Here is a 57671-nt window from a genome sequence, read left to right on the forward strand (position 1 = left end):
GAGACCGAATCCCTGCCGGAGCAGCGCAGACATATCGGAGCGGCTTTTGCAAGCAGCGAAAAGGATATCAACACTCTGTTCAGAGAGGCGAAAGGCGTTCTGGAAAATATGCCGCGCTACACCCACATGGAAGCCTACGAGTTCAGAAAAGAAGAGAAACCGTCCTGGGCTGACAACGTGGTATGGCTGAACATTTATCTGGACGATGAAAAAATCGGTGACATGGGTCTGATGGCGAAGAAAGTATCCATGGAGTGCGGCATCAAGAATCTTTCCGTCATGCTCTTCGAGCTGGATGCCACCAAGCTGAAACCACTCAAATCCAGAACCAATACATTTGTTCACCTGGCAGAGTATCCGGAGACCGATTACGATATCTCCATGCTCTTTGATTCCAATGCGGTATGGCATGATATCTACGATACCATCATGGGCAAGAAGAAAGCAGCGGCCCTTGTCAAAGACGCAGCCTTCGTGGATGAGTACAGAGGAAAACAGATTCCGCAGGGCAAGAAGTCTGTGACTATCCGTCTGACCATCGGTTCCGATGAGAAGACGCTGACTTCCCAGGAAATCGAAAACACTGCCAACCAGGTAATGAAGAAACTCGGAAAGAGAATGGGCGCAGAGCTCAGAACACAGTAAAAACAGTATTGAGATAAAAAAGAGCCTTGTGTGGATTCCATGCAGGGCTCGCTCATTGAAAAGGACAGGATAAATATATGAAAACAAGTGATTTTTATTATGACCTGCCGGAAGAGCTGATCGCCCAGGACCCGCTTGCAAATCGGTCAGACTCCCGGCTCATGGTACTGGATAAGGAACACGGGGCGGTCAGCCACCACGTGTTCCGGGAGATCGTGGACTATCTGAATCCGGGAGACTGCCTTGTCATCAACGATACAAAGGTAATCCCGGCCCGGCTCATCGGTGAAAGAGAAGGAACCGGAGCGAAGATCGAGGTTCTTCTGTTAAAGAGAAAGACCGGCGACGTCTGGGAGACCCTCGTAAAGCCTGGTCGTAAGGCGAAGCCGGGCACTCGGATTCAGTTTGGCGGCGGCCTGCTGGTGGGCGAGGTAATGGATATCGTCGACGAGGGCAACCGTCTGATCCGGTTTGAATTTGAGGGCATCTTCGAGGAGATTCTCGACCAGCTGGGACAGATGCCTCTGCCGCCGTATATCACCCATCAGCTCAAAGACAAGGACAGATATAACACGGTCTATGCCACCCACTCCGGCTCGGCGGCAGCGCCTACGGCAGGACTGCATTTTACGCCGGAGCTGCTGAAGACCATCGAAGAAAAAGGCATCGATATCGCCAGAGTAACACTCCATGTGGGACTGGGCACTTTCCGTCCGGTGAAGGTGGACGATGTGGAAAATCACCACATGCATTCAGAGTTCTACATGATCGACGAGGATGCGGCGGAGAAAATCAACAGCGCCAAAGAAAACGGAAAAAGAGTCATCTGCGTGGGAACCACCAGCTGCCGGACCATCGAGTCCGCCGCCGACGAAAACGGCAGACTGAAACCGTGCAGCGGATGGACGGAGATCTTTATCTATCCGGGCTACCAGTTTAAAATACTGGACTGCCTCATCACCAACTTCCATCTGCCGGAATCGACCCTGATCATGCTGGTATCTGCCCTGGCCGGAAAAGAACATGTACTGGCAGCCTATGAAGAGGCGGTGAAAGAACGGTATCGGTTCTTCAGCTTTGGAGATGCGATGTTTATTTGTTGATATAATGCCTGGAAAATGCAAATATTGTTTTAGAAAAGTTTTGTTGATGATAATTTAGAAAAGGTGTTGACTTTTTCGTTGGAATCGCATATTATAATATCAGCTAAGCAATAAGGAAAGTTAGCTTCCATGAAGAAACGAAATCCCTCAGAGTGGCGTCTCTGGGGGATTTCTCACTCTTTACGGCGAGCTATTCCGCTTAGGCTGTTTGCTGTCTAATTGTCACTGTCCAGCCATTTGCGTATGTAATAGCTAATTACATCCGCTGCGACAGTGACAAACAACAAGGAAATAATGTCTCCCATGAATTCACCCCCTTTCTGCTGGAGGTACGACAGCATGTTTATAATAACACATATGAAGACGAAAATCTACTAATAACATATAATATATTAAAAAGAAATAATTAAATCATATGGATTAAAACAAAACGAGAGTATTTAATATGAATTTTCTTTAGATATGATAAATCCTAATACCGCATTTTTTGGCGAGAGCCGCGGAAGCAACATTATCCGGGCGGATCCGGGCAGTAAACTGTCTGAATCCGCCCGTTTTGCGTCCGTAGGAAAGCAGTGCCAGAAGCACTTCCTTGGCGAGCCCACGACGCTGATATTTTTGCAGCAGGGCATAGCTTACCTCGGCGGAAAGAGAGATGTCATCGGAGGCAATCTCAGTAATTCCGGTAAACCCGGCAATTCCCATAAAATTCCCCGTCCCTTTCTCTAAAACTGCATATAACCCAAAGTCAAAAAACGGATACTGATGCCGGATATAATTCGAGAGAAAATCTTCCGGATTGTCACAGCCGTCAGGGAAAAAACAGCCCTCCGGATTCTGTGCATTTTCTTTCTGAAGAAGCAGCAGAGCATCGAAGTCTTCTGCGGAAAGCTCCCGAAGCCGACAGCGTTCCGTCTCCAGAATCCACATGGGACGTTCGTAATGACGGCAGTACACTTCGTAGAGAAAGTCACGTGTCAGCGCTTCCGGAGACAGAATCAGCCAGGGTGTTCCCATCAACTCCTCCGAAGAATTGCCGTCGTGAGAGACAGCGATGACCGGAAGCCCCACTATCCGGTGTCGCCGGATGGCTTCGTCGGTGTCGCAGAGAACGATTGTGGTGCATGGCGTTTTGCCTGCCGCCTCTCCAGCACTAAGAGAACAGGCCAAAGCCTCTGCCGCACTGCGGTAGGCCTTGTTGTAGGGCGATTTCATATCAAATTGGAGAATAAAATGTAAAGGTGTTTGCATGTCGGTTTCCTTTCCCGGCGGAGTGTAGGCCGATGCATTTTTAGGTTGCCCCAATGCAGGCGGCCGAAACATTTCAGCAAGAAAATGTACGGTATTTCAACAAGGTTTTACTACCATCAGTCTATAGCATTTCCAATTCCTGCGCAAGCGCCAAAACAGCCTTGTATGACAGGGGGATATGTGGTAAGGTAAAAAAATCAAGATAGGCTACGACAGGAAATTCAACTTTGTCGAACTCAATTTTGTTGTAAGGGATTTTCTACATTTGAGATGGGAAGGAGATTATAAGAATGTGGAGGAGTTGCTTTCGGGTGAATCTAAAAACGTGGAGTATAAAGTGAGACGTCCCGAAAAAAGTATAAAATATATAAAAGTATTTCCGGTACTTCCAGAAAAGCGGACAGGATAATGACACAGGAAATGTACTATGAATCCGAAGGACGTTCTTATGATACAGTGGTCCGTTCCGATTTGTATATTTCTGATGAAGATATTGAAAAATTATGTGCAGATATGAAGGCAGTAGCACTTGCCAATTGTAAAAATGATATACAGCGGCAGTCAGTGAAAAATGTCACAAAAAATGTCCTGCTGAGCTGGGGAATTCTGTCGGAGACAGAGGATGGCAGAATTCATCCTACAAATGCCTATGTATTTTTGACAGGGCAGGATGCTTTTCTTTCAAAAATTCAATGCGGGATGTTCAAAGGAAATACCCGTGCTGTTTTTGTGGATAAGAGGGATTATGGCGGTCCGCTTTGGCAGCAGGTGGAGGAATCTTTTCGATTTGTGCTGAGAAATATTCGGCTGGGAGCAAAGATAGAGGGAGTGTATCGGAAAGATATCTATGAGCTGCCGCCGGACAGTATCCGGGAATTGATCATAAATGCGGTCATAAATTGTAGTTTTCTGCAAACGTCCCATGTGCAAGTGGCAATTTATGATGACAGACTGGAAATTACATCCCCGGGAGGACTGATGCCGGGCGTTACCGTTGGACGCATGAAAGAAGGGTATTCTCAAATTAGAAACCGGGCCCTGGCTCATGCATTTTCTTATATGAATCTGATTGAAGGCTGGGGAACCGGAATTCCAAGGCTGATGCAGGAGATGAAGGAATATGGTTTGTCAGAGCCTGAGTTTCTGGATATGGAGATTGCGCTGAGAATTAATCTTTATCGTTCTGTGAATGTGGAGCATGGCGGTGCCGGAGAGAGACTGAATGGTTCGAAAAAAGTACCGGACAGTATGGAAAAGATGCCGGATAGTGCCGGAGATGTGCCGGATAAATTGAAAAAAGTGCCGGATAGTGCCAGAGATGTGCCGGATCCTTCAAAAGAATCGGCAAATAATATAAAGGAAATGTCATACCAACAAAAAATAATTTATCATGCCATTGCCGAGAAAGAAGAGATAACTTCTGCGGAAGTCAGTCAGTTATTGGGAGTGAAACAGCGCCGGGCGAGGGTGATTTTAAAAGACATGGTCGACAGTGGAATAATTCGGCGAATTGGTGCAGCAGGAAGCACCAAATATATCTTGTGAAAGAAGAGAAAAAAGGACAGCTGCGCAAACGTCAAAACAGCCTTGCCGGACAGGGGGATATGTGGTAAGGTAAAAAAGAAATAACAGGCGGCCATCGAGCCGCGGTGACGATAAGGAATAAACCTGTTGCCTGCAGGGAAAAGTGAATGCAGGCGCGTATGGAGGGATACATTTTGGAGATAAAGTTTAAACCGGAACCGGAAAAGAAAGATACAGGAGCTGGAACGTCGCCGGAAGAAAAAACGGCGGGAACAGAGGAGAATGTCAGCGCAGCAGAAATAGCAGAGCAGACAGCAGAAACAGCGGGGACAGAAGAACCAGAAGCAGAAAAACTGGCAGAGACAGAGGAAAATGTTACGGAGAAATCCGTCGGCATAAAACGCCGCAGGCGTTCCAAAAAGAGCCCGGTGACGGACAGTGAGATAAATGGAGAGGATGGAGCTGCCGGGGTCGGAAAATCCGATCGTCCTGAAGAAAGCCATTCCGGAAAAAGCGGCGGTTCCCGGGATATGGGCGGTACCGAAGGCTTTGAGAACTCCGGCGAGGACGCGATCGTGGAGACTGTCGGTGAGGCAGTGGAGAAGAAGCCAATGCGGCTGTGGCAGAAGATTCTGCTGGGAGCAGGCGCAGTGGTGCTGGCGGTGATGCTCACCTTTGGATTCTCCATATGGCGGGAGTATTCCCGGACGGAATCAACGGAGGGCAACCCGGTGGAGGTGACCATCGAGGAAGGCAGCAGCACAAGGCAGGTGGCTCAGGAGCTGAAAGATGCGGGTGTTATCCGGTATGAGACAGCATTTCTTATGAAGATATATTTTTCCGACAACAGAGGAAAGCTGCGTTACGGAACCTTTGCGCTCAACGACGGCATGTGTCTGGATGATGTGATCGCAGCGCTGGTGACCGGCGGCGCCCAGAAGGAAGAGCAGTCCTTTACCATACCGGAAGGGTATTCGATTCCGATGATTGCGGAAAAACTGGAAAACGAAGGAGTTATGAGTCAGGATGAGTTTCTGACCGCGGTGAAAAATGCAGCGGCGAACTTCCAGTATGCGGATGTGCTGCCGGCAGCGGATCAGGTGTTTTATCAGCTGGAAGGTTACATTTTCCCGGACACCTATTACCTCTCGGAGGATATGACCGGGGATGAGCTGGTGGCGAAGATTCTTGATGAGTTCCTGAATAAATTTGACGAGCAGCGGCAGCAGGAGGCGGCAAATCTCGGCATGAGTGTGGAAGAAGTGCTTATCCGGGCGTCGCTGGTGCAGAAGGAGACCGAACGGCCGGAAGAATATCCGATGGTAGCCGGCGTCATCAATAACCGGCTGGCGCAGAATATGCGTCTGCAGTTTGATTCCACGGTGGTGTACGCCATGTCGGAAGGCATGTACGGCGTGGAGCGGGTGCTCTACGATCATCTGGAGATTGATTCCCCGTACAACACTTACAAGAACGACGGTCTGCCGGTGGGACCAATCTGCAGCCCGAGCCTGGAAGCCATCGACGGCGTACTGCACCCGGCGGAGCATAATTATCTGTATTTCCAGACTGACCAGGTGAAAAATGACGGCTCTAACCTGTATTTTGAGACCTATGAGGAACATGCGGCGGCAGCAGCCACCACGGAGAATCCGTCGGCCTCCTCGGATCAGACGCAGGAGACCACAGCGGCGCCGGACGGGGCAGAAGGAACCACAGGCAATACAACGGCGCCAGATGCAGCAGAAGGAACAGCAGCATCAGAATCGACAGGCAATACAGCGGCGCCGGATGCAGCGCAATAAAAAATATATATGGAAAAGTCATAAAGAACAATTGATTAATTTGTCGAGTATGGTATAATAATCCCATGAAATTTATTTTCTACATGAAGTACCCCTCACTTCAAAGATACGGTCGTGCGTAAGCTGCACGGCCGTTTTCTTTTTTGGCGAAAGGGAAAAATGGGAAAATAATGGAATGAATAGAAGCGGAAAGTACCCGGCACTGAGATACCTGCCGGGAAAATGTTTTGTCTGTAATATTGATATTGCAGCACTAATATCTAAAAGGAGGAGAGAAATATAGCGAAACTGTTATGCTGGATGACCATCGCTGCATTTTTTGCGCTGCTGGGCGTCATTGCATGGACGGACTGGAAGACCATGCGGATTCCCAACCGGCTCAACGCCGCGGTTTTCGTGACGGGGCTCTGTGCAGTTTTTACGGTGCCGGGGCCGGGCGTGCCGGACCGGGTGCTGGGTATGTTTGTGGTCAGCGTGCCGATGCTGCTGGCGGCGCTGCTGGCGCCCGGAGGATTCGGCGGCGGGGACATCAAGCTGATGGCCGCCGGCGGCCTGTTCCTCGGGTGGGAAGGAAATGTACTGGCAGCGGCGCTGGGGATATTTGCCGGTGGAATATGGGGATTGTATCTGCTACTATTTAAAAGGGCGGACCGCCGGGATGTGTTTCCTTTCGGTCCGTGCCTTTGCGGCGGAATGCTGGCAGCATTTGTAATATTATGCACCCGGGGCTCATATCATATACTATGAATCGATTTTATGTAATCTGCCGTGGAATCGTGAAGATTTTCACGGGTGTGATATGGGGGCTGCTCTTCGGGACGTTTTTTCTGTCCGGCGTGGCGTTTCTGGCGGGACGGCAGATCTATTACGAGACCTCGGACAGCATGAGTCCCGTCATTGAAAAGGGAAGTCTTCTGTTTGTGAAAGAAGAGGAAGAGTATGAGCCGGGGGATATTGTGGCTTTCTACGCCCCGTATGGTGGACAGGTCATCTGCGTGACCCACCGCATTGTGGATAAAGTGCAGGAAAATGCCTACATTACCAAGGGGGACGCCAACGACCGGGAAGACCGCCTGATCGTCCGGAAAGAGCAGATTTTCGGGGTGGTCACAGAGTATATTCCCTATTTTGGGTACATTTGCTTTTTTATACAGAGGAACAGTACTTTTTTGTTATTCTTTTTTGTTTTTTCGCTGCTGTGGAAAGGATGATGCGGCGGCGGATAATCTGGCAGAGAAGTCGACTGCCCACAGGGAATTTTATGCATCCGACAGCGCCGGGAAAAGGCTGAAATCCCGCATGGCGCACGGCGGAAGCGCTATGTCAAGGGCAACATTTGGCAGATTGTCATTTTTTAGGGTACAATCTTGTATTTGTATACAAACATGGGCGATTTCGCTTTACAGATTCTAAAAAAAATGATAATATTATGTCGAATTATAAACCATATCTTTAACTTATTAAGGAGGAAATTTCAATGCCTAGAGCAAAACAGTCCATGGATGGAAATACCGCTGCTGCTCACGTAGCTTATGCCTATACCGAAGTTGCAGCTATCTATCCTATCACACCATCCAGTCCAATGGCTGACTCCATCGATCAGTGGGCAGCTGCCGGACAGGAGAACATTTTTGGTCATCAGGTAATCGTCAATGAAATGCAGTCTGAGGCAGGTGCAGCAGGTGCTGTACACGGTTCTCTGGCAGCCGGCGCTCTTACCACAACATTTACAGCATCTCAGGGTCTTCTGCTGATGATCCCTAATATGTACAAGATTGCTGCTGAACAGCTTCCATGTGTATTTGATGTTTCCGCACGTACTGTTTCCACACAGGCCCTGAACATCTTCGGTGACCACAGCGATGTATACGCATGCCGTCAGACCGGTTTTGCTATGCTGGCTGAGTCCAACCCACAGGAAGTTATGGACTTAAGTCCTGTAGCACATCTTGCTGCTCTTGAGGGCAAAGTTCCGTTTATTAACTTCTTCGATGGTTTCCGTACTTCCCACGAGATCCAGAAGATTGAAAAATGGGATTACGCTGATTTGAAAGAAATGTGCAACATGGACGCAGTAAAAGAGTTCCGTGAGCATGCACTGAACCCAGAGAAACCTGCTATGCGCGGTTCCCACGAGAACGGCGACGTTTTCTTCCAGCATCGTGAGGCATGTAACTCCGTTTATGACGCTTTACCGGCTGTTGTAGAAAAATACATGGCAAAGATCAATGAAAAATTAGGAACAGATTACGACTTATTCAACTACTATGGTGCTCCGGATGCAGACCGCGTGATCATCGCAATGGGCTCCATCTGTGACGTAGCAGAAGAAGTTATCGATTATCTGACAAAAGCCGGCGAAAAAGTTGGTTTAATTAAAGTTCGTTTATATCGTCCATGGGTATCCTCCTCATTACTGAAGGTACTTCCTGAGACAGTGAAGAAGATCGCAGTTCTTGACCGTACAAAAGAGCCAGGCGCTTTAGGCGAGCCTCTGTACCTGGACGTTGCTGCTACTCTTCGTGAAGCTGGTCTTAACGACATCGTTCTCACAGGCGGACGTTACGGATTAGGTTCCAAAGATACACCTCCTTCATCCGTATTTGCTGTATATACAGAGCTTAAGAAAGATGATCCGAAGCCTCGTTTCACAATCGGTATCGTGGACGACGTTACAAACCTGTCCCTGCCGGAGGTTAAACCTGCTCCGATCACATCTGCTCCTGGTACAGTAGAATGTAAGTTCTGGGGTCTTGGCGGAGACGGTACTGTTGGTGCTAACAAGAACTCCACTAAGATCATCGGTGACCACACAGATAAATACATCCAGGCTTACTTCCAGTATGACTCCAAGAAGACAGGTGGTATCACAATTTCTCACCTTCGTTTTGGTGACAACCCAATTAAGAGCCCGTATTACATCAACCAGGCTGACTTCGTTGCATGTCATAACCCATCCTACGTTGTAAAAGGCTACAAGATGGTTCAGGACGTAAAACCAGGCGGAATCTTCATGATCAACTGCCAGTGGAGCGACGAAGAATTAGATAAACATATGCCTGCAGAATCCAAGAAATACATTGCAGACAACAACATTCAGTTATACACCATCAACGCTATCGACAAAGCAATCGAGATCGGTATGGGCAAACGTACCAACACGATCCTTCAGTCCGCATTCTTCAAACTGGCTAACCTTATGCCAATCGAAGAAGCAGTTGATTACATGAAAGCTGCTGCTAAGAAGTCCTACAGCAAGAAGGGTGACGCTGTTGTTGAGATGAACTACAAAGCAATCGACGCTGGTGTAGACGCTCTTCACAAAGTAGAGATTCCGGCTTCCTGGTCCAACCCAGAAGCAGACGCTCCTGCTCCAAAACTGGAAGGACGTCCGGGAACAGTGAAGATGGTAGAAGAGCTGATGAACCCTATCGGACTTATGGATGGCGACAACCTGCCTGTATCCGCATTCAAGGATATCGCAGACGGCCAGTTCGAGCTGGGAGCTTCCGCATACGAGAAACGTGGTACAGCCGTAACAGTTCCTGAATGGGATGCTGAGAAATGTATCCAGTGTAACCAGTGTGCGTTTGTATGTTCCCACGCTACCATCCGTCCGTTCATGGTAAGTGAAGACGAGATCAAAGCTGCACCTGCAAACATGAAGGTTGCAGATACCAAACCAAAAGCAAGCGAATACAAATATACAATGAGCGTATCTCCGTTAGACTGTATGGGATGCGGCGAGTGTATCACTGTCTGCCCGACAGCAGCTATCCAGATGGTTCCTCAGGAATCTCAGGCAGATCAGCAGCCGGTATTCGATTACCTGGTAGCAAGCGTTGGCAAGAAACCGGGCGCACCTGCAGACACAACAGTCAAAGGTTCCCAGTTCAATCAGCCGCTGCTTGAGTTCTCCGGCTCCTGTGCAGGATGTGCAGAGACATCCTACGCTCGTCTGATCACTCAGTTATTCGGTGAGCAGATGTACATCAGTAATGCAACAGGATGTTCCTCCATCTGGGGCGGACCTGCTGCAACTTGTCCATATACTGTAAATAAAGATTCTCAGCAGGGACCTGCCTGGGCTAACTCCTTATTCGAGGATAACGCAGAGCATGGTTTCGGTATGTACCTTGGACAGAAGACTTTACGTGAACAGGCTATCGCTAAATTACAGAAGATGGCTGCTTCCGATAAAGCAACTGACGAGTTCAAAGCTGCATTTAACAAGTTCATGGAGACAAAAGAGAACACCAGAGAGAACATGGCTGATACAAAAGTCCTGATTGCAGAGCTGGAGAAAGCTGCCGCTGCCGGATGCCCGGATGCTGCAGAAGTTCTTGAGAAGAAACAGTATCTCTCCAAGAAATCCATCTGGATCTTCGGTGGTGACGGATGGGCATACGATATTGGTTTCGGCGGACTTGACCATGTACTTGCTTCCGGCGAGAACGTAAACGTAATGGTATTCGATACAGAGATGTACTCCAACACAGGTGGACAGGCTTCCAAAGCTTCCAACATCGGTGAGGTTTGTCAGTTCGCTGCAGCTGGTAAAGAAGTAAGCAAGAAGAGCCTTGCAGAGATTGCTATGACTTACGGTTACGTATACGTAGCACAGATCGCTCTGGGCGCTAACCCTAACCAGGCTGTTAAATGTCTCGTAGAGGCAGAGGCTTACGACGGACCATCCTTAATCATCGGATACGCTCCATGTGAGCTTCACGGAATCGCTAAGGGCGGAATGAACCACTGTCAGGATGAGATGAAGAAAGCCGTTAAGGCTGGTTACTGGAACCTCTTCTCCTTCGACCCATCCAAGAAAGCAGAAGGAAAGAATCCATTTACCCTGACATCCAAAGAGGGCGACGGCTCCTATCAGGATTTCCTGAACAACGAAGCACGTTACACCCGTCTGGTAAAACCATTCCCAGAAAGAGCGGAGAAACTCTTCAAAGATTCCGAAGAGGCTGCAAAAGCTCGTTACGAGAAACTGACAAGAATGGTAGAGCTTTACAAATAAAAATACCGGATGCACCGCATCCTAAGGTATTGTGGAAGCAGAGAGAGTTCGCTCTCTCTGTTTCCCGTCATAGTAAATGTACAAAAGACTCCCATGGGGAATACTTCCTTTGGGAGTCTTTTTATGAGATGAATAAAGAGAAATGGGATAGAATATGAATGTAATATTTGACGTGGACGAAACCCTGTACAATATGACACAGCCCTTCGAGCGGGCTTTTAAGGAAATATGGCAGGATAAATATGATATAGATATGTATGAACTGTACACCGCATCCCGTATCCACAGCGACCGGGTCTTTGACCAGGTTATGGCGGGAACCATGACCGTGGACGGTGCAGGCGTATACCGCATGCAGCACGCCATGAGAGACTTTGGCTTTGAGATTACAGAAGAAGAGGCGCTGGAATTCCAGCACGTTTACCGGAAACATCAGCAGCATCTGGACATTTCCAAAACCATGGAGCGAATCCTGAACCTGCTGAAAGAGCGGGGCGTTTCTCTGGCAATCCTCACCAACGGTGAGACAAACCATCAGATGGAAAAAATCCGGGGCATGGGACTGGAACGCTGGTTCTCCGACGACAGAATCTTTGTCTCCGATGCAGTCGGCTACTTCAAACCTGATGTGCGCACTTTCCGGGCAGTGGAAGATGCCCTTCATCTGAACCGGGAAGAAACCTGGTACATTGGGGATTCCATTGAAAATGACATAGAAGGTGCCGGAGCGGCCGGATGGCATATGATTCTTCTCAATCGCCACCATAACGATACATCCATCATCCGGCATAAACCCGATTACATCGTGGAGAGCGAGGAAGAGTTGCTGGACGTGCTGAAAACATTTTTTTAAAAGTGAAATCGTATCCTCGCCCATAATAATCTACATGAAGGAAGAAATTACTATACATTCGTTTTGAATTGTGTTAATTGTATGTATAAATAGAAATGGGCGGGGATACAACGCTTCCTTAATAAAAAGATTTGATTTTTTTTGAGTGAAATCAACTGGAGTTCTAAGAGAAAAATACGAAAAATAAGAAATTAAAATGAGATAAAAATCATAATTATCAGAAAATTAATATGATTTAAAATTAAAAACTAATTATTAGACAATAACTCGAAATGTTTATGTTTACAAACAACCGGAAATACGGTAAGATGATAACTGCAAGACAGATGAAAAAGAATATCATATCTAAATCGTATACGAGAAAGGGTGAGAGCATGTATCATCAGGAGAGAGTGCAGCAGGGCCTGTATGATTCCTCCTTTGAGCATGATAACTGCGGTATTGGTGCCGTGGTGAATATCAAGGGAATCAAGAGCCATGCGACAGTATCCAACGCATTGAAAATTGTTGAAAATCTTGAACATAGAGCCGGCAAAGACGCCGAGGGTAAAACAGGTGATGGAGTAGGAATCTTAGTACAGATATCCCATAAGTTTTTTAAGAAAGCCTGCGATTCCCTCGGCATTTTTATTGGACAGGAGAGAGACTACGGCGTGGGTATGTTTTTCATGCCGCAGGATGAATTGAAAAGAAACCGTGCCAAGAAGATGTTTGAGATCATCGTGGAAAAAGAAGGCTTAAACTTCCTGGGCTGGAGAGAAGTTCCGGTGCAGCCGGAGATTCTCGGAAAGAAGGCAAAAGACTGCATGCCGTATATTATGCAGGGGTTTGTGAAGAGACCGTTTGATGTGCCGCGGGGAGTGGACTTTGACCGCCGCCTCTACATCGTGAGAAGAGTGTATGAGCAGTCCAATGATTTCTCCTACGTGGTTTCCCTGAGCAGCCGGACGATTGTATATAAAGGAATGTTCCTGGTGGGACAGCTCCGTAATTTCTATGCGGATCTTCACGATCCGGATTATGAATCCGCCATCGCTCTGGTACATTCCCGTTTCTCCACCAACACAGTGCCGAGCTGGGAGAAAGCACATCCGTACCGGTATATCGTCCATAACGGAGAGATTAACACCATCCGAGGCAACGCCGACAAGATGCTTGCCCGCGAGGAAAAGATGGAATCCGATTATCTGAAGGATGAGATGATCAAGCTGACGCCGGTGGTGGACCCGAATGGTTCCGACTCGGCGCGTCTTGACAATACGCTGGAATTCCTGGTGATGAGCGGGATGCCTTTGCCGCTGGCGGTAATGATCACCATACCGGAGCCGTGGCAGAACGACGAGAGCATGAGCCGGGAAAAGAGAGACTTTTATCAGTATTACGCCACGATGATGGAGCCGTGGGACGGCCCGGCGTCAATCCTTTTCTCCGACGGAGATATCATGGGAGCGGTGCTCGACAGGAACGGTCTTCGCCCATCCAGATACTATATCACAGATGATGATCAGCTGATTCTCTCTTCGGAAGTCGGTGTGGTGGATTTTGACATCACGCACATTGTAAAAAAGGAACGGCTTCATCCGGGCAAAATGCTTCTGGTTGACACGGTAAAAGGAGAGCTCATCGATGATGAAGTCTTAAAAGATTCTTATGTGAAAAAGCAGCCTTACGGCGAATGGCTGTCCGATAATCTGGTGCAGCTTAGAGACCTGAAGATTCCGAATGTGGCTGTGGAAGAGTATGATTACACAGAAAACAACCGTCTGATGAAAGCCTTCGGCTATACTTACGAGGATCTGAAGACGGCAATCCTGCCGATGGCGTTAAATGGAAATGAAGCCATCGGAGCCATGGGTATCGATTCTCCGCTCCCGGTGCTTTCCAAAATGCATCAGCCGCTGTTTAATTACTTTAAACAGATGTTTGCCCAGGTGACTAATCCGCCTATTGACGCGCTGCGGGAAGAAATCGTCACCTCTACTGCCATCTACATTGGCGATGAGGGAAATATTCTTGAGGAAAAAGCAGAAAACTGCCGGGTATTAAAGGTAAATAATCCGATTCTTACCAACACGGACCTGTTGAAGATCCGTTACGCGAAGATTCATAATATCGTGACAAAGGATGTGCCGATCACCTATTATAAAGGAACCAATCTGGAAAAGGCTATCCAGCGTCTCTGTATCGCTGTGGATCAGGCCCACAAAAACGGCGCGACGGTTGTTATACTGACTGACCGGGGCGTGGACGAAAACCACGTGGCGATTCCGTCCCTGCTGGCGGTATCCGCTGTGCATCAGCACCTGATTCAGACGAAGAAAAGTACGTCAGTGAAGATTATTCTGGAGAGCGGCGAGCCGAGAGAAGTACATCATTTTGCCACCCTGCTTGGTTACGGCGCCTGCGCCATCAACCCTTACATGGCACAGTTCGGCATCAAGAAGCTCATCCAGGACGGCCTGCTGAAAAAAGATTATTACGCAGCTGTGGACGATTATAATAACGCCGTACTGCACGGTATCGTAAAGATCGCCTCCAAGATGGGTATCTCTACTCTGCAGTCCTATCAGGGCTCTCAGATCTTTGAGGCGGTGGGCATAAGCAAAGACGTTATTGATAAATACTTTACCAACACTGTGAGCCGGGTGGAAGGAATCACTCTGGAGGATATTGCGGAGGATGTGGACGTTCATCATTCCAAAGCCTTTGATGTGCTGGGACTGACCAATGATCTGACGCTCGACAGCGAGGGAAGCCATCAGTACAGAAGCGGCAAGGAAGAACATTTGTACAATCCGCTGACTATCCACACACTGCAGACGGCCACATGGACGGGAAATTATGAAATGTTTAAGCAGTATACGTCCATGATCAATAAAGAAACCGCGCCGATCACCCTCCGTGGACTCATTGATTTCAACTATCCGGAAAAAGGTATTCCAATCGAAGAGGTAGAACCGGTAGAATCCATTGTGAAGCGGTTTAAGACCGGGGCCATGAGCTACGGCTCCATCTCCAAGGAAGCCCATGAGACGCTGGCTATCGCCATGAATCAGATACACGGTAAATCCAACACCGGCGAGGGCGGCGAGGATCTCGAGAGACTGACTATCGGACCGGACGGACTGAATAAATGTTCCGCTATCAAGCAGGTGGCGTCCGGACGTTTCGGAGTGACCAGCCGCTATCTGGTCAGTGCCCAGGAGATCCAGATCAAGATGGCTCAGGGCGCGAAGCCGGGCGAAGGCGGACATCTGCCGGGCGCAAAGGTTTACCCGTGGGTAGCCAAGACCAGACACTCCACGCCGGGCGTGGGACTGATCTCTCCGCCTCCGCACCATGATATTTACAGTATCGAGGATCTGGCGCAGCTGATTTACGACTTAAAAAATGCCAACAAGGACGCCCGGATTTCCGTGAAACTGGTGTCCGAGGCCGGCGTCGGCACGGTAGCCGCCGGTGTTGCCAAAGCAGGCGCGCAGGTTATCCTTATCTCCGGTTATGACGGCGGTACGGGAGCGGCTCCTAGAAACTCCATCTACAATGCAGGGCTTCCGTGGGAGCTTGGCCTGGCGGAGACCCATCAGACGCTGATTCAAAACGACCTGCGAAACAAGGTCATCATCGAGACCGACGGAAAGCTCATGAGCGGAAGAGACGTCGCCATCGCGGCGGCCCTCGGTGCAGAGGAATTCGGTTTTGCCACCGGCCCGCTGATCACCATGGGATGCGTCATGATGCGTGTCTGCAATCTGGATACCTGTCCGGTGGGTGTGGCAACGCAGAATCCGGAACTGAGAAAACGTTTCAAAGGAAAACCGGAGTACGTGGTAAATTACATGATGTTTATCGCGCAGGAGCTGCGGGAGTACATGGCCAAGCTGGGCGTGCGCACTGTGGATGAGCTGGTTGGCCGGACCGATCTGTTGAGAGAACGTCCGGAAGCACAGGAGAAATACCATCTGGATTTATCCAATATTCTGGATAATCCGTATCTGGATAAGACCCATCCGATCTGCTACAGCAAGAAGAATGAATATAATTTCGAGCTGGAAAAAACCGTGGATGCGAAGATTCTTCTCAATAAATTAAAGACAGCATTGGATAAAAAGCAAAAGAGAAGCATTTCCATTGATGTGGGAAATACCGACAGAGCGCTGGGAACTATGTTCGGAGCCGAGATCACAAAGAAATACCAGGATACTCTGGACGACGATACATTTACTGTGCAGTGTACCGGAGCCGGCGGTCAGAGTTTCGGAGCATTTATTCCGAAGGGACTGACGCTGGAGCTCATCGGCGACAGCAACGACTACTTCGGAAAAGGCTTATCCGGCGGAAAATTGATCGTGTACCCGCCGAAGGGAATCCGTTTCAAGGCCGACGAGAATATTATCATAGGAAATGTGGCGCTGTATGGCGCGACCAGCGGCCAGGCCTACATCAACGGTGTGGCGGGAGAACGTTTCTGCGTCCGCAACTCCGGAGCTACGGCTGTCGTGGAAGGCGTGGGCGACCACGGCTGCGAGTATATGACGGGCGGTAAGGTTCTGATCATCGGCAAGACCGGCAAGAACTTCGCGGCCGGTATGAGCGGCGGCGTGGCCTACGTACTGGATGAGGACAGCGATCTGTACCTGCGCCTCAACAGAGAGATGGTTTCTTCCGAGCCGATCGTATCCAAATACGATGTTATGGAGATTAAAGACATGATCACAGATCATGTGGCATATACCAACTCCGAAAAAGGAAAAGAGATTCTGAATAACTTCAGCGAATATCTGCCGAAATTCAAGAAGATCATTCCGCATGATTACAAGAAAGTATTGCAGAAGATCTCCGAGCTGGAAGGCAAGGGATTGAGTGCGGAACAGGCGCAGATTGAAGCATTTTATGAGATAAAAAGAGGATAGGAGGGGAGAACTGTGGGAAAGCCAACTGGATTTTTGGAATATGAAAGAAAAGAAAGCAGCGCGGAAGCACCGTCAAAGAGAATCAGACATTTCAACGAATTTCACACCCCTCTGTCCCGGAAAGAACAGGAGATACAGGGAGCAAGATGTATGAACTGCGGCGTGCCGTTCTGCCAGTCGGGAATTCTGATCAACGGTATGGTGACCGGCTGCCCGCTCAATAATCTGATTCCGGAATGGAACGATGCGACTTACACGGGCAACTGGGATGAGGCATATCAGCGACTGAGGAAAACAAATCCGTTCCCGGAATTTACCGGGCGGGTGTGTCCGGCTCCCTGCGAAGTGGGATGTACCTGCAACCTGAACGGGGATCCGATCAATATCAAGGAAAAAGAGCTGAGCATCATCGAGAGGGCCTATGAGCGGGGACTTGCCAGACCGGAACCTCCGGCAGTGCGCACCGGCAAGAAGGTTGCCGTGGTGGGCTCCGGACCGTCGGGACTGTCCGTGGCCCATTATCTGAACATGCGCGGACATTCCGTGACGGTTTACGAGCGTTCCGACCGTCCGGGCGGTCTGCTGATGTACGGAATCCCGAATATGAAGCTGGAGAAGATCTACATTGAGCGGAAAGTAGATGTCATGAAAGAAGAGGGCGTCATTTTCAAGACCAACGTCAATGTGGGTGTGGATATCAAGGCCGAGGAGCTGAAAGAAGAATATGACGCTATCGTTCTTTGCTGCGGCGCCTCCGACCCGCGGGACATCAAGGTGCCGGGCAGAAAGAGCAAGGGTATTTACTTTGCGGTGGACTATCTGACCGCCACCACCAAAAGCCTGCTGAACTCCAACTTTGCCGACAAGAAATATATCGACGCCAAAAATAAAAACGTCATGGTCATCGGCGGCGGCGACACCGGAAACGACTGCGTCGGAACCTCCATCCGCCTGGGCTGCAAGAGCATGCTCCAGCTGGAGATGATGCCGAAGCTGCCGGATGAGAGACAGCCGAACAACCCTTGGCCGGAGTGGCCGAGAGTCTGCAAGACCGACTACGGCCAGGAAGAATCTATCGCCGTCTTCGGCAAAGACCCGCGCGTCTACCAGACTACGGTAAAAGAATTTATCGCCAACGAAAAAGGCGAGGTATGCAAGGCGAAGCTTGTAAAACTTGAGAGCAAATTTGACAAGAAGGCGGGACGGAATATCATGGCCGAAGTGGCCGGCAGCGAATACGAAGTTCCGGTGGACCTGGTTCTGATCGCCGCAGGCTTCCTGGGAAGCCAGTCCTATGTGACCAAAGCCTTCGGCGTGGACACCAACGAGCGCAGCAACGTAAAGACAGAAGCCGGTTCCTACAAAACCAACGTGGATAAAGTCTTTACCGCCGGCGACATGCACCGCGGCCAGTCCCTGGTGGTGTGGGCCATCCGGGAAGGACGCGACTGCGCAAGAGAAGTCGACTTATCCCTTATGGGGTATACGAATTTATAACCACCAGGCCATCAAAACATGCGTCTGCTCGTGCTTACACGAAAGCAGATGCGTGTTTTAGAGGGCCGCCCCCACATGAGCATGAAGCTCGGAAGAGCGGGAATGCGAATGTGGGGAGGAGTGCGGGAGCGCGAAGCGCGGAGCAATCCGGGTGTTTACAAAAATAAAGAGTAATCTTGAATAAAGAGTAATCCTGGCGGGCCGGGGCAGCTGTGCTGTCTCCGGCCCGCCGCTGCGTGAGGAGCAGAAGCTGTCCCGCCCGGTGGTCTGTGGGAGTCTGCCCCCCCGTCCCTCGGATGTCGCAATCAGACGAAAAAAGAAGGATTTTGAAAAAATATTTCATTTTCAGTTCTGCAGAAAAAAGTAGGAGCATTTTTGCTCTATTTGTGCTAGAATAATGAGTGTTATTCTGTTGGTCTTTACAAACGATAAAAAAAACGAAGAATTACCGTAGTTTTGGACATGCAGATAGGAAGCGTTTTGAAAATTGTATGAAAAGAACAGGAGTGACAGTATGAATCTTGAAGAAAAAGCATTTGTAACCTTTATGCAGAAGTTTGACGATCATCCATTCACTATCAGGATTGGCGATGAGGAGACGCAGATTGGTGAAGGCAAACCGGAATTCTCCATCATTTTTCATAAGGTTCCTTCCATGAAGGATCTTATGACCAGCACCTCCATTGCCCTGGGTGAGGCGTACATGGACAGGGATCTGGAGATCGAGGGAGACCTCTTTCATGCCCTCAATATGTTTATGGGACAGATGGGTAAGTTTTCCACCGACAAAAAGTCTCTGAAAAAGCTCATTTTTTCTTCTCTGAGCAAAGCAAATCAGTCCAAAGAAGTTTCTTCCCATTATGACATCGGAAATGATTTCTACAAGCTGTGGCTGGATGAGACCATGAGCTATTCCTGCGGATATTTTAAGAATCCGGATGATACGCTGTATCAGGCCCAGGTAAATAAGGTGGACCGTATTCTGGAGAAGCTGTATCTGCAGAAAGACATGACGCTGCTGGATATCGGATGCGGCTGGGGATTCCTTCTTATTGAAGCCGCTAAGAAATATGGCATCAAAGGCGTCGGTATTACGCTGAGCAAAGAGCAGAAGAAAAAATTTGAGGAAAGAATTGTGGAAGAGGGTCTGGAAGGCCGTCTGAAAGTGGAACTGATGGACTACCGGGATCTGCCGAAGAGCGGTATGAAGTTTGACCGCGTTGTCAGCGTCGGCATGCTGGAGCATGTGGGACGGGATAACTACGATCTATTCATGCGATGCGTTAAAGAAGTGATGAATCCGGGCGGACTCTTCCTCCTTCATTATATCAGCGCCCTGCAGGAGCATCCGGGCGACGCATGGATTAAGAAATACATTTTCCCGGGCGGCGTGATTCCGTCACTGCGGGAGATCATCAATATCGCCGGCGACCATCGTTTCTACACGCTGGACGTGGAAAGCCTGCGCCGGCATTATAACAAGACCCTTCTGTGCTGGAACAAAAACTTCCAGGAACATAAGGCAGAGGTTGTGGAGATGTTCGGCGACCGCTTTACACGTATGTGGGAGCTGTACCTGTGCGCCTGCGCGGCAACCTTTATGAACGGTATCATCGACTTGCACCAGATTCTGTTTACCAACGATGTGAACAATGATCTGCCGGTGACCCGCTGGTACTAAGATGACCCGCAGGGTATTAATGTGACCCGGCGCTACTAAAAAAATTTATTGATTCTTTTTTGTTTATCGCTTATGATGGTACAAAGACAGGACTGAAGAATGGTTGTCTGGTATCATCATAAGTTATGCAAAGGAGAGTTTATTATAATGAAGATTATTCTGGCATCCGGCTCTCCCAGAAGGAAAGAACTTCTGGCGCAGGCCGGATATGATTTTGTAATAGAGGTCAGCGATGCTGATGAAAATATACAGGCGGATTCTCCGGGGACTCTGGTGGAAGAGCTGTCCCACCGGAAGGCCGGAGCTGTGGCAAAGCAGCATATGGCTGCCGCCGCTGGCGCAGCCGCTCCCGGGCAGGAAATGTACACCATCATCGGAGCCGACACGGTGGTGGCCGTTGACGGCAGAGTCCTCGGCAAACCGGATGGAGAAGAGGGAGCTGTGGAGATGCTCCGTTCTCTTTCCGGCAGAACCCATCAGGTGTACACCGGAGTTTCTCTTCTTCTGCTGGAGGAAGGCCGCCTGGTGGCGGAGGAGAAGTTCCATGTGTGTACCGATGTGACCATGAGGGAGATATCTGACGAGGAGATCCGGTGGTATGTGTCTACCGGTGAACCGATGGATAAGGCGGGCGCTTACGGAATCCAGGGCAAGGCGGCCGTATTTATCTCCGGCATCCACGGAGATTATTATAATGTTGTCGGTCTGCCACTCTGTGAGACGGTGAGCCGGCTGCGCCGGATGTGGAAGGAAAAGGACATTCATGAATAAATACAGTTTACGGAGTAAAAACAGACGGGGAAGAGGAAACGTTCTCCTGGCCGCATTTCTGCTGCTCTGCCTTTGCACCGGCTTTCTGGCCGGCTGCAGGAGTGCCGGAGCGCCGGGAACCGGAGTATCGCCGGAGGCAGGGACAGAAGCCGGCCAGAAGGCCAGCGACGACACCTTCCGTATCGTCACTTCATTTTATCCTTTATATATTATGGTAATGAATCTTACCGACGGCGTGGATGGCGTGGAGATCGCCAACATGGCGGAGCCGCAGACCGGCTGTCTGCACGACTATCAGCTGAGGCCGGGAGATCTGGTGCGTCTGGAGGGCGCCGATGTGTTTCTCGCCAACGGCGGCGGAATGGAGGATTTCCTGTCGGATGTGCTGGATACGTACCCGTCTCTTACGATTTTATACGCTCTCAACGGACTGGAAGAGGAACAGCTTCTGCCCGGAGAAGCGCACGCCCACGAAGGCCATGCCCACGCGCATGAAGAGGAGAATGAAGGCGGAGAGGTGAATCCGCATACCTGGCTGAATCCGGAGCTTTACAAACAGGAGCTTTCGTACATTTCCTCGGAACTTGGACAAATGGATCCGGAACACAGGGAACAGTACGATCAAAACCGGATAGAATACGAAGAAAAAATCGATGCGCTGCTGACGGAATATGAGGATCTGAACGGTATAGCGCCGAAAAAAGGCTGTGTGCTCCTCCACGAGAGCTTTGCTTATCTGGCGGACACCTTTGGATTTCCGGTACTTGAGACCATCGATGTGGAGAAGGACAGCGGATTTTCTGCCAGGGAAATCCGGATGCTCATTGACACCGTACAGGAGGCGGGCGACGGGATGATCCTCTCGGACAGCCAGTATTCGGGACGGATATCGAATCTGCTGGCAGGAGAAACCGGAATGGACGTGCATCAGCTGGATTCCTGCGTCAGCGGGCAGTATGCCAAGGACGCATGGCTTGACAGTATGAGAAAGAATCTGGAGGAATTAAGAAATGCGGCGAATTAAACCGAAGATGTGCGGAAATCACTGCACGAGAATTGAACATGTGGACGTCACTCTGGATAATAATCATATTTTAGAGGACGTGAATTTTCATCTGTATTGCGGAGAGATGCTGACGATCATCGGCAAAAACGGCGCAGGCAAGTCGACGCTCATGAAAGCTCTGCTGGGAGAGATTCCTTATAAAGGAAGGATTATTTTTGAGGATATGCGCAGCGGCAAAAGAAGCCGCATGAAGATCGGCTATGTGCCGCAGTATCTTGCTTTTGATAAGAATACGCCGACCACCGTATTTGATTTTTTTGCATCCTGTATCAGCCGCCGTCCGGTGTGGCTTATGAAAGATAAAAAGACCTATGAGAGGGTAAGACAAGAGCTGTCGCGGTTCCAGGCGGAGGAGCTTATCGACCAGTGTCTGGGCGATCTGTCCGGCGGAGAGCTGCAGCGGGTACTGCTTTCTGTGGCGACCTGCCCGATGCCGAATCTGCTGCTGCTGGATGAGCCTATTTCCGGCATTGACCGCAACGGTACGACGCTCTTTTATGAGCTTCTGGACGAGCTGAAAGGGAAATACGATATATCCATTCTGATGATCAGCCACGATCTGGATTTTGTCTACGAATATTCTGACAGGGTCATTTTGCTTGATAAAACCGTGGAGGCGGAGGGAACGCCGGCGCAGGTGTACCGGACCGAAGCCTTTCAGAAGACATTCGGATACGCGGAGCATCCGCTGTTTGCCCCGTCGGCGGCAGCGCTGTCCGGACGCCGGACTGAAACAGAGGAGGGATAACCATGTTTGAATATGAATTTATGAAAAATGCACTGGCGGCAGTGCTGCTGATCACCCCTCTGTTCGGACTGCTGGGGACAATGATCGTAAACAATAAGATGGCGTTCTTTTCTGACGCTCTCGGCCATTCCGCCATTACAGGAATCGCCCTTGGAGTGATACTAGGCATGACCGATACCACTCTGTCCATGATTCTTTTCGGTATTTTATTCGCCCTGCTTTTAAACTGGATCAAGTACCGGGGCAAGGCGGGAGCGGAGACGGTCATCAGCGTGTTCGCTTCCTGTGGTCTCGCCGTGGGACTGGCGGTGCTGTCCATGGGAGGAAACTTCTCCCGATATAATTCTTTGCTCATCGGAGATATTTTAAGTATTACACGGACGGAGCTTCTGGGACTGCTTATCGCCTTTGGGCTGACGGTGATTTTCTGGCTGTTTTGCTTTAACCGCCTGCACTTTGTCAGTATCAATCCGTCTCTGGCCCAAAGTAAAGGTGTCTCCGTGCGCCTGTATGATAACCTGTTTGTTATACTGCTGGCAATTATTGTTATGTTGTCCATCCAGTGGGTGGGGCTGCTGATCATCAACGCCCTGCTGATCCTGCCTGCGGCAGCAGCCAGAAATCTGGCAAGAAATATGCGGACATACCATCTGTTTTCCGTGCTGATCGCCGTGGTCTGCGGCGTAGCTGGATTGATACTTTCCTATTATACGGATATTGCCACCGGGCCGATGATCGTGCTTCTGGCATCAGGTGTGTTTTTTCTGACCTTTTTAAAAAGAGCATGAAAATGCTCTTTTTTTGGTGAAATCATCCGGAAATTTACAAATATACAGCGTCGTAAATCCCGCCTGTGCCTGTATCCTCAGATTTTATCGGAACCCGCAGTTCCATCTCAACAAATCCCCAGCTGCCGCTGTATCTTATGTATCGTTTTGAAGTAAACGCCATAGATGAAGATACTGATCATAAGGAGAACACAGAAGCATACTCCCAGTCCGACGATTTCAGGTGAGGTGAGGGTGCCGTCATTGGCGTACATGATCATAATGTAGAGCAGGAACATAACGGTCATGCCGACGATAGACGGAACGGTGAATACTTTGCCACACTGGTTTTTGACCTCCTGAGCCAGGAATTTCGGGGAGGCGCCAAGCCGACGCAGGTCGTCAAAAACATAGCGGTTGTTCAGGGCGATGGTCTGGCAGCGGGTGTAGCAGATGATGAGCGCGGCTGTGAAACAAATGATGGCGATAAAAAGGAACATCATCAGGAATACGGCAAAACTCTGAAGGAACTCGTTCTGATCCATGATGCGGATCTTCGGCATATAACTCCAGTACATGCGGAAGTCGGTGGAGTCCGGTTTGTCGTAGCTGATTTTAGTCATCTCGTCGGTGTCGCCCCAGTAGACCTGACCGTTCTGCTCGTCCACGTATTTCTGTACCCGGTCGTAAGAGCTGATGATCTCGCACTCGGAGTCGAATGAATGGACGAAGTTCAGGTAGAGCTGTCTGGCAAATTCGTAATTATCCTCTCCGTCCGCGTTAAACAGGAGCATGTTTCCTTTCCAGTCGTCGGTGAGATCCTGCGACAGGGCGGCAAAATCGGCATTGTCCACCACATAAAAGCTGGAGCTCTCTCCTGCTATGAGGTCGTACTGCAGAAAGCCTTCAAAATGAGTATCAAAACTTTCCATGGTGCACATGTTGGTAAACTTTGTGACGCCGGAGTTAATCCAGAAGGAATCCTTCTGGCTGGTGGAGGTAGTGCCGTAACAGGTGCCCGGCAGTACATCGATGTCGTCACCGGATATCTGATTGTAAGTCTCTTCGGACATAACCTTACATTCGCTCAGAAGAGGCATATATTCATAATGGAAACTGCGTCCTTCCTCAACTCGCGTCTGCCCGTCAACACCAAGACTGATATAAGCGTGCTCCTGCCAGTCAGTGAGATTCAGGTCGTAGCCGGAAGCCAGCTGCTCGATCTCCGATCTGTCCGGAACATCCTGGTCCGCCCGGCTGTAGAAAAAATAATCATAATCCCGGCTGCTGGTTTCCAGGATGGAGGCGGTGGAGAAAATCGGAATATAAAAGATTCCGAAGCAGCCGCCGGCGATGAGTACGGTGCTGACCAGAAGATTGTTTACCGTCTGTCTGCCCTGGAATTTCATCATGCTCCGGGCAATGATATTTTTGTATGGATGTTTTTTCCGGCGGCCCCAGCCGTGGACGACAGTGTGCAGCATGATCATATAGAGTCCCACAAAGACTGGCGCGTACAGAAGATTGATCCATTCCGGCGGGTAAGCGGAAAAAATGTTCATATAGGCGCCGGGAGCCCCGTAGCCGATGATGGCGCCGGCAAAAAGAATGATGATGCCTGCCGGGCCGCACCAGCTTCCAAGTTCTCTGACCGGCTCGTTTTTATGTTCCTCCTGCACCACATCAATGATGTTTGTTTTCTTCAGATAGCGCCATGCGGTCAGACAGGAAAATGCAATGACGATGAGAAGGAAAAGTATGGATACCAGAAGACACCGGAAGTCAAAGTGCAGCGCCATTTCTTCGCTGTCCACCAGGAAAAGCCGGAACCCGTTCCAGAGAAGCCAGACAAAAGGAAATCCGGCGATGATTCCCAGAATCGAGGAGGAGGCGCTTAAAGCAAAGACCTCGCCGAACAGTCCCGGCGTCAGACGCTTGCGGGAAGCGCCGAGAGCCATGAGAATGCCCAGCTGCCTTGATTTTTTATGAAAAAACAGGCTGGCCGCATAGATGGTGAATACCACGCAGCCAAATAATGACAGTACAAAAATTGCGTACATCTGTTTTCGGCTGTCGCCGCCCTCCGGCAAAATGTCCAGAACAGTCGGAGAGAACATCATGGCAGAGTAGGCGGAAATCAGCATCAGAGAGATGAAGTTGCAGAACAGGTACAGGGACGCCTGCTTCCGGTCGGCTTTCTGGAGCTTGCGTTCCATGGCCTGCATGGAGGAAATGTTGCTGCTCTGCGAGGCTGCGCTGCCAGAGCGCGTTCTTTGGTATTCCCTGTTATTTATGTTATTGGATTTCTCAGTTTTCATAATAGATCACCACTTTCTTTTTTATTCACTCATTTCCTTAATAGCTTCCAGCAGCATATCCTGAAAATCGCTGCGGTTTCCAGCCTTTTCCAGCTGCCTGAAAACTGTGCCGTCCTTCAGGAGAATTACCCGATCGCAGAATGATGCGGCAAAACTGTCGTGGGTAACCATAAATATAGTGGCGTTCATCTGCTCTTTGGCGTGTTCGAAAGACTCGATGACCGTCCGGCTTGATTTACTGTCCAGGTTGCCCGTGGGCTCGTCGGCCAGAATCACATAAGGGTCGTTGATGAGGCTTCTGGCGACGGCTGTCCGCTGCTTTTCCCCTCCGGAAATCTCCGCCGGATATTTATTTTTAATGTGTTCAATGCCAAAAAGAGAAATCAGGCGGTCGGCGAGCCGTTCAGCTTCTGCGTCCACCTTTCCCCGAATGATCCGGGGAACAAGGATATTTTCACGGACGCTGAGACCGTCCAGCAGCATGAAATCCTGAAATACAAAGCCCAGTTTTTCATTTCTCACTTTTGCAAGCTCTGTCTCATTGAGGTTGGTCAGATCTATGCCGCCAAGGGTGATCTCGCCTTTATCAAAAGGAATGTAACAGGAAATGCAGTTTAGAAGAGTGCTCTTTCCTGAGCCGGACGGTCCCATCACTGCCACGAACTCCCCTTTTGCGATCTGAAAATTGATGCCTTTCAGCACAGGGTACTCCTTTTTGCCTGTCATATAAGATTTGTGAAGATCCTTAACGTATAACATATGTATCCATCCTTTCTGATTTCTATGTGTTGCTGGCTTCAATATAGCACAAAAAAATCCCGGCAGAATTTGCCGTGACAAGAATGGAAGCTCTGATGAAAAGTTTGGAAGGGTCTTGCAGAAAATGTAAAGAATGGTATGTGGGATGTAAAGAATTGTTTAGGGCATTCGAGTATCATAGAGTGTTATACAAAAATGTAGGAAATAATTGCTGAACAAAAGAAATATATTTTTAAAAATAAAAATATATTGTAAAAATATAAAAGAAATGTTACCATAGATTTGGAACAGCTGTGTTTCCGGGTGGTTGACCTCCATTCTACATAAGAACGGGGGTGATACGGATGAAAAACCATTTTGATTTCAATGATTTAATCCAATTTGGTATGTTCATTATATCCCTGTTGACGTACATATATGTGATTTGTCAGCATTAAGATAAGCGTAGAAAAATCACCCTCTATACATTGACCCAAAAATAAGGGTGATTTTTCTACCTATATATGAGGCCAACCCCTTTGCGGGCAGCTGTTCCCTTTGTGTTTTTACTATAGCACAGCTTAAAATCATAATCAAGGATATTTATTTTCAAAATATAAAAAATCATAATTGTAGACAAAGTCAAAACGCGGGCAAGGTTCTGCAGAAAATGTAAAGAATGGCATCTGGGATGTAAAGTTTGGAATCTTTTTGGTTGGGGACCCCTCTCGGGTGGTTTGACAGCATCTGTGGGAGAAGATATACTGATAATAAGAAAGAAAATGTGAAGGAAGGGAGGGAGACCCATGCTCAGAATAGCCATCTGTGATGACGAAGTACGTGCCCGGGACGCGCTGTGGATGCAGCTTTCGAAACTGCTGCGGGAGGGCAGCGAGGAAGTGGTCTATGATTTCTCATCGGGAAAGAGTGCCGTGAACTGGCTTCGCAGCCACCCGGGAGAGATTGACCTGCTGTTTCTGGATGTGGAGATGGAAGGCATGAACGGGATGGAGACGGCGGAGCAGATCCGGGAGTTTGAGGAGACGCTGCTTATCGTGTTCGTGACAGGCTATGCCGATTATGTGTTTGACGGATATCGTGTGGGAGCCCTCGATTATCTGATGAAGCCTGTGCAGGAGGAACGGCTGGCAGCGGTTCTTAAACGGGTGAGGGAGAAAATGTACCGGGAAGATGAGAGGAGCTTTGTGGTGAAGAACACGGAAGGAACGTATCGGTTTTCGCATAAGGACATCTTATATTTTTATAGTGACAGAAGAAAGGTAACTTTGGTGACTGCAGGCGGAGAGTATGCTTTTTATGACAAACTGGATGCGGTGGAAGCGCGTCTGGGAGAAGATTTTGTGCGGATTCATCAGCGCTATCTGGTTCATGCCGACGCGGTGAGTCACATCGGAGGCTCTTCTGTGGAGATTGGTGAGAGAATGCTTCCGGTGAGCCGCTCTTTGCGGGAGTCAGCGGCAGTGAAGCTGGCAAAAGCCATGCTGAAGGAGTGACGTGGGATGGAGACAGCGGTATCTTATTTGCATGATCTGGTTTTGATGCCGACATTCTGGCAATGGCTGGGAATGATCGTAATTGTTATTTTTGTTGTGGGATCAGTGAGGAATCTGTTCCGGATAAAAAAATGCTGGTGGAGTTATGGGCTGCTGGCGGTCATGGGATTTTTGGCCGGCGGCACGGTGGTTTATATCGGCGATCTGGCGAATCTCCCGCCGACATTTCTTGCGCTTCTTCTTATTATATGGGTTTGCTGCTGCGGCAGCGGATGGAAGAAGATCTGCATGGGACTGCTTTTAGGCAGTACAGTGTTTGCATGGAACGCCATTGTAGATAATTTTATCCGTAATCATTCGGATGGCTTTATGCTGCCGAGAGTGATATTTGCATTTTTGTTTTATATTATAACCTGGCTGGCTGCGCCGGAGAAAGATGACGATCTGACGCCGGAAATGTGGCGTTTGATTCTTCTTCTGACCATTGTGCCAGTGGGGAGCGTGCTTGGAGTTGTTCTGCTTTCCAGAGAACGGTGGGAACCGGGAAACGTTGATCTGCGGCTGCATTTTGCTGTGCTTTGTCTGTCAATCCTTGCGTTTGTGGGGCTGCTTTGGGCTATCCGTGTTCTGATGCGCCAGAGGAAACTGGAACAGGAAGCTATGTTTGCTCAGATGAATCAGAAATATTATGAGACCATGGAGCAGCAGCATTTCGAGATACGGAGACTCCGCCATGATATGGCCAATCACCTGCAGGCGCTCGCTGCGCTTCCGGAAGGAGAGAGAGATAAATATATTCGTGAGCTCCTGGATAACAGCGCTTTGTCAAGGACTTTAAATTACTGTGGAGATTCCACGGTCAATGCGGTGTTGTCTGTGAAAGAAGGCATGCTGCAGCAGCAGAATATTTCTTGTGAAATGAAACTGGATATTCCGGAGGAGCTGCCTTTTGAGAAGGCAGATATCTGTGCGATCTACGCCAACGCCCTGGATAATGCTGCGGAAGCCTGTGAGGGACTGCCGGAGAAAATGCGGCAGATTTCTCTGGAAAGCCGGGCGGGCAAAGGAATGCTGGCGATTAAAATAAGCAACCCCTGCGGGAAGAGTTCCAGGATGGAGTATTCTGTCTTTCCGTCAACTACAAAGGCGGACCGGAAAAATCATGGATACGGTCTTCGCAGCATTGAGAAGAGTGTGCAGAGATACGGGGGGAATATGGAGATCGGTCAGAAAGAGGGCGTGTTTGAATTGTTCTGCTGTATTCCGTTCCCGTAGCGGCGGTCAAACGGATTTCTTGTGTTTCCTGGGCGTATGAGAAAGAATACTGAAAGAAAAGTATAAAAAAATGCAGAAAACATGAATAATAATAGGCTATCTGTGAATAAAACGCCGAAAAATGAAAAATGTCTTGAATTATTATTCATTATTATGTAATATAATAATAAGATCAGGAGGGATATATATGCCAAAACAGGAGAACATGAGGATGGAAGACATAGAAGAGCTGAAGCTCGATATGAACATTCTGGAAGAAGAATTGATGCACAGCCATAGAATCGATCCGAATTTGTATCTGGAATATGATGTGAAGAGAGGATTGCGTGATTCCACCGGTAAAGGCGTGCTTACAGGACTGACGGAGATTTCCGATATCTGTGCCTATGATTTCATTGACGGGCGTCAGATTCCTTCCGACGGCCATCTGTATTATCAGGGAGTTGACATTTATGATTTAGTCAATGGCATGGAAGGAAGAAAATATGGGTTTGAAGAGACCATTTATCTGTTGTTGTTCGGAAAGCTGCCGAATCAAAAAGAGATGGAACGTTTTCAGGATGTCATGTTTGAGCTGGAAAGCCTGAGCAGCAGATTTGTCAGAGATGTCATCATGAAAGCGTCCAACCAGAATATTATGAATGCCATGCAGCGATGTGTTCTGACTTTGTATACATATGATGATGATCCGGAAAACATTTCCCCGCGAAATGTTTTGCGCCAATCCATGGATTTGATTGCAAAACTGCCTCTTATTGCGGTATACTCTTATCATGCATACCGGCATTTTCGTCTGGATGAAACATTGTTTATCCGCAATCCGGAACGGGGACTGTCCCTGGCGGAGAATATTCTTCTTATGCTGCGTCCGGACAGAAAATATACCGAGCTGGAAGCCAGAGTACTGGACATTGCGCTGATTCTTCACGCTGAGCATGGAGGAGGCAATAACTCTTCTTTCACGACGAGAGTTGTATCCTCATCAGGAACAGATACGTACTCGTCGGTGGCGGCATCCATTGGGTCTCTGAAAGGGCCGCGGCACGGCGGCGCCAACCTGAAAGCGCAGAAAATGTTTGATAACATTAAAGAAAATGTGAAGGACTGGACCAGTGAGTCGGAAATTGCCGAATATCTGCAGAAGATTCTTGACAAAAAAGCGTTCGACCGTACAGGATTGATTTATGGTATGGGTCATGCGGTTTACACGTTGTCTGATCCACGGGAAGTTATCCTGAAAAAATACGCCCGCTTTCTGGCAGAGGAGAAGGGAAAAATGGAAGAGTTCGCGCTCTATGATCTGGTGGAGAAAACAGCCAGGAGACTCATACCGGTTCACAGAAAGATGTTTAAACCGGTCTGCGCCAACGTAGATTTCTACAGCGGTTTTGTCTATACAATGCTTGGCATCCCGCAGGAACTGTTTACGCCGCTTTTTGCCATTGCCCGTATGCCGGGGTGGAGCGCGCACCGTCTGGAAGAGCTGATCAACGCGGGTAAGATCATTCGCCCGGCGTACAAATATGTGGGACACCACAGAGCGTTTATTCCGATGAACGAGAGGTAGCGGGAAGTGTAGCCGGAGCAGCTGTACGGAATGGAGAGTTTATTGTTATGGAAGAGATTCTTAAAAGACAGCAGCGAAGGCTCCGGGAGGCGGCGGATGATTTTGCCGCAGCCAGCGAAGCAGTCTGGGAGATGGTTATAGCGTTTCAGAATTATCCGTTTTTCACTGTCAGAAATTGCGAGTTCCGATACACGGTAAAAGGACATGAGATAAAGATCAGCAGAAAAGAAAAGACCATAACACGCGCAACTGTGGATGTGGCGCTGAAAAGAGCTCTGGAGCTCAGCGAGGTCAGCGGGCCGAAAAAACTGGGTGTGTTCGGAGCCTCGTATCTGTATCCCATGTTTTTGTATTTTGGAATTATAACGAAAAAGAAATAACATTTGTAAAAATGACATCCATGAGATATCATCTCATCCGGAAGTGCTGCCGGTGAGCTCATGGATGTCATTTTTATAAGATTCTGACGAGTGGAAAAGGAGGGACATTTTCACGAAGGCGGTGTCAGATGCTATTTCTGCTGTACAGAGATGACTCTTCCGGATACGGGGGGTGTATCGCCTCCATATGGTATAGAAGATACTCTCGCATAATGGCGATAAATTCACCGACCGCCGGTTTCTTATCCAGCGGATAGCCAGCGATCTGATTCAGCAAAACCGGGTTTCTCTTCCATATAATCGTGATGACTGTGCGGATATCCCGCTCCACAGAATAGATAGTAGTATGATATTTTTTGGCAACATCAGGATAAAGCTCTTTGGTCACAGACAGCAGATACTGGCTGTTTTCAAGAGAAAGAACAATGGCGTGAAGCACATACTCGAAGCCAATGTACCGCGGCGTGGCGCCAAGCTTTAAGAGAAGCCGACGGATAGCCGCAGGAGAATAAGGTATATCAGCGGATATCATTTTCATTCCTCCCTTCAAGAACTGTTCGGGCATCTTTTAAAAGGCGCAGAACCTCTTCCTCAGAGAGATTCAAAAGAAAAAAAGCAAAAGTGGGTGAAGAAAAACCGTATTTGCCATGTTCCTGGTCAAAATAGGATCTGGCGGATATGTGAAGAATCTCAGCCATCCGTTCTTGTGTAAACGAATGGCGAGAACGATAAGAATGTATCTGAAGCCTGAGAAATTCGTAAAAATGTTTGTAATTATTCAAAGGAAAACCTCCTGTACTCGACATAATATACAAAAATTTTATCTTTAAAACGAATTTTATACAATGAAGTGTGCCTCAAAAAATCTATATTTATTAATATTTTTTATTTTAAAACAATAAAAGTTATAAGGATTAATGAAGGTAATCCAATACTTTTGCATATTTATGTATTATTTTTTTCATCCGGGGTGCTGCTGTGGAAAACAGAAGTTCCGCCGTCCCCGGTGGAGTGGCCGGGAGAATCCGGATTGCTCAACAAAAAGCGATCGATCACAAACAGCAGGCCGATGGTTATGATGGAGGTCAGATTCTCCATGGTGCTTGTCTCTTCGATGATCATGTGCCGTGCGACAACAAACATCAGTACTTCAAGCAGCGTTTCTTTGCCTGGTTTGCACAGGAGTTTGAAAAACTCTATGCCGATAACAATGCTGAAAACAATATCGAGAAACTCAAGGAATGCTCCGTGCTGCGCTCTGTGTTCCCAGAAGTGCAGAAATGGCTCCCATAAGGAGATGATAGCGACAATAATAGCGATAAAAACGATGGCGGACATGATTCGTTCAAGGAAAAAGGCAAGGTCCGCGATGGTTTTTTTGTTAATTTTTTTAAGATTCAACAGGCTGTCTCCTTTCCTTTTTTAACCGTTCTGGTAAAAATTATAACATAAGAAACGGGTTACAAACAATACAGAATGTGTTATGATAGTGGGGAATTTGGTTCAGAACAAATATAAAGGCGCCGCCGCCGGAAGAGCATATTCGATCTGTCCGTAGTGCCGGCAGACCTTTTCATACATGGATAGTGGCGAAAGGAGTGGAACAGGAAGAGATATATTATGGAAGAACTAATAGATTTGCAGCTGATGATTTTTTCCCTGATCGCCATCGGACTGGCCGTGAAGAAGATCGGGATGGTGGGAGCTGTAGGGCAGAAGAATCTGACGGACCTGGTCGTCAACCTGATTTTGCCCTGTAATATCATAGAATCCTTTATGGTGGACTTTTCCACAGACATTGCCGCAGATTTTGCGAATATTTTTGTGGTTTCTCTGCTGATACAGGCCGGTTGTGTGATTCTGGGACATCTGCTGTTTAAAAATACCACGGAAGGACGAAGAAAATGCCTGCGCTATGGAACAATATGCTCCAATGCGGGTTTCATGGGGAATCCGCTGGCAGAGGGAGTGTTCGGTTCCATGGGGCTGACGCTTGCGTCTGTGTATCTGATTCCTCAGCGGGTGATGATGTGGTCGGAAGGCATCACAGTTTTTACGGAGGCGCCAGGCAAAAAAGCGCTGCTGAAAAAAGTGCTGACGCATCCCTGCATTCTTGCCTGCATGATCGGACTGTTCCTGATGCTCACCGGATTACGGCCTCCGGTCTTTGCCAATGATGTGATTTCGGCTGTGGGAAATTGTAATACGGCCATATCCATGATGGTCATAGGAATGATCCTGGCCGATGCGGATCCGAGGACTCTTCTGGATAAAGATATTTTGTTTTATACAGTGCTCCGTCTGGTCATTATTCCGTTTATTGTCTGGGTGCCGTGCCGTCTTCTGCATATGGACAGTCTGGTGATGGGCGTAAGCGTACTTCTGGCGGCTATGCCGGCGGGGGCGACCACGACTATTCTGGCTGCACAGTACAACGGAGATTCAGAATTTGCTGTAAAGCTTGTCGTTTTTTCGACAGCAGCCTCGCTGATCACGACTCCGTTGTGGAGTATGGTGCTCCTGTAAAGGCGGGAAATACACAAAAAAGTGAAATAAATGACAGAATTCCTGCTTTTTATGTCATATAACTTGTATTTTGCATTAAAAAATTGTAAAATAGATTAGCGATTTTTCGAAACTGTAATATGACTGTAATAAAATTGATGACAGGATACAGATACAGGATGGAATGGAGAAAGGTAGGATGCAATTGTGTCAGTGATTGATTTTCATTCCCATATTCTTCCGGGTATTGACGACGGAAGCAAAAGTACAGAGATGACGATGACGATGTTGAGGATGGCGTCGGAACAAGGTGTGGATGTCATGCTGGCAACATCTCATTTTTATGCCTCAAGGCACAGGATAGAAGATTTTCTGGCAAGAAGACGAAGATCTTTTGAGAGATTGATGGAAGTAAAGAAAGATTTCGGACCGGAACTCAGGCTTGGCGCGGAAGTCGCTTTCTTCTCCGGCATGAGCCGGGCGGACAGACTGGAGGATCTGACCATTGAGGGAAGCCGGGTGCTTCTGCTGGAGATGCCGTTTACCGCCTGGAGACGGTCGGACATACGGGAAGTGGAAGAACTGGTCAGCAAAAGGAATTTTCAGGTGATTCTTGCTCATCTGGAGCGGTACATGGGGATGCCGGAGAATAAAAAGTGGATAGAAGAACTGCTGGAGATGCCTCTTTACGTACAGATCAATGCGGAGAGTCTTCTTGGCTGGCGGAGACGCCGGCCGCTGCTCAAGATGTTTGAGAGAGGGCAGGCGCATTTTCTGGGCAGCGACTGCCACAGAGTGGAGAGCCGGGAGCCTAATCTGGGAAAGGGCAGGGCGGTATTGGAGAAAAAGCTTGGAAAAGCATTTATAAATGCGATGGATGACAGAGGAAGCAGACTGCTTCGAATAGGAGGAAATACAGATGTCTGAGAAGATTACATATATTATATGTGCTGTTTTGTTTGTGATGCTTGTTGCATTGATGATTTGTGAGAGGATGTACCCGGAGGGCGGAGCGGCGTTCCTTCAGAGTATCATGCAGTGATGCAGGAGGAAAGCAGAAGCCATGAATGAGGATAAAAACGGAAGGACAACGATGGATAAGGGCAAAGTGCTGCGGAAACTGCTTCCGCTTTTCATTGCGGTCGTCGTGATCGCGGCAGCCGCGGGAATCGCATCCAGAACCATTGATAATCAGGAAGTGAAGACAGATGAGACGCAGCAGGCGGCAGTGGAGCCGCAGCCGCAGGAAGAGATCGTGGAGATAAACGGCGTACGATGTACTCCGAAAAAGAATATCAAAACCTATCTTTTCATGGGGCTGGATGCTCAGGGAGAAGCAGAGGCTTCGGAAGAATATGACGGTACCGGCCAGTGCGATACGCTGCAGCTTCTGGTGATAGATGAGACAAATAATACGTACACCAGACTGCCGATAAACCGGGATACCATGACAGATGTGAACTCTCTGGACGACGACGGCACCTATCTGGCAACCACATATATGCAGATTTCCCTGGCGCATGCTACGGGCGACGGCATGGAGATGAGCTGTGAAAATACGGCGGACGCGGTATCAGGACTGCTGTATGATCAGCCTATAGACGGCTATGCCTCTCTGAATATGGATTCCATAGAGGTACTTAATCATCTGGTGGGCGGAGTGACCGTCACTATTGAAGATGACTTTTCAAAAGAGGATCCGACGCTCAGAATGGGTGAGACCGTGACTCTCACCGATGAGCAGGCCATGCATTACGTCCGCGGCAGAATGAACGTGGGGGACGGTTCCAATGAGGGTCGGATGAGAAGGCAGTCACAGTACCTGTCTGCGCTGAAGTCCATGCTCATTCAGAAGTGCCAGGAGGACAGTGCATTTGCTCTGGACATCTATGACGCTCTGGAGCCGTACATGGTAACGAGCCTTTCCCGTAATGATTTTATCAATCTGGCGGCAGATCTCATCAATGCCGAGGAGCAGACAGCTCCTGAGATCAAGGGAACCAACGGCGAAGGGGAGACCGGCTTTAATGAATTTACCGTGGATGAAAACAGTCTTGCAGATGTCGTGATACAGCTGTTTTACGACAGAGCGGAAGAGGAATAGAGAATAATAATAAAGCAAAAAGAGGACAGGAGAAAAAAGATGGGACTTGCAAACAGGAAAACAACGGATACAGGAACGGAGCTTGAGGTGGTAAAAGACTCACATACTCTGACGGCGCTGCCTGTGGCCGATACAGATGATGAGATGGAGATAGATTTACTGGATCTGGCCTATGTGCTGCTGGATAAGATACATTATATTATCCTCTGCCTGCTGGTGGGGGCTGTGCTGCTGAACGCATTTTCCTTTTTCTGCATCCGGCCTACTTATCAGGCGGTGGCAAAGATGTATGTTGTGTCTGCTTCCAATGATTCGGTGGTAGATTTGACAGATTTGAATATCGGAACATCGCTGACTTCTGATTATGAACAGTTGATGCTCAGTTATCCGGTGCTCGATCAGGTTATCGATGAACTGAATCTGGATATGGAAACTGAGGAACTGGCAGAGATGATCACGCTGGAGAATCCTCAGGATACACGTATTTTGAATGTGACGGCTACCAGTACCGATCCTGTGGAAGCCATGAATATCGCCAACAAGCTGGCGGAAGTTTCCGTAGAATATCTGCCGGAAACCATGAGCACCAATCCGCCGAATATTGCGCAGCAGGCGCAGCTTCCTGATGAGAAGGCAGCTCCGAGCTATGCAAGATATACGATGATCGGCGCTCTTCTGGGAGCCCTCCTTTACTGTGCATATCTGACTGTGCGTTACCTGATGGATGACACCGTCCGCACCGCTGAGGATATGGAGAAGTACTTTGGAGTGGTGCCGCTGACTTCGATTCCGGACAGTGATATTTTCGAGGATATGGAAAAGCGGGAAGAAAAAGAAGATAATATGAGAAATAAAAAGAAATTCAGGAAGGATAAACGGGCATGAAACAGATTGATATGAATATTCGGGCTTTGCCCTATGCCGTAGAAGAGGCTATGAACCGTCTGCGTGTCAATATTAAGTTTTGTGGAAAAAATACAAAAAAAATACTGGTTATCAGCAGTGTTCCAAACGAGGGTAAAAGTACAGTGTCTGTACATCTGTGGAAAATGCTTGCGGAAGCTGGTTTCCCTACCGTATTGGTGGATTTGGATTTGCGCAAATCGGTCTTAAAGGATCGTCTGGAATTCAGGAGTGAGGGAGAGATTCAGGGCCTTGATTATTATTTGTCCGGTCTTTCCGAGTATCAGAATGTGGTTTATGAGACAAATATCAGTAACGGATACATTGTGCCGGTCTCCAATCTTCTGGAGAATCCGTCCGCGCTGCTGGAAGATCCCAGAATGGGTGAACTTCTGGACCGGCTGGCGGAAGATTACCGGTATGTGATCATTGATTCGCCGCCTCTGGACAGTGTGGCGGATGGAGCTCTGATCGCTTCTCTCTGCGACGGAGCTATCCTGGTGGTGCGCAGCGGCATGACTTCGCGCCGGCTGGTAAAACAGTCCGTTCAGCAGCTTGAGCGGGTGCGCTGCCGTCTTCTGGGCATGGTTTTGAATCGTGTGGAGACAAAGAGCAGAGCTTATCAAAAATATTATGGAAAATATGGTAACTACTACAGTGATTATTATGGCGGGCATACCTCAGAAAAAGGAGACAGCTGACAGCTGCCGGCCCGGACAGAGTTTTTGGTAATTACATGTTCTGCCGGGAATGGATAAATTGCGTTCCCGTGGCGGAAGATGCTAATTATAAATACATTTTGACAAATAATCAGTTGGCAACGTGGCTAAGCGGACTGTTTATTTGGTATAACAAGGAGGAACAAAAATATGTTTAACATGAAAAAAGCTATGGCTGTAGCTATGACTGTAGCTCTGATGGTTCCATCCACAGCATTCGCTGCAACATCTTCACCTGTTAAAACTTCCATCGCTGGACAGAAATATACTATTTCTTCTCAGTATACAGGAAAAGATGAGACTCTGAAAATTACCGTTAACGGAAAAGAGTTAGTTGAAGGAACAGACTTCGTTCTGGTTGGAAGCGAACCTACAGCACTGGGAAGCTACACCTTAAAGATTAAAGGTATCGGTTTATACGATGGTGAAGCTACAATCGCTTACACAATCGCAAAAGCTGAAAAACCAGTTTACAAACTGAACAAAAAGACAGAAAAGAAACTTGCTAAAGGCTTCAAAGCGAAAAAATTAAAGAAAAAATCCATGAAGATTAAACTGAAAGTGAAATCTGAAGGAAAAGTTAAGAGCTTTAAAGTTAAAGGCAAAAAAGCTAAAAAATGGGTTAAAGTAAGTAAAAAAGGCGTTGTTACTCTGATGAAAGGTATCAAGAAAGGTACTTACAAGATCCGTGTTAAGATTAAAGGTACAGATAACTTCGCTAAAGGTTACAGAACAATTAAGATTGTTGTGAAATAATCGATGTTATCAAACCTATCTTATAAAGACAGGCGCTCTGGCCACGCAGGGCGCCTGTTTTTTGGCCCGGGGTAATCTTGTTACTTTTTCTGCAAGGTAAAAGTCTCTGCGGCGGGAATGGGGATTCTTTCCATGTGTTTCATTGACAAATACAGTCAGGTTGTTTACAATGGGTGAAGATGTCCGGGAAACGCCCGGAAGCAGTGAAGAAGGCCGGAAACGATCCGGTTTGTGGAATAAACGAAAAGTACGCAGGAAGAGAGAGGTTATTATGTTTGAGAAGATGGAGAGAAAGCTGGTAAATGTCTTGCTTTTCTTTGATTTATTTAAGATGAAAACGAAGATTCCGAAGGATTTTACCGGGGTTATGAGAACCCAGGACAGGCGGGTGAGAAAGCTTGTGAAAAAGGCGTATAAGATTCCGTTTTATAAGGAGCGGTTTGACAAGGCGGGGGTGAAGCCGGAGGATATCCGGACGGGCGACGATTTGTCAAAGCTTCCGCTTCTTACGAAGGATGAGCTTCGGGCGTGGATGAACGAAGAGGCAAAGAATCCAAAGTATGAAAACTGGTTTCATGATACCACCAGCGGTTCCTCCGGTGTGCCGCTGATGCTGCTGGTCTCCCCGAAGGAGAAGGCGTACAATATGGCCAACTGGTTCCGGGTTATGATGACTGCCGGATATAATCCGTTTGTGGGCAAGACCATGAGCCGGAAGAGCGCTCACAGCGTCACCGGCGGCAGTGATACCTTCCTGCAGCATTTCGGAATCCTGCGGAGAGGATTTGTGGCGCAGTATGATCCGGAGCCGGAGATCGTGAAGCAGATCAACGCCTACCGTCCGGATTTCCTTTATATGAACAAGAGCGAGTTCATGCGTATCTGCCTTTATTGTAAGAAGAATCATGTGGAGCTGGCGAAGCCGAAGTTCTACTGCCCGACCGGCGAGAAGATAGATGATACTGCGAGAAAGCTCTTTGCGGAGATTCTGGGTCCTGGAATCATTGATTCTTACGGTACAGCGGAAACGGGAGCCGCCATGGTGCGTCTGTTTGACAGTACCGAGTATGTGGTTCACAACGATTCCTTTGTGGTAAACGTCTACGATGAGAAGAACCGCCCGGCAAAGGAAGGAAACATTGTGGTGACGCCTCTGTATAAGACAGACCTGCCGCTGATCAATTACGCCATCGGCGACAGAGGTACCTGCGAGATGCGGAATGGTGTCCGCTTCATCACCAGCGTGCAGGGACGGATGAACGATTTCTTCCGCTACGAGACCGGAGAAGTCACCACGTTTTTTGAGATTGCCCCGATCATCGCCCACTGCGAAGACATTTTCCAGATCCGGTTCATCCAGGAATCTTATTCTAAGATCCATATCCAGTGCGTACAGAACAAAGAGGTATCCTCCCTCAGTGAAAAGGAAGTGGAGGAGCAGCTCACGGCGAAGCTTAACGCGAAGTTCAAGCATCCGTTTGAGATTGAATACGAGTGGATGGATTCCATTCCGCCCGATGAGAACGGCAAACTGCGCATGATTGTGTGCAAGGTAAAGGATGCCTGACATATTGGAGGGAAACAAGAATGTCTGAACAAAACGGAAGAAAATCAGGGGGGCAGGAGATTCCTGCCTCCATGATTGAGCAGGGAAATAAAAGAAAGCAGAATAAGAGTGCGTCCTTAAATAAAATGGCCTTCACGTCAGGCTTCTTTTTTATTCTGGCACAGCTGCTGGCCAGGGGATTTAACTTTATCGTGACGCCGATTTACTCCAGACTGCTCTCGGAAGCGCAGTACGGTATTGTGACCACCTACGAATCCTGGCTTCTTATCGCCTATACGATCATGTCCCTGTGTCTCTGGAGAAGTGTGGATGTGGCAAAACATGATTTTCCGGATGATTACAACGGCTACGTGTCCAGCGTGCATACCCTGTCCTACATCTCCATTGCCATTTTCTTCGGAATCTGCATGATTTTTAAAGAACAGGTGATGGCTTTCTGTGACATGGACGATCTGATGTTTTACATGATGTTTCTGTATGTGTTCACTTACACCAGCATGCTTTATATTCAGAGAAGAGACAAGCAGGTCATGCGGTATAAGTTCAGCACGGCGGCGACGGTACTGACCATCATACCCGGAACGATCCTTTCTATCGTGCTTATTTATCATGGACGGGTGCAGGGACTTCTGGATCAGCTGGTACACCGGCGGATCATCGGATATTATTTGCCGCAGATCATCGGCGGAGCGCTCATCGCCCTTATCCTGTGGTGGCAGGGAAAGAAGTTTGTTAATTTAAAATACTGGAAATACGGCTTGAAATTCAGTTTGCCGCTGATTCCGGAGGCTCTGTCGGTACAGATCATGAACCAGTCGGACCGAATACTCATCGGAAAGATTGTGGGGGCCACCGCCGCCGGCATTTTTTCCATCGGCATGACCATCTCTTACGTGGTGTGGATTCTGGAAGATTCTGTCTGGAATGCCTGGATTCCGTGGCTCTATGAGAAGATTGCCAGAGAAGAGGCGGATGAAGTGGAGAAACCGTGGACCATCGTCATGCACATGTTCGGCCTTCTGTCCTGGCTTCTTGTGGTGCTGGCTCCGGAAGAGATCTTTATTCTTGGAGGCGAACGGTATCGGGCTGCCATATGGCTGGTAGCTCCTCTTGTGACCGGAACCCTGTTCCGCTTCTACAGCTACAGTTACTCTGCTGTGCAGAATTATTATAAAAGAACCCAGTATGTGGCCATGGGGACCATCGGTTCCATGATATTTAATCTGATCATCAGCTATGTCGGCATCACCCTTTTTGGATATATGGCTGCTGCCTATATGATGGCGATCAGTTATTTTGTACTTCTTCTGATGCAGGGAATCCTGGAACATAAGATCACCGGGATGGTCATCGTGCCGCTCGGCAAGACCGTTAAGATTGCACTCATCTATCTGGCCGTCAATCTGGCCACCATGGGACTTTATAATGTGCCGTGGTTCGTCCGCTACGCAGTGATCGCGGCGGTTGCTTTGGCAGCTCTTAAAGTTTTCTATCCACAGATGAAGGCCGTGCTGAAGATGATCAGGAAGAAAAAATAAAAAACAAGAATATATAATTGTTATATATCATAAAAAGCCTTCTGTCGGTTGAGTTCGACAGAAGGCTTTTTGCTGTTGTGATCATACCACATTTATTTCGATTTAACTATTTATTCCACTTCAATCTTAATATTATCCATGGCTTTGAAGAGCAGCTCCTGGGCTGCCTCAAGGGTTTCGCCCTTGGTGATGATATGTCCGATACGGTCCGGTCCCACGTGGAACTTGTGAACCTTGTCCCCCGGCTCATAATCAAACTGCACATCGCAGATGTTGTCGTTCGGTCCGTTGAGGTTCTCGATGGACTTGATGACGCCGTCCTTCGGACTCATGAGCAGGTGACTGGCGTTTGGAGTACGTGGCTTTTTGAAAGAGAAGTCCGGGTCCTCGTCCAGGGCGGTCCGCAGAATTTTTTCATAATAATCAAAGCCGTAATAGATGGAGACCAGCTCGGCAAGACAGGTGGCGCCGCAGCGGCCGCCGATCTCAAGTACGTAGGTTTTGCCGTTTTTCAGGATAAAGTCCGCGTTGATGGCGCAGTTGTCAAGTCCCATGGCCTTCACAGCCCTTCTGAGCTGCATCTTGGCGTCCTCGATGACTTCCTCGCTGAGATTATACGGCGCATAATGTCCGATCGGAACGCCAGTGTCTCCCTGATAAACGTAATCTCCGTGAGGAAGAATAAAGGACACGTTGCCGTCGTAGGCGAATGCCTGAGCGCCGAACTCCTCTCCCTCGATAAATTCTTCCACCAGGAAGTAATCCTTGCGGGTATTCTCCCGGACGTACTGTATGGCGGAATCAAATTCCTCGAAGGAGTCCACGCGGATGATGCCGCGGCTTCCGGAAGAATCCACAGATTTGAAGATCAGCGGGAATTCCAGCTCCTGGACCGTCTTTTTGATGTCGGTATCATCGAAGGATACCTGGCGGAAGCGGGCGGTGCGGACGCCGTACTCCTCATATCTGCTCTTCATCAGCATTTTGTCCACGGCGACCTTGGAAGCCTCATAGGAAAGGCCGTTCAGTCCCATGGCGTCACAAACCCTGCCGACAGTTTTCATGCAGACGTCAGTGCCAGCTGTGACAATACCCTTGATACGCTCTTTTTTGGCGATGGCAAGGATTTTGTCTTCGTCTACAGTGTTTTCATAATACACCTTGTCAGCGAGGGCGAATCCGGGGTAATTACCGGGTATGCTGACCACAATGGTGTATAATCCCATTTTCTTTGCAGTTTCAATCAGGGGAACCTGGTAGATGCCGGCCCCCAATATCATTATTTTAGTCACGATTTTTCCTCCTGTAAAGGTTGATTGTTTGTATTATTTTCAGTGTCTGAATGTTCATATACTTTTTTGACAACAAACTGCGGCTGCCGGTTCATGCCCAGGAACATCCGTCCCAGATATTCCCCGATCAATCCCATGAACAGCATGATGATTCCTGAGAAAAAGCAGATGGCGCACATCATGGAAGGCCAGCCGATGGCCATGGACGGGTTCAAAAGCTTGCGGATGACGACGATGACAGCTCCGAGGATGCTGAGCATCGAGAAAAAATATCCGCAGTAGGTAGCCATCCGCAGAGGGATGACCGAGTAGCCCATGATGTTGGACCAAAGCTGGATCAGCTTTTTAAATGTATAGCCCGACTCGCCGACCTCCCGGTCAAAATGTTTGATCGGAATACAGCTGATGTTCCGGGTGGTCCGCAGGAACAGTCCCTGCAGATGGGTGTACGGGCTCTTGTACTGAACGACATAGTCCCTCACAAAGCGCCGGATGACCCAGTAGCTGGAAGTCCTCATATCCTTCGGTTTGCCGATGAGGATCCGGACGGTGATGTAATTCACGAAGCTTCCGAAGTTCCGGAAGATGGAATGTTTTTTCTCCGGATAATAGCCGTAAACGATATCGTAGCCTTTATCAATCTCCGCCAGCAGATATTTCAGCTGGGACGGGTGAGTCTGCATGTCGTCGTCCATGGCGATCAGAAGATCGCCGGAAGCGTAATTCAGACCTGCCATAACGGCGTTGTGCTGGCCGGCATTTTTGGCCAGGGAGATGACCTTCACGAAAGAATAATCCCGGGCCAGGGCTCTGAGCTCGTCAAGAGTAGCTCCTCCGTCCGGGGAATAATCATCCACAAGAACAAATTCGTATTCGGAGATATTGAGATTATTCAGTTCCTCCGCGGTCATCTCCACGACTTTACGAATCGTTCGTGAGGATTTATAACAAGGTATAATAATGGAATGTAGCATATTTTCTCTCCTGCTGCCGTTTCTGATTTGAGCAAAGAGCGTTTGCGCCGGTCTGTGGCGAAAACGCTCCTGCGGGGCAATCATACCCAAAAGAATACGCTATTTTGTGTAGAATTCTTCAATCTTGCGGCAGACTGTCAATACTTTCTCTCTCTCAAGACCATAGTAAAGAGGAAGACGCAGCAGGCGCTCGCTCTCTCTGGTCGTGTATCTGTCTTCTCCGTGGAACCGCCCATATTTCTTTCCGGCAGGCGCATCATGAAGAGGAATGTAATGGAAGACCGTTGATATATCATTTTCCTTCAGAAAACGGATAAGGGAAGAACGCTCCTCCAGATCTTTTGCCTTGATGTAGAACATGTGGGCGTTGTGCGTACAGCCTTCCGGTATAAACGGAAGTTCAATGCAGCCGGCCTCCTTCAGCGGAGCCAGGGTCTCGTTGTACAGATTCCAGGTGGCCATACGGTCTGCGTAGATATCGTCTGCAATCTCCAGCTGCGCCCACAGATAGGCGGCGTTCAGATCGCTCGGCAGGTAAGAAGAACCAGCTTCCACCCAAGTATATTTATCAATCTGTCCACGGAAAAATTTACTCCGGTTGGTGCCTTTCTCACGGATGATTTCGGCCATCTCCACATTGCCAGGATCTTTAATGAGAAGACTGCCGCCTTCTCCCATACTGTAATTCTTTGTTTCGTGAAAACTGAAACAGCCGTAATCGCCAATACTGCCGAGAGCCTGTCCCTTGTAATCGGACATGATGCCCTGAGCGGCGTCCTCGATAACGAGGAGATGATGGCGATTGGCAATGTCCATGATGGTATCCATCTCGCAGGCAACGCCGGCATAGTGAACCGGAACGATGGCCTTTGTCTTTTCGGTGATGGCGTCTTCTATTTTAGTTTCGTCGATGTTCATGGTGTCCGGGCGGATATCCACAAAAACGGCGGTTGCGCCGCGGAGAACAAAAGCATCGGCAGTGGAAACAAAAGTATAGGAAGGCATGATCACCTCGTCGCCCGGCTGTATATCAGCCAGAAGCGCAGCCATCTCCGTGGCATGGGTGCAGGAGGTGGTGAGGAGTGCCTTTGCCGTACCGGTATGTTCTTCTATCCAGCGGCTGCAGAGAGCGGTAAATGCGCCGTCTCCGCTGATCTTGTGATTTTTGATTGCCTGTGCCATGTACTCGGAAGCCTTATCGGCGCAGGGCGGAATATTAAAATTAATCATATGCAATCCTTCTTTTCTTTATCATTGATAACTGAGGGTATTATAGCAAATTTCAAAGGGAATGTACATAATAATCACTGTTCCATATGGTTAAGTGCGCGACGTTTTTTTTGCAGCTGGATGATTACCGCGGACAGGAACAGAAGCGTGCATACGGCGGAGATGATACCGCCTGCCGTAGTTCCCGGCGAGGTATATTCCAGAGTGACAGTGTGAGTTCCGGGCGTGATCTTTATTCCCGAGTAAAGGGTATTTACATTATATATTTCAGTTTCTCTGCCATCAACATAAGCTTTCCAACCGATATGGTACGGAACAGAAAATGTCATGATCTGTTCCTGGTCAGCTGTTACAGTTCCGCTTATGGTATTTGCGGATAAAGAAACATCTTTCAGTCCTTTGTCATTCAGAGCGGCAATATCCTCCTCGTAAGAATCCATGGAAACATAATAAATCTCTATGGCGTCAAAACTATAGTTTCCTTTTCTCGTGAAACTGAGCTCTCCTTCAATCGTTTCTTCAGAATCGTAATAGCCCAGATTGATCAGATAGTCATTGACACCCAGACTGTAAGTATCTTTGTCGCTTCGGACGATGGCCCTCTTGGCAAGACCGTCGGTGTATACATTGACGTCAATCCGCTTGGCACGGTCAGTGGTGAGATTCTTAAACCGAAGATAAACTTCGCACCCCGCCTTTGAGGTGGTTTGAAAATGGAGTTTCGGGGAAACATCAATCTCCGTTTCTTTTCCGTCAACCACAATGGTCTTGAACTTCCCTTTCTTTTTTACATGGTAGGTATTGTTTCCTCCGGAAATCCCCTTATCCATGCCGGTGATTGCGATATCGCCTTCAGAGATTTCTGATCCGTCCCAGCTGCTGTCTGAAAGGGATGAGAAGTCATCCATATCTTCATCGGAGAGAACGGCGCTCTTCATCTGAACCTGCTGTTTTTCCAGAGCTGACAGATTTTCATATTCAGAGCGGCTGATCACGCTGCTGTAGCCGTAGCCGATGGAGAGAGGATACTGATTAACATAAATATCGTAGTCCTCGGTCTGGTCGGAAAGTTCCTTATCAAGAACAAACCCGTAAGGAACAGATCGGGTCGTGCCTTCTGTGGTGATAAAATATTTCACACAGGCAAGCGCTTCCTGGCTGGTTCTGCCATCCAGAGAAAGCGTCCGATTTATGGCGCTGATTCCAACGCTTTCGGACTCCGTGAAATAGCGGATAGTGTTGGAACCGATGGTGCTGCTGTACAGCGAGATGCCGTTGTAATCAAGCGCTACGGCGGTGTTATTGTAATTGTTGTACATCATATCCGTATCGGTGCGGTAAAAACTGTCGTCGGAAATATTTGTGAGATACTGATAACGGCAGGAGGTAAAATAATGGTTGGCCGTATGGCGGTTTTGGAACTGATCGACCAGGTTGCCAAAAGAAGCCGAGTTAGTATAATAACCGTTTAACGCTACGGATACGGCCAGAATCAGAATCATGCCGGCTTTCTGTGCCGTCAGCGGTATTTTTTTCGGGCTGATCTGCAGAATTCCCAGAAGTACTGCGGCGCCGGCAAGCAGAAGAAAAGCAAACCGGTAGGCCTCGTTATCCGCTTCCAATACAAGCCAGCAGATGCCATAAAGGATGATAAAGCCGACAAAAAGTAAATACTGTTTTCTGGTCATCTGCCGCAAATGATCAAATTCTGCCATGAAAACGATGGCCAGCACGAAGACGAACCCAAAGCTCCAGCGGTTGTTGATGGCGCTGAAACCGGAGAAAATAAATCCGAAAGCAGGAATCATCAAAAATAAAATGCCCAGAAGAACACTTATTTTTAAAGAAAGCTTCTGTCTTATTTTCCGGGTAAAGAGCAGCAGCAGCACCGGGATAACTAATACGCTCACGGAAATTGTCGTGAGATAACCGGCGTCCCGGACCGGTGCGGCCAGAGACAAGAACAGCCGGACAATACGAGTCGCCCCGTAAGAAATATAGCTTCCCACGGCCGATGCGGCGTTCTCTCCGCTGTCTGTTCTGGCGGATAAAAAGAAGCTTGCGATGGACGACGCAAAAAAGACGGCGGACATGCCGCATCCCAACAGGTAACTGACGATGATGCGCCACAGAACCTGGAAAAAATTACGAATTCTGTGGGTATCATAGACAGCGCCGATTCGTATCAGGACGTAAATGCCCATCAAAAGTGTATTAATAAAAAGAAAATAGTAGCTCGCCATCAGGGAAATGGCTACCATCAATGTATAAAAGAGCAGTTTCCTTTTCTGCATGATCTGTTCCAGTCCGATGCAGAGGAGAGGAAGGAAGACGATGCCCATATAAAACTGCGGATGCCGCTGTATCTGATAAAAGGTATAAGAACTAAAGGTGTAGATGACAGCGCCGGCCAGTATATTGTAACGCTTCTGTTTCATATAAAATCCGTAGCAGGAGAAAGAAAGACCAACCAGAAATATTTTGAAGATGGTCAGTAAACTGTAAAGCTGCCAGGAATATTCATCGTTAAACAGAAGAGAGGCAAGCAGGTTTATCGGATCTGTTTTTACGAAACCTCTCACATCCCCGCCCATGCCAATGGAAAAATCATACATGGGCAGAGTAAAATTCCCGTGGAAAAACTGCACAATTGCGTCGCGGATATATTTGCCGGTGTACTTAAGCCATAATAAGTATTGCGGCATACCGTCTACTTTCCATATGAGGCAATATTCTTCCTCCAGGAATGGAAGCAGTACAATGAATGCAATAAAAATAAAAACGAGAGTATAAATACAAAAATATTCAAATATTTTTTGCTTTTGTGATTTTACACGGCCTGCGACAGGCGGTTTTTGGCTTTTTAGATGCATCGTAGGAAACCTCATTTCTTAAAATGTTTTTTAGTTTTTGCATGCGTAAAAATAAAATAATTCAGCCTTCATTTTAGTCTAAACAATATTTTTTTGCAATAATAAAAAGGAACGGCAGTAAATCTACCGCTGAAACATGACAGTGTACTGCTCCTGGGACGGATCGTAGGAATCGCCGCCGGTGGAAGCCATAGTTGGATCCATCATGCTCCAGTTTTTACCGTCAAATTGAATCAGATTATCCACCCAGCCGACAGATTTCAGATAAACGCTGATCCAGGCATGATAAATGTCGCCCGCGTAACCGATGTTGAGTTTGCAGGGAATCCCCTGTGTGCGGAGCATGGTGCACATGAGCGCGGAATAATCAAAACAGATTCCTTTTCTTGTATCAAGAGTCTCGTCCACGTCCGGATAGTAAGGGGAAGTAATGGAGGCGGCCTTCTCATAGTCATATTCTGTGTTGTCAACCACATAATTATAGACTGCGGCTGTCACATCCAGATCGGTATCGCAGCCCTGCGCCAATTCGTTTCCTTTTTCGACGGCGCGGGTTTCCGCGGTAAAGTATACAAACTGATTAGAATATAAAAACGGAAGAAATTCATTCTGTAGCGTTACTTCAATAACGTCGGACATGATATTGCTGTACATATCTCCGTCCATCTGTTCGTAAATATCAATAATATAAGAGCCGTCTCCGGAAGACAGAGGCATGGCAGTGTACGTATCTTTTTCGCTGATAAAATAGAGATACGTAACGCCGTCCGGTCCTGTGAGCTGAATATTTACCTGAGCGGCAGTTCCGTGATAGGATGCCATGATGTAGCCATTGGATGTGTTGGAGATATCAACGGTGACAGTTTCGTTTCCGATGGTTTCCGTGCCGTCCGCTGTGGGAATCCGCACGGCGGGCGTGAGAACTGCCGTGTCATCTGCCGCTTTCGTGCTGCCGGCTGAAGAGCCCGAACTGCATCCTGCCGCAAAAATACTACATACGATCAATAAACATATAAGGAATATAGAGAATCTGCCTCCGGGCAGACGTGCTGCCAAAACGGGGACAGAAATATCCCGATGTGAAAATTTGTGACAAAACATGACATAACCCCTTTTTATAATGGCTTTCAGGTGTTATTGTAAGGGAAAGAAGAGAAATTTGCAAGCTGTGATAGAAGGAATGCGCCCTGTTCCGGGAAGGATAAAAATGTTGACTTTGCAGAAAACTATATTATAAAATTAACATGGTAAAATTTAAACACGATGAAAAAATTTGCAGAATATATCCGCAAAGTAAAAAGGAGATAAAATTAGATGCTGCTTTATATCATACGTCATGGAGAAACAGACTGGAACAATATCGGACGGCTGCAGGGAAGCGCGGACATCCCTCTCAATGAAAACGGGAGACAGCTTGCCCGTATCACCGGAGAAGCGCTGAGAGAGGTGCCTTTTGATCTGGTGATCACCAGCCCGCTGCAGCGGGCGCGGGAGACCGGGGAATTGGTAACGGCGCCTTCCGGTAAATATTTCGGCCGGACGATCCCGGTGCTGGAGGATGACAGACTCAGGGAAATTGACTGGGGAAGCTGGGAAGGTCTTGGCTGCAGAGCTGAAAACTTTGCCATTCCGGACGAGAATTTCAATTTGTTTTATACGGACGCCCTTAAATATGAAGGTTCTCCGGACGGCGACAGTGTGGCGGAAGTTTGTGAACGGACGGGAGGGTTTCTGCGGGAGCTCATACATAAGCCGGATTATCAGGATAAGACGATACTTATCTCTACTCACGGATGTGCCATGCGCGCTATGTTGAATCCGTTATATGCTGATCCGCTGGATTTCTGGCAGGGGCATGTTCCTTATAATTGCACGGTAAATGTAGTAAAGGCAGAAAATGGAAAAGCGCGTCTTGTATCCGCGGATAAAATATATTACGACGCGTCATTGTGCGTTGATAATTATAAGGCGGTTAAGCCGCAGGAATGACACGCTGCCTGCCGCGCAAAATCTTTTAGTATAAAATACCTGCATCGGCTCATACTATTTTTGGTGAAAGCTATAAAAATCAGAACCAGAACTGCCTGAGCCTGTCGGCCGGAAAGCAGCCCGGGCCGGCGGACCGGGAAGAATAGACTACGATGGAGGTATATGAATTATGAAAGCGACGGGGATTGTACGCAGAATTGATGATTTAGGCAGAATTGTAATCCCGAAGGAGATAAGAAAGACTCTCAAGGTGAAGGAAGGAATGCCGCTGGAGATCTATACGGATCAGGAGGGAGGCATTATCCTGAAAAAGTATCTCCCTTTTTCCGAATTTTCCTCTCTTGCTGAAGAATACGCGGAGTGTATGGTGCAGCAGACCGGCGCCCGGGCTATTATTACAGACAGGGAGAAAGTTATTGCTGCGGCCGGAGGTGCGGGAAGGGGTTTGAAAGGACAGGCCATCAGCGAACGTCTGGAAAGGATACTTGATGACAGGGACGAACAGCTTCCGGCTTCGGAGAGAAAACGGTTTATTCCGGTAACGGAAGGAATGGAAGCAGGCGGGGATCAGATATTTTCCGTCATCCGCAGCGGCGGAGAGATTCTGGGAGCAGTATTTCTGCAGGCGAAGGAACCGGGGCGGAAGCTGGGGGAACTGGAAAGAAAGGTGGCGGCCATTGCCGCAGAGTTCCTGGGCCGTCAGGTCAATGTGTAAAGAGATGCGGACCATAAAAAGAAGGAAAGTATAGAAAGTTAAAAACAAAAGAGACTATAAAAACAAAAGGACAGCCCGCTGTACAGAAATTCCGGTACGGCGGCCTGTCCTTTTAGTAACTTTATAAATATCGAAATAATTCTTTGGCTTCCTCTTTCTTCGCGGTATCCTTCACGTCCAGAATTTCGGCCTTAACGCTCTTGTTGCCGAATTGGATCTCCAGGATATCTCCGCTTTTTACGTTGAGGCTGGCCTTGGCAGCTTTGCCGTTGACCAGTACCCGCCCCGCGTCGCATGCTTCGTTCGCGACGGTGCGTCGTTTGATCAGGCGGGAAACCTTCAGAAACTTATCAAGTCTCATTAGTTGTTCACTTTCTCCTTTAATGCCTTCATAGCTTTGAATTTCGGAGATTTGGAAGCAGGGATTGTGATGGTTTCTTTGGTTCTTGGGTTGATACCCTCGCGCTCTGCACGTTCTGCAACTTCAAATGTGCCGAATCCGGCGAGCTGTACTTTTTCACCCTTGCTGAGCTCATCTCCAACAACATCAATAAATGCTTTTAATGCGTTATCCGCGTCCTTTTTTGTCAATTCTGTTCTCTCGGCGATTGCTGCGACTAATTCTGTTTTATTCATAATGATTCCTCCTGATATTCACACCCGAAACTGACACTTTGGATAATAAAAAAAGTGTAGAATTCAGGCGGTATTTTTGTTGTAAAATCCGCATAGAGTCTACTTACTTCCATAGTTATAACGGTTTCCGCTTTATTTGTCAAGAACATATATTTAAAACTTTCTGACGGTATGTTTAAACTTTGCGGCGCCATGCATGACATGGCGCCGGGCCGCATAAAAATGGAAGAAAAGGAAATTGATGCGGCGCGTCAGACAGGAGAATTTTTTAAATGCAGTTTCAGGAAAATGGAGGATACATGGAAGAGCGTATCATGAAAAACCATAAAATATCATTGTTTAACCGGAACAGCGGAATCATCAGCGGAGTGCGGGAAGTCATCTCTTTTGATCCCAATGAAATTATTCTGGATACCGAGCAGGGAATGCTGATGGTTCACGGCGAAGATCTGCATGTGACTAAACTCACCGTAGAAAAAGGGGAGGTGGAGATTGAAGGTATCGTGGATAGTTTTATTTATTCCGACAGCGGCCCGGCAAAGGGAGAAAAAGGAGGTATCATGAGACGGCTGTTCCGTTGAAAACCGCGCGGTTCAATGCGGAGGGAGGTGTCGTATGGCGGAAATTATCGTTCAGCAGTCGTCGCTTTTTTTGATCAGCATGCTTTATGGCGTCATACTTGGAGTGTGGTATGATTTTTTTCGCGCCGTCCGCAAAAAGGTATCTCACCGGAACCGGACGGTGCACATGGAGGATGTGGTATTTTGTCTCAGCGCGGCGGCGGGGCTTTTTCTTCTGTTTCAGATATATAATCAGGGACGTATCCGGTTCTATGTACTTTTGGGCTTGTTCGCGGGAGCTGTTGCATATTTTTTTGTGCTGAGTGCGCCGGTGGAAAAAATAATGGAGCTGATAGTGGGCGCGGCGGCTTTTTTACTGGGAAAGGCTGCTGGTATTTTGTTTCTCCCTGTAAAAATAATTGTGAATTCTATTTCAAAGAGATTGAAAAAATTGGTCAGAACCGTTAGAATAGTGAGGAGCAGGAAGTAAGGGAAAGCATTTTTGCCGTCCGTCAGCTCGTGCTGTCTTGAGGAGGGTAAAATGCAGCTTGGAGACAGGTGGGCAGATGAAAAAGAAAAGAAAAAATAGCAAACAGTTTAATGAGAGATTCCGAAAACGCTTTTTTACAAAAAAATCTGTAACAGTACTCATTTTCGCTGTTATCATTCTGGTTGCCGCCGCATTTGGTTATCAGAATCTGAACAGGAGGGCTGCCCGGTATGAAGAAACTATAGAAGAACTGAGCACAGAGATCCGGGAGATCGAGGAGACAAATAAGACGCTGGAGGAAGAACGGACCAATATGGACTCCCCGGAGTTTAAGGAGAAGATGGCCAGAGAACGTCTGGGTATGATCGACAGGGATGAATATTCTTTGCAGCAGTCAGAAAATGGCGATGCAGGGGAGACTACCGGTGCGGCAGAAGAGGAGACGGAAGACGCCGGATCCGCCGGCAGCGCGGAAGAATAAAAAAATAATAAAAAATAAGTAAAATATAGTTGACACAGATTTCTTTCTGTGGTATTATATCGCTCGTTGAGTGCGGCGGGATAGCTCAGTTGGCTAGAGCACACGGTTCATACCCGTGGTGTCGCTGGTTCAAATCCAGTTCCCGCTACTTCTTTTCAGGAGGCCCGAAAGGGCCTTTTTTCTTTTTCTGTAAATTCCCTGACACATTTTGACAAACGAATCCGCTGCCTCTCTATATAATAGCATAGAAGATGTGGGGGTGGATTATGAAAGAAAAGATGAGAGAGCTTTCCCTGGAAGGCGAGGTATATCATCGGCTTCAGATGTTTGAGGATTCTCTGAGGGAGCTGCTGCGTCTGTCGGAATGCCCGGAGGAGCGGCAGGAGATGGTATCCCGGAAAGGGACAGAATTTATATATACGGCTTTGACAGAAGATGTCTGCAGGAGATGCCCGAAATACAGGGAATGTTTTGGCGGAAAAAGGGAGAAAACGCTGGCTGAGATTTCCTCTATTCTTGGGAAGGCGGCCCGGGAAAGCCGGGTGGACGGCAGAATGGCTTCCAATGAATTCCGGAAGCAGTGCGTCTATTTCCAGCCTTTTATGGAAGAAATGGCGTGGCTGTTCCGGATGCTCTATCAGAACCGGTGCTGGGAGCGGAGGATGAGCAGCCTTCGGCAGATAATGCATAAACAGATGATCTCTCAATACATGCTGATGCAGGAATGCCGGAGACTGTTGTCTGCCGGAACAACGCTGAAAGGGGAGAAAAAAAGAAAACTGAGCCTTGCTCTGTTGCGCAGAGGGTTCCGTTTCCTGGAGGGACAGGAGATGACCGATGAAAGCGGGCTTCTAAATGTGACGCTGAGTCTGCGGCCCATCGCCGGTTCCCGGAAAATAACGGGAGTGCTTCAGGCGCTCTCTTCAGTATATGGAAAGGAATTTTGTAATATCGGAACAGGATCCTGGGTGCGTTCCGGCAGAAACAGGCTTTCACTGGTGGAAGAAGGAAGTTTTCAGGTTGTGTTTGGAATCTGCCGCCGCAGTAAAAAGGGAGAGACGGTCTGCGGAGATACGTTTTCTTTTGCCAACTATAACAGAAAACGGGCGGTAATGCTGCTTTCCGACGGGATGGGGGTGGGAGAACCCGCCTATAATGACAGCCGGAAACTCATAGAGACGTTTGAGGCTATGCTGGAAGCGGGAATCCATGAAGAGTATGCACTGGAAATCCTTCACAACATTTTGCTGACAAAAGAAAAGGCGGAATATGCGACTCTGGATGCGGCGGTGGTTTCGCTGCAGACAGGGACTTTAAAGACATTAAAAGCAGGAGGAACGGCAACTTTTGTCCGGCACAAAAAAACCGTGGAACGCATCACTGCATCCAGTCTGCCGCCGGGATGCCTCACAGAACAGAGGTTTGAAATTTGCCGTCGAAAGCTGTATGATGGGGATATGGTAATTATGCTCTCTGACGGGATGCTGGATTTTGAGACTATATCTGACGATGTACCCCGTATGGAAACAATATTACAGAATATCAAAACGACCAACGCCCAGCGGTTTGCCGATGAATTGATGCGGGCGGCGCCGGTTCCGGAAGACGGTCATGACGACGACCGTACGGTGCTGGTGGCGGCTGTGTGGGAAACTGTACGGCAAAAGAGCAGGAATCTGTGAGAAAGACGTCCGGCCCGAAGCCGGCTTGCTCAAAAAATAGAGGAAAAGGATAAACGATGTGGGAAGAAGTTCATGGATTTGTAAAAGAAAATCACATGCTGGAGGACGGGGATTATGTTTTGGCGGGACTATCCGGCGGGGCGGACTCCGTATGTCTGCTGCGGTATCTTCTGTGGGCGCAGAAAAAAATACATATTAAGATAGCAGCGGTACATGTAAATCATCAACTCCGCGGCAGTGAGGCAGAGAGAGATGAAAGATTTGCCGGAAGGTTCTGTGAATACTGGCAGATTCCTTTTGCAGCGGTAAAAAGAGATGTGGCAGAAGAAAGCGCGCGGCGGCGCTGCTCTCTGGAAGAGGCGGGACGGCTGGCGCGCTATGACTGCTTTGATATGTTCGCCGGAAAATGGGGATGCAATAAGATCGCCGTCGCCCATCATAAAAATGATCTGGCGGAAACTGTGCTCTTCCGTATGGCGAGGGGAACCAGTCTGAGAGGGCTTGCGGGGATTCGTCCGGTGACCGGAAATATTATCCGTCCGCTTCTGTGCCTGACAAGGGAAAAAATCTGCGCCATTTTAAATGATCTTGGACAAGAATATGTGGAAGACAGCACAAATATGGATGACGCCTACAGTCGTAATTTCATCCGGCACCGTCTGCTGCCCGATATGCGGCGGGTGAATCCGGCGGCGGTGGAGCATCTGGCGCATATTTCCCGGCAGGCGGCGGAGATCATGGATTATCTCGAGCCGGCGTTTCAGAAGATTTATGAAGAAAATGTGCTCTGGAAAGAAGATTGCTGTTTGCTGCCCTTGGAAGCGGCGGCGCTGATGCACCCGGCAGAGCTGTCCGAGACCGTGCGTCGCATGATCGCCGCCATGGCGGGAGGACAGAGGGATATCTCTGCGGTACATGTTGAACAGGTGGCAGGACTTTTCGGCAAAAGGCCGGGAAAATATCTGGAATTGCCTTTTGGGCTTACGGCAGAGAGAAAATGTGAGGGAGTTGCGCTGCTGCGCAGGGAAGCGTATCTGCAATCCAGAAAAGATGCACGGCAGAAGGCGGAAGAAGAAGCAGTTCGGCCGCAGCGGGTAGATATGGAACGTCTGGAGAGGGAAGGTTCTTATGAGATAGATTTTCCCGGCGGAGGGCATATTTCTTTTCGCCTGGAAGAATTTCATGGCGGTGATATCGAAAAAAATGATTGTGTGAAATACTTTGCTTATGATAGAATAAAAAGTACTCTTTGTTTAAGGAGCCGTAAAACCGGCGATTATTTTGTTGTAGACAAAGGGGGACGGCATAAATCTCTGAGACGCTATTTCATAGATGAAAAGATTCCTGCCGGGGAGCGGGATGCGAAGATTCTTTTGACAGAAGGCTCCCATGTGCTGTGGGTGCTGGGAGGAAGAATCAGCGAAGCGTACAGAGTGGAACCGGATACCAAAACGGTGCTTGTCGTCCGGGCAGAAGATAAAATTATAAAAAGTAACAGTGTGAAATGAGAAATGGAGGATAACAATGGCCGATAAGATCAGTGTGCTGATACCGGAAGAAAAAGTAAACGATAAGATTAAAGAGCTGGGCGAACGAATCAGCGCAGACTATGCGGGAAAAGAAGTACATTTAATCTGTATTCTGAAGGGAGGCGTGTTTTTTGCCTGTGAGCTGGCAAAGCATATCACCGTACCGGTTTCCCTGGACTTCATGCAGGTTTCCAGTTATGGCAATGCCACCAGCAGCTCGGGAATTGTCCGTATCAAGAAAGACCTGGACGATTCCATGGAAGGAAAAGAAGTGGTTATTGTGGAAGATATTATTGACTCCGGGCGCACGCTGCATTATTTAATCCCTGTCTTAAAACAGAGAAATCCGGCCAGTATCCGTCTGTGCGCGCTGCTGAACAAGCCGGACCGCCGGGAAGTGGAAGTACAGATTGATTATCTGGGCTTTGATATTCCGGATGAATTTGTTGTGGGCTATGGTCTTGATTACGCGCAGAAATACAGAAATCTTCCATTTATCGGAGTTGTAGAACCGGACGCCGCCGATAATGCGGAGGCAGAGCCGGAGAGGAAAGGAGCAGTCATTGAATAAGAACTTTAAAAATTTTCTCGTTTTTCTGATTGTGATGCTGCTGATCTATTCTTTTGTAAGTTATTACATGCAGCGGAATCTGGCTTCCAGCGATAATGTATACACTTATACTCAGTTTGAGCAGGATCTGTCGGAGGGAGAGATTCAATCCATAGAAATCATGCAGAATGAAGAAGTCCCTACGGGAACAGTTAACGTGAACTTTGTCGGAGGGGAAGAAGAATCTCTGCATGTCACAGACGTTAATGAAGTCATTACCGATGCGAAACAGTACAATGTCACCTATGTGGTGTCAAATGTAAACCGTGCCGGCGGGCTTCTGACAGGGATTCTGCCGTATGCCCTGCTGATGATCGTCATGTTTGTGTTTATGTTTCTGATGCTGGGACGGGCTGCAGGCAGCGGCGGCAATGGAAAAATGATGAATTTCGGAAAAAGCCGCGCGAAGATGCAGGATCCGCATGTAAAGAAAGTGCAGTTTAATCAGGTGGCGGGACTCCAGGAAGAGAAGGAGGAACTGAAGGAAATTGTGGATTTCCTGAAGAATCCGGGCAAGTTCATTGAGGTGGGAGCCAGAATCCCGAAAGGTGTTCTTCTGGTGGGCCCTCCGGGTACCGGAAAAACTCTCCTTGCCAAAGCAGTGGCAGGAGAGGCTGACGTGCCGTTTTTCAGCATTTCCGGTTCTGACTTTGTGGAGATGTTCGTCGGCGTCGGCGCTTCCAGAGTGAGAGACCTGTTTGAAGAAGCAAAGAGAAATTCGCCGTGTATCATCTTCATTGATGAGATCGACGCCGTGGCGAGAAGAAGAGGCACGGGCCTTGGCGGCGGTCACGACGAGAGAGAGCAGACCTTAAATCAGCTGCTGGTGGAGATGGACGGCTTTGGCGTCAATGAAGGAATCATTGTCATGGCGGCCACCAACCGGGTGGATATTCTGGATCCGGCGATTCTGCGTCCGGGTCGGTTTGACCGCAAGGTGGCGGTGGGCCGCCCGGATGTGAAAGGAAGAGAAGAGATTCTCCGGGTGCATATTCAGGGTAAGCCGCTGGCGCAGGATGTGGATCTGCATCAGATTGCCAGAACGACGCCGGGATTTTCCGGAGCAGACCTGGAGA

At 48.3% G+C, this 57671-nt stretch carries 50 protein-coding genes and 1 tRNA gene (2 of these 51 running past the window's edge); 39 read left to right on the plus strand and 12 right to left on the minus strand.

Annotation, left to right across the window (positions count from 1 at the left end; translation table 11 throughout):
* A protein-coding gene (gene pheT, locus B5F87_RS00555; RefSeq protein WP_087275302.1) for a phenylalanine--tRNA ligase subunit beta crosses the window boundary here: on the plus strand, positions 1-645 show its 3' portion. Its footprint begins 1800 nt before the window's first position; the window shows 645 of its 2445 coding nt (coding positions 1801-2445); its start codon lies beyond the left edge, outside the window; its stop codon occupies positions 643-645.
* Positions 646-722: 77 nt separating this feature from the next.
* Positions 723-1748, plus strand: a complete 1026-nt coding sequence (queA, locus tag B5F87_RS00560; RefSeq protein WP_087275304.1) for a tRNA preQ1(34) S-adenosylmethionine ribosyltransferase-isomerase QueA — start codon at positions 723-725, stop codon at positions 1746-1748.
* Between the two features lie 456 nt (positions 1749-2204).
* Here the strand turns inward: queA and B5F87_RS00565 are convergent, their stop codons facing one another.
* Positions 2205-2999: a GNAT family protein gene (locus B5F87_RS00565; RefSeq protein ID WP_158096897.1), complete on the minus strand. Its 795-nt coding sequence runs from the start codon at positions 2997-2999 to the stop codon at positions 2205-2207.
* A gap of 408 nt (positions 3000-3407) precedes the next feature.
* Here B5F87_RS00565 and B5F87_RS00570 point away from each other — a divergent pair, with 408 nt between their 5' ends.
* The 13 genes from B5F87_RS00570 to B5F87_RS00630 all read left to right on the plus strand — a co-directional run bounded on the left by B5F87_RS00570 (position 3408) and on the right by B5F87_RS00630 (position 23671).
* Positions 3408-4544, plus strand: a complete 1137-nt coding sequence (locus tag B5F87_RS00570; RefSeq protein ID WP_087275309.1) for an ATP-binding protein — start codon at positions 3408-3410, stop codon at positions 4542-4544.
* Positions 4545-4717: 173 nt separating this feature from the next.
* Complete coding sequence (mltG, locus tag B5F87_RS00575) at positions 4718-6328, plus strand: endolytic transglycosylase MltG (RefSeq protein WP_158096898.1); 1611 nt, start codon at positions 4718-4720, stop codon at positions 6326-6328.
* A 300-nt stretch (positions 6329-6628) separates the two neighbouring features.
* The gene (locus B5F87_RS00580; RefSeq protein WP_087275313.1) at positions 6629-7075 is read left to right on the plus strand and encodes an A24 family peptidase; all 447 of its coding nucleotides are present in this window, start codon (positions 6629-6631) and stop codon (positions 7073-7075) included.
* Positions 7072-7539 (plus strand): signal peptidase I, encoded by a 468-nt coding sequence (locus B5F87_RS00585; RefSeq protein WP_158096899.1) that lies wholly within the window; start codon positions 7072-7074, stop codon positions 7537-7539. The genes B5F87_RS00580 and B5F87_RS00585 overlap by 4 nt, the downstream gene beginning before the upstream one ends.
* A 266-nt stretch (positions 7540-7805) precedes the next feature.
* Positions 7806-11354, plus strand: a complete 3549-nt coding sequence (nifJ, locus tag B5F87_RS00590; RefSeq protein WP_087275316.1) for a pyruvate:ferredoxin (flavodoxin) oxidoreductase — start codon at positions 7806-7808, stop codon at positions 11352-11354.
* Positions 11355-11508: 154 nt separating this feature from the next.
* Positions 11509-12207: an HAD family hydrolase gene (locus B5F87_RS00595; protein ID WP_087275318.1), complete on the plus strand. Its 699-nt coding sequence runs from the start codon at positions 11509-11511 to the stop codon at positions 12205-12207.
* Positions 12208-12581: 374 nt separating this feature from the next.
* The gene (gltB, locus tag B5F87_RS00600; protein WP_087276085.1) at positions 12582-17120 is read left to right on the plus strand and encodes a glutamate synthase large subunit; all 4539 of its coding nucleotides are present in this window, start codon (positions 12582-12584) and stop codon (positions 17118-17120) included.
* 12 nt (positions 17121-17132) lie between these two features.
* The gene (locus tag B5F87_RS00605; protein WP_087275320.1) at positions 17133-18617 is read left to right on the plus strand and encodes a glutamate synthase subunit beta; all 1485 of its coding nucleotides are present in this window, start codon (positions 17133-17135) and stop codon (positions 18615-18617) included.
* A 514-nt stretch (positions 18618-19131) separates the two neighbouring features.
* Positions 19132-20298 (plus strand): cyclopropane-fatty-acyl-phospholipid synthase family protein, encoded by a 1167-nt coding sequence (locus tag B5F87_RS00610; RefSeq protein ID WP_087275322.1) that lies wholly within the window; start codon positions 19132-19134, stop codon positions 20296-20298.
* Between the two features lie 147 nt (positions 20299-20445).
* Positions 20446-21069 (plus strand): Maf family protein, encoded by a 624-nt coding sequence (locus tag B5F87_RS00615; protein ID WP_343215696.1) that lies wholly within the window; start codon positions 20446-20448, stop codon positions 21067-21069.
* Positions 21062-22093 carry a metal ABC transporter substrate-binding protein gene (locus tag B5F87_RS00620; RefSeq protein ID WP_087275323.1) on the plus strand — a complete coding sequence of 344 codons (1032 nt, stop codon included), beginning with the start codon at positions 21062-21064 and terminating at the stop codon, positions 22091-22093. The genes B5F87_RS00615 and B5F87_RS00620 overlap by 8 nt, the downstream gene beginning before the upstream one ends.
* Positions 22080-22883, plus strand: coding sequence for a metal ABC transporter ATP-binding protein (locus B5F87_RS00625; protein ID WP_087275325.1), 804 nt, complete (start codon positions 22080-22082; stop codon positions 22881-22883). The genes B5F87_RS00620 and B5F87_RS00625 overlap by 14 nt, the downstream gene beginning before the upstream one ends.
* A 2-nt stretch (positions 22884-22885) precedes the next feature.
* Positions 22886-23671 carry a metal ABC transporter permease gene (locus B5F87_RS00630; RefSeq protein ID WP_087275327.1) on the plus strand — a complete coding sequence of 262 codons (786 nt, stop codon included), beginning with the start codon at positions 22886-22888 and terminating at the stop codon, positions 23669-23671.
* 107 nt (positions 23672-23778) lie between these two features.
* On the opposite strand, the gene B5F87_RS00635 is transcribed toward B5F87_RS00630, so the two are convergent.
* The gene (locus B5F87_RS00635; protein ID WP_242964199.1) at positions 23779-25968 is read right to left on the minus strand and encodes an ABC transporter permease; all 2190 of its coding nucleotides are present in this window, start codon (positions 25966-25968) and stop codon (positions 23779-23781) included.
* 21 nt (positions 25969-25989) lie between these two features.
* Positions 25990-26727, minus strand: a complete 738-nt coding sequence (locus tag B5F87_RS00640) for an ABC transporter ATP-binding protein (RefSeq protein WP_087275328.1) — start codon at positions 26725-26727, stop codon at positions 25990-25992.
* 344 nt (positions 26728-27071) lie between these two features.
* Here B5F87_RS00640 and B5F87_RS21560 point away from each other — a divergent pair, with 344 nt between their 5' ends.
* The 5 genes from B5F87_RS21560 to B5F87_RS00660 all read left to right on the plus strand — a co-directional run bounded on the left by B5F87_RS21560 (position 27072) and on the right by B5F87_RS00660 (position 31442).
* Positions 27072-27164 (plus strand): putative holin-like toxin, encoded by a 93-nt coding sequence (locus B5F87_RS21560; protein WP_275532324.1) that lies wholly within the window; start codon positions 27072-27074, stop codon positions 27162-27164.
* Between the two features lie 348 nt (positions 27165-27512).
* Positions 27513-28220 carry a LytTR family DNA-binding domain-containing protein gene (locus B5F87_RS00645; protein WP_087275329.1) on the plus strand — a complete coding sequence of 236 codons (708 nt, stop codon included), beginning with the start codon at positions 27513-27515 and terminating at the stop codon, positions 28218-28220.
* Between the two features lie 6 nt (positions 28221-28226).
* Positions 28227-29495, plus strand: coding sequence for a sensor histidine kinase (locus B5F87_RS00650; protein ID WP_087275331.1), 1269 nt, complete (start codon positions 28227-28229; stop codon positions 29493-29495).
* Positions 29496-29682: 187 nt separating this feature from the next.
* On the plus strand, positions 29683-31062 hold the full coding sequence (locus B5F87_RS00655; protein WP_087275333.1) for a citrate/2-methylcitrate synthase: 1380 nt from the start codon (positions 29683-29685) through the stop codon (positions 31060-31062).
* A 47-nt stretch (positions 31063-31109) separates the two neighbouring features.
* Positions 31110-31442, plus strand: a complete 333-nt coding sequence (locus tag B5F87_RS00660) for a hypothetical protein (RefSeq protein ID WP_242964200.1) — start codon at positions 31110-31112, stop codon at positions 31440-31442.
* Between the two features lie 124 nt (positions 31443-31566).
* On the opposite strand, the gene B5F87_RS00665 is transcribed toward B5F87_RS00660, so the two are convergent.
* Positions 31567-31974 carry a sporulation initiation factor Spo0A C-terminal domain-containing protein gene (locus B5F87_RS00665; protein ID WP_087275335.1) on the minus strand — a complete coding sequence of 136 codons (408 nt, stop codon included), beginning with the start codon at positions 31972-31974 and terminating at the stop codon, positions 31567-31569.
* A gap of 413 nt (positions 31975-32387) precedes the next feature.
* Entirely contained in the window at positions 32388-32843 is a 456-nt protein-coding gene (locus tag B5F87_RS00675) for a hypothetical protein (RefSeq protein ID WP_087275336.1), read from the minus strand.
* A gap of 219 nt (positions 32844-33062) precedes the next feature.
* On the opposite strand from B5F87_RS00675, the gene B5F87_RS00680 reads away from it, so the two are divergent.
* The 9 genes from B5F87_RS00680 to B5F87_RS00715 all read left to right on the plus strand — a co-directional run bounded on the left by B5F87_RS00680 (position 33063) and on the right by B5F87_RS00715 (position 41534).
* Positions 33063-33968, plus strand: coding sequence for an AEC family transporter (locus B5F87_RS00680; protein WP_171900443.1), 906 nt, complete (start codon positions 33063-33065; stop codon positions 33966-33968).
* Positions 33969-34154: 186 nt separating this feature from the next.
* Entirely contained in the window at positions 34155-34874 is a 720-nt protein-coding gene (locus B5F87_RS00685; protein ID WP_087275338.1) for a CpsB/CapC family capsule biosynthesis tyrosine phosphatase, read from the plus strand.
* Positions 34867-34989 (plus strand): hypothetical protein, encoded by a 123-nt coding sequence (locus tag B5F87_RS21565; RefSeq protein WP_275532325.1) that lies wholly within the window; start codon positions 34867-34869, stop codon positions 34987-34989. Before B5F87_RS00685 ends, B5F87_RS21565 begins: the two co-directional genes overlap by 8 nt.
* Positions 34990-35010: 21 nt before the next feature.
* Positions 35011-36051 carry an LCP family protein gene (locus tag B5F87_RS00690; RefSeq protein WP_087275340.1) on the plus strand — a complete coding sequence of 347 codons (1041 nt, stop codon included), beginning with the start codon at positions 35011-35013 and terminating at the stop codon, positions 36049-36051.
* A 39-nt stretch (positions 36052-36090) separates the two neighbouring features.
* Positions 36091-36936 carry a Wzz/FepE/Etk N-terminal domain-containing protein gene (locus tag B5F87_RS00695; RefSeq protein WP_087275342.1) on the plus strand — a complete coding sequence of 282 codons (846 nt, stop codon included), beginning with the start codon at positions 36091-36093 and terminating at the stop codon, positions 36934-36936.
* Positions 36933-37655 carry a CpsD/CapB family tyrosine-protein kinase gene (locus tag B5F87_RS00700; protein WP_087275344.1) on the plus strand — a complete coding sequence of 241 codons (723 nt, stop codon included), beginning with the start codon at positions 36933-36935 and terminating at the stop codon, positions 37653-37655. Before B5F87_RS00695 ends, B5F87_RS00700 begins: the two co-directional genes overlap by 4 nt.
* A 168-nt stretch (positions 37656-37823) precedes the next feature.
* A complete protein-coding gene (locus B5F87_RS00705; RefSeq protein WP_087275346.1) occupies positions 37824-38429 on the plus strand; it encodes a hypothetical protein in 606 nt (201 codons plus the stop codon).
* A 169-nt stretch (positions 38430-38598) separates the two neighbouring features.
* Positions 38599-39996, plus strand: coding sequence for a phenylacetate--CoA ligase family protein (locus B5F87_RS00710; RefSeq protein WP_087275347.1), 1398 nt, complete (start codon positions 38599-38601; stop codon positions 39994-39996).
* Between the two features lie 20 nt (positions 39997-40016).
* Positions 40017-41534, plus strand: a complete 1518-nt coding sequence (locus B5F87_RS00715) for an oligosaccharide flippase family protein (protein ID WP_242964201.1) — start codon at positions 40017-40019, stop codon at positions 41532-41534.
* 110 nt (positions 41535-41644) lie between these two features.
* Here the strand turns inward: B5F87_RS00715 and B5F87_RS00720 are convergent, their stop codons facing one another.
* From B5F87_RS00720 to B5F87_RS00740, 5 genes are all read right to left on the minus strand, one after another.
* On the minus strand, positions 41645-42826 hold the full coding sequence (locus B5F87_RS00720) for an ATP-grasp domain-containing protein (RefSeq protein WP_087275349.1): 1182 nt from the start codon (positions 42824-42826) through the stop codon (positions 41645-41647).
* Positions 42823-43800, minus strand: a complete 978-nt coding sequence (locus B5F87_RS00725) for a glycosyltransferase family 2 protein (RefSeq protein ID WP_087275352.1) — start codon at positions 43798-43800, stop codon at positions 42823-42825. Before B5F87_RS00725 ends, B5F87_RS00720 begins: the two co-directional genes overlap by 4 nt.
* A gap of 99 nt (positions 43801-43899) precedes the next feature.
* Positions 43900-45030, minus strand: a complete 1131-nt coding sequence (rffA, locus tag B5F87_RS00730) for a dTDP-4-amino-4,6-dideoxygalactose transaminase (RefSeq protein WP_087275354.1) — start codon at positions 45028-45030, stop codon at positions 43900-43902.
* Positions 45031-45104: 74 nt separating this feature from the next.
* On the minus strand, positions 45105-47918 hold the full coding sequence (locus tag B5F87_RS00735) for a YfhO family protein (protein ID WP_087275356.1): 2814 nt from the start codon (positions 47916-47918) through the stop codon (positions 45105-45107).
* A gap of 108 nt (positions 47919-48026) precedes the next feature.
* A complete protein-coding gene (locus B5F87_RS00740; RefSeq protein ID WP_242964202.1) occupies positions 48027-48959 on the minus strand; it encodes a transglutaminase-like domain-containing protein in 933 nt (310 codons plus the stop codon).
* A 258-nt stretch (positions 48960-49217) separates the two neighbouring features.
* On the opposite strand from B5F87_RS00740, the gene B5F87_RS00745 reads away from it, so the two are divergent.
* The gene (locus B5F87_RS00745; RefSeq protein ID WP_087275361.1) at positions 49218-49892 is read left to right on the plus strand and encodes a histidine phosphatase family protein; all 675 of its coding nucleotides are present in this window, start codon (positions 49218-49220) and stop codon (positions 49890-49892) included.
* 169 nt (positions 49893-50061) lie between these two features.
* Positions 50062-50607 (plus strand): stage V sporulation T C-terminal domain-containing protein, encoded by a 546-nt coding sequence (locus B5F87_RS00750; protein ID WP_087275364.1) that lies wholly within the window; start codon positions 50062-50064, stop codon positions 50605-50607.
* 121 nt (positions 50608-50728) lie between these two features.
* Here B5F87_RS00750 and B5F87_RS00755 read toward each other — a convergent pair whose 3' ends face one another.
* A complete protein-coding gene (locus tag B5F87_RS00755) occupies positions 50729-50968 on the minus strand; it encodes an RNA-binding S4 domain-containing protein (RefSeq protein ID WP_087275366.1) in 240 nt (79 codons plus the stop codon).
* Positions 50968-51243: an HU family DNA-binding protein gene (locus B5F87_RS00760; RefSeq protein WP_087275368.1), complete on the minus strand. Its 276-nt coding sequence runs from the start codon at positions 51241-51243 to the stop codon at positions 50968-50970. Before B5F87_RS00760 ends, B5F87_RS00755 begins: the two co-directional genes overlap by 1 nt.
* Before the next feature lie 272 nt (positions 51244-51515).
* On the opposite strand from B5F87_RS00760, the gene yabP reads away from it, so the two are divergent.
* The 8 genes from yabP to ftsH all read left to right on the plus strand — a co-directional run.
* Positions 51516-51824 carry a sporulation protein YabP gene (gene yabP, locus B5F87_RS00765; protein ID WP_242964203.1) on the plus strand — a complete coding sequence of 103 codons (309 nt, stop codon included), beginning with the start codon at positions 51516-51518 and terminating at the stop codon, positions 51822-51824.
* Between the two features lie 34 nt (positions 51825-51858).
* Positions 51859-52293: a spore cortex biosynthesis protein YabQ gene (gene yabQ / locus B5F87_RS00770; protein WP_087275370.1), complete on the plus strand. Its 435-nt coding sequence runs from the start codon at positions 51859-51861 to the stop codon at positions 52291-52293.
* Positions 52294-52369: 76 nt separating this feature from the next.
* Positions 52370-52774, plus strand: coding sequence for a septum formation initiator family protein (locus tag B5F87_RS00775; RefSeq protein ID WP_143405169.1), 405 nt, complete (start codon positions 52370-52372; stop codon positions 52772-52774).
* A gap of 74 nt (positions 52775-52848) precedes the next feature.
* Positions 52849-52922 (plus strand) — tRNA-Met (locus tag B5F87_RS00780).
* Positions 52923-53040: 118 nt separating this feature from the next.
* Positions 53041-54456, plus strand: coding sequence for a SpoIIE family protein phosphatase (locus B5F87_RS00785; RefSeq protein ID WP_158096901.1), 1416 nt, complete (start codon positions 53041-53043; stop codon positions 54454-54456).
* Between the two features lie 56 nt (positions 54457-54512).
* Positions 54513-55964 (plus strand): tRNA lysidine(34) synthetase TilS, encoded by a 1452-nt coding sequence (gene tilS, locus B5F87_RS00790; RefSeq protein WP_087275376.1) that lies wholly within the window; start codon positions 54513-54515, stop codon positions 55962-55964.
* A gap of 16 nt (positions 55965-55980) precedes the next feature.
* Positions 55981-56556 (plus strand): hypoxanthine phosphoribosyltransferase, encoded by a 576-nt coding sequence (gene hpt / locus B5F87_RS00795; protein WP_087275378.1) that lies wholly within the window; start codon positions 55981-55983, stop codon positions 56554-56556.
* Positions 56549-57671: the 5' portion of an ATP-dependent zinc metalloprotease FtsH gene (gene ftsH, locus B5F87_RS00800; RefSeq protein ID WP_343215697.1), read on the plus strand. The gene runs 731 nt beyond the window's last position; the window shows 1123 of its 1854 coding nt (coding positions 1-1123); the start codon lies at positions 56549-56551; its stop codon lies beyond the right edge, outside the window. Before hpt ends, ftsH begins: the two co-directional genes overlap by 8 nt.

The sequence above is a fragment of the Eubacterium sp. An3 genome (assembly GCF_002159465.1).
GTDB classification, from domain to species: domain Bacteria; phylum Bacillota; class Clostridia; order Lachnospirales; family Lachnospiraceae; genus Anaerobutyricum; species Anaerobutyricum stercoris.

What these genes read in the sequence shown, in the direction of transcription:
- queA (WP_087275304.1), top strand. Translation starts at nt 723, where the DNA reads ATGAAAACAAGTGATTTTTATTATGACCTGCCGGAAGAGCTGATCGCC.
- B5F87_RS00565 (WP_158096897.1), bottom strand. Translation starts at nt 2,999, where the DNA reads ATGCAAACACCTTTACATTTTATTCTCCAATTTGATATGAAATCGCCC.
- B5F87_RS00570 (WP_087275309.1), top strand. Translation starts at nt 3,408, where the DNA reads ATGACACAGGAAATGTACTATGAATCCGAAGGACGTTCTTATGATACA.
- B5F87_RS00580 (WP_087275313.1), top strand. Translation starts at nt 6,629, where the DNA reads ATGACCATCGCTGCATTTTTTGCGCTGCTGGGCGTCATTGCATGGACG.
- B5F87_RS00585 (WP_158096899.1), top strand. Translation starts at nt 7,072, where the DNA reads ATGAATCGATTTTATGTAATCTGCCGTGGAATCGTGAAGATTTTCACG.
- nifJ (WP_087275316.1), top strand. Translation starts at nt 7,806, where the DNA reads ATGCCTAGAGCAAAACAGTCCATGGATGGAAATACCGCTGCTGCTCAC.
- B5F87_RS00595 (WP_087275318.1), top strand. Translation starts at nt 11,509, where the DNA reads ATGAATGTAATATTTGACGTGGACGAAACCCTGTACAATATGACACAG.
- gltB (WP_087276085.1), top strand. Translation starts at nt 12,582, where the DNA reads ATGTATCATCAGGAGAGAGTGCAGCAGGGCCTGTATGATTCCTCCTTT.
- B5F87_RS00610 (WP_087275322.1), top strand. Translation starts at nt 19,132, where the DNA reads ATGAATCTTGAAGAAAAAGCATTTGTAACCTTTATGCAGAAGTTTGAC.
- B5F87_RS00615 (WP_343215696.1), top strand. Translation starts at nt 20,446, where the DNA reads ATGAAGATTATTCTGGCATCCGGCTCTCCCAGAAGGAAAGAACTTCTG.
- B5F87_RS00620 (WP_087275323.1), top strand. Translation starts at nt 21,062, where the DNA reads ATGAATAAATACAGTTTACGGAGTAAAAACAGACGGGGAAGAGGAAAC.
- B5F87_RS00625 (WP_087275325.1), top strand. Translation starts at nt 22,080, where the DNA reads ATGCGGCGAATTAAACCGAAGATGTGCGGAAATCACTGCACGAGAATT.
- B5F87_RS00630 (WP_087275327.1), top strand. Translation starts at nt 22,886, where the DNA reads ATGTTTGAATATGAATTTATGAAAAATGCACTGGCGGCAGTGCTGCTG.
- B5F87_RS00635 (WP_242964199.1), bottom strand. Translation starts at nt 25,968, where the DNA reads ATGAAAACTGAGAAATCCAATAACATAAATAACAGGGAATACCAAAGA.
- B5F87_RS00640 (WP_087275328.1), bottom strand. Translation starts at nt 26,727, where the DNA reads ATGTTATACGTTAAGGATCTTCACAAATCTTATATGACAGGCAAAAAG.
- B5F87_RS21560 (WP_275532324.1), top strand. Translation starts at nt 27,072, where the DNA reads ATGAAAAACCATTTTGATTTCAATGATTTAATCCAATTTGGTATGTTC.
- B5F87_RS00645 (WP_087275329.1), top strand. Translation starts at nt 27,513, where the DNA reads ATGCTCAGAATAGCCATCTGTGATGACGAAGTACGTGCCCGGGACGCG.
- B5F87_RS00650 (WP_087275331.1), top strand. Translation starts at nt 28,227, where the DNA reads ATGGAGACAGCGGTATCTTATTTGCATGATCTGGTTTTGATGCCGACA.
- B5F87_RS00655 (WP_087275333.1), top strand. Translation starts at nt 29,683, where the DNA reads ATGCCAAAACAGGAGAACATGAGGATGGAAGACATAGAAGAGCTGAAG.
- B5F87_RS00660 (WP_242964200.1), top strand. Translation starts at nt 31,110, where the DNA reads ATGGAAGAGATTCTTAAAAGACAGCAGCGAAGGCTCCGGGAGGCGGCG.
- B5F87_RS00665 (WP_087275335.1), bottom strand. Translation starts at nt 31,974, where the DNA reads ATGATATCCGCTGATATACCTTATTCTCCTGCGGCTATCCGTCGGCTT.
- B5F87_RS00680 (WP_171900443.1), top strand. Translation starts at nt 33,063, where the DNA reads ATGGAAGAACTAATAGATTTGCAGCTGATGATTTTTTCCCTGATCGCC.
- B5F87_RS21565 (WP_275532325.1), top strand. Translation starts at nt 34,867, where the DNA reads ATGTCTGAGAAGATTACATATATTATATGTGCTGTTTTGTTTGTGATG.
- B5F87_RS00690 (WP_087275340.1), top strand. Translation starts at nt 35,011, where the DNA reads ATGAATGAGGATAAAAACGGAAGGACAACGATGGATAAGGGCAAAGTG.
- B5F87_RS00695 (WP_087275342.1), top strand. Translation starts at nt 36,091, where the DNA reads ATGGGACTTGCAAACAGGAAAACAACGGATACAGGAACGGAGCTTGAG.
- B5F87_RS00700 (WP_087275344.1), top strand. Translation starts at nt 36,933, where the DNA reads ATGAAACAGATTGATATGAATATTCGGGCTTTGCCCTATGCCGTAGAA.
- B5F87_RS00705 (WP_087275346.1), top strand. Translation starts at nt 37,824, where the DNA reads ATGTTTAACATGAAAAAAGCTATGGCTGTAGCTATGACTGTAGCTCTG.
- B5F87_RS00710 (WP_087275347.1), top strand. Translation starts at nt 38,599, where the DNA reads ATGGGTGAAGATGTCCGGGAAACGCCCGGAAGCAGTGAAGAAGGCCGG.
- B5F87_RS00715 (WP_242964201.1), top strand. Translation starts at nt 40,017, where the DNA reads ATGTCTGAACAAAACGGAAGAAAATCAGGGGGGCAGGAGATTCCTGCC.
- B5F87_RS00725 (WP_087275352.1), bottom strand. Translation starts at nt 43,800, where the DNA reads ATGCTACATTCCATTATTATACCTTGTTATAAATCCTCACGAACGATT.
- rffA (WP_087275354.1), bottom strand. Translation starts at nt 45,030, where the DNA reads ATGATTAATTTTAATATTCCGCCCTGCGCCGATAAGGCTTCCGAGTAC.
- B5F87_RS00735 (WP_087275356.1), bottom strand. Translation starts at nt 47,918, where the DNA reads ATGAGGTTTCCTACGATGCATCTAAAAAGCCAAAAACCGCCTGTCGCA.
- B5F87_RS00745 (WP_087275361.1), top strand. Translation starts at nt 49,218, where the DNA reads ATGCTGCTTTATATCATACGTCATGGAGAAACAGACTGGAACAATATC.
- B5F87_RS00750 (WP_087275364.1), top strand. Translation starts at nt 50,062, where the DNA reads ATGAAAGCGACGGGGATTGTACGCAGAATTGATGATTTAGGCAGAATT.
- B5F87_RS00755 (WP_087275366.1), bottom strand. Translation starts at nt 50,968, where the DNA reads ATGAGACTTGATAAGTTTCTGAAGGTTTCCCGCCTGATCAAACGACGC.
- B5F87_RS00760 (WP_087275368.1), bottom strand. Translation starts at nt 51,243, where the DNA reads ATGAATAAAACAGAATTAGTCGCAGCAATCGCCGAGAGAACAGAATTG.
- yabP (WP_242964203.1), top strand. Translation starts at nt 51,516, where the DNA reads ATGCAGTTTCAGGAAAATGGAGGATACATGGAAGAGCGTATCATGAAA.
- yabQ (WP_087275370.1), top strand. Translation starts at nt 51,859, where the DNA reads ATGGCGGAAATTATCGTTCAGCAGTCGTCGCTTTTTTTGATCAGCATG.
- B5F87_RS00775 (WP_143405169.1), top strand. Translation starts at nt 52,370, where the DNA reads ATGAAAAAGAAAAGAAAAAATAGCAAACAGTTTAATGAGAGATTCCGA.
- B5F87_RS00785 (WP_158096901.1), top strand. Translation starts at nt 53,041, where the DNA reads ATGAAAGAAAAGATGAGAGAGCTTTCCCTGGAAGGCGAGGTATATCAT.
- tilS (WP_087275376.1), top strand. Translation starts at nt 54,513, where the DNA reads ATGTGGGAAGAAGTTCATGGATTTGTAAAAGAAAATCACATGCTGGAG.
- hpt (WP_087275378.1), top strand. Translation starts at nt 55,981, where the DNA reads ATGGCCGATAAGATCAGTGTGCTGATACCGGAAGAAAAAGTAAACGAT.